The organism is Candidatus Abyssobacteria bacterium SURF_5 (genome assembly GCA_003598085.1).
GTDB lineage: Bacteria > Abyssobacteria > SURF-5 > SURF-5 > SURF-5 > SURF-5.
Genome location: QZKU01000128.1, coordinates 57,672 through 115,342, shown reverse-complemented (window position 1 = coordinate 115,342; position 57,671 = coordinate 57,672). Strand labels below are relative to the sequence as shown.

Below are 57,671 nucleotides of genomic sequence, written 5' to 3'. Positions count from 1 at the left end.
CCAAAACGAAAACAGATGTTCTCAACGAACCGTTTGATACTGAAATCGGTCGCTGCGTTTGCCACGCCTGCATTTGATGCAACTGCGTTCAATCTTTTCCTTCCTCTTTCCCGCTTCTTGCGTAGCTGTGTGTTTTCACACACCAGAACGCCGGCTTAGGCTCAAATCACCCGATCGGCAAGCACCCCGCGCGAGGGGAGGCATTGCTGCAACTTGTTATGCTATAATATGTTTTATGAGAAACTGTGGCATCTCAATCCAAACGGCACGATAGTTGCCCTATGCTTACCTTGCTGTTCGCACTTCTTTCACAAACTATAGCACAAGGCATTGATTGCTGTGCTGAACAACGAGACAAACTGGGAGAATTTTATGGGTAAAAAGACAATACGTTGGTTATTGGCAGGCATCGCGCTGGTTCTTTTTGTTGTGGGCGTCCCGCTTGCTCAACAGGTTATAGCGACGGCCAATGCATCTGAACCAGCCAAAAAACAGGACGTTTGCTCAGCCCATGAGAGTAAGCCGATGATGAGCCATCCGTCCGTAATGATGCTCGGCGACAACTTTGTGCAGGTGGTTCCGGCCGGCGACAGCGCTATCGGTGTTTTCCTGTATGATTCCAGTTTTAATTTGATCGGCGGCAACCAAAATGAAGCATCCCTGGTCTTCTCCCTGCCCGATGGAACACAAAAAACGGTTAAAATCGCCGTTCCCGATCTCGCCGCCTTGCAAAAAAAGGCCTCGGGAGATGCATGCTGCGCCACGCCCGGAGAGCATCCCAATTGCCCGCATGCCGCGTCCGGCGAGCAGGATGCAGCAGCACCCTCTCAGAATTGAGATTAGGCTAAGATTAAGGCTCCCCTTCAAAGGAATACCTGTGTTCAGCGAAAGCCAAATCGCTGAAGGCAGGTTTTTCTCTGTCGATTTCAGCCTGTAATTTCTGCTCCTCACACTCTTTGTGATAAGATGGTTATCTGCGTATTCATATTAGGCGCCCACCTGGCCAAGGAGTCTCGACCATGATGACATCAAAAGAGTATATGGAAAGCCTTCGTTCGATGCGGACGAAAGTATATGCATTTGGCGAGAAGATAGAAGACGTGGTGAGCCATCCGGCCACGGCGCCGCACGTCCGCTGCGCCGCTATGACGTATGGGCTGGCCCACTCGGCCGACGGAAAACCCTTGCTGACCGCGCAGTCGCACCTTACCGGAGATACGATCAACAGGTTCCTCCACATCCATCAAAGCGCCGCCGATCTGATTACCAAAGTAAAGATGCTGAGATTCCTCTCGCAGAAGACAGGCTCCTGCTATCAACGCTGCGTCGGCTTCGACGGGATCAATGCCGTTTACTCGACCACATACGAGATCGACTCTGCCAAGAGCACTGATTATCACCAGCGCTTCATCGAATACCTGAAGCAAATGCAGCGGAAAGACCTGATGATCTGCGGCGCAATGACCGACTCCAAAGGCAATCGCTCGCTGCCGCCTCATCAACAGCCGGATCCCGACGTGTTTGTCCATGTCACCGAACGACGCAAGGATGGCATCGTCATTCGCGGCTCGAAACAGCATCAGACGGGGGCGGTCAACTCTCACGAGGTTCTCCTGATGCCGACCATAGCACTTCGTGAGCCGGATAAGGATTTCGCCGTCTGCTGCGCCGTCCCCGCGGACGCCCCCGGCGTTACCATGGTGTTCGGCCGTCAAGCAAACGATTACCGCAAGCTCTTTAACGAGCGGACTGATATGGGAAATCCCGCATTCGGCATTGTGGGCGGTGAAGCGATCGTTATTCTCGAGGACGTTTTCGTTCCCTGGGAGCGCGTATTCATGTGCGGCGAGTATGAGTTCGCCGGCATGCTGGTCGAGAGGTTCGCTGCATTCCACCGCCAGAATTACGGAGCCTGCAAGGGAGGCGTCAGCGACATCATCATTGGAGCGACTGCTCTCGCCGCAGAAATGAATGGGGTCGAGAAGGCCTCGCACGTGCGCGATAAGCTGGTCGAAATGATGCATCTTACGGAAACCCTGTATTGCTGCTCGATCGCTTGTTCCTGCGAAGGAACGCAAACAAAATCGGGCTCATACCTCGTGGACCCACTGCTGGCGAACATCTGCAAGCACAACGTCACACGGCTCATCTACGAGATCGGCAGGCTTTCGCATGATATCGCAGGCGGCCTCATCGCCACGATCCCGAGCGAAAAAGATTTCCGAAACGAGGAGATCGGAGACCTGCTGCGCAAGCATTATGCCGCTTCGAGCCCCGCGTCCGCAGACGATCGCGTCCGCGTGTGCCGCCTCATCGAGAATATGACCGCCGGCACCGCGCTCGTCGAATCGATGCATGGGGCCGGCTCCCCTCAGGCGCAGCGCGTCATGATTTATCGGCAAGGGAACCTCGAACAAAAAAAGAATCTCGCCAGGGTCCTCTGCGGGATCAAATAACAACTTGGCATAGCCGGAGGCGCAGAATGGGTTCCATCGATCTGAGAAAATTGAAGGGAAAAGTCGCCCTCGTCACCGGCGCCGCCAGAGGCCTGGGACGCAGATACGCCCTGCGCCTGGCTATGTTCGGAGCCGATGTCGTCATCAACGATGTCAACCTTGATTCGGCCCGAGAATTCGGCGAGGAACTTACCGCCGAAAGCGTGATGGCCGAGATCGAGGCCTATAAGGTCCGCTCCCTCGGCATCGAATGCAACGTCGGCGACAAAACGGCCGTCGAGAGGATGGTCGCTAAGGTGATCGCCGAATTCGGACGCATCGATATCCTGATCAATAACGCAGGCGGATTGGCGGGGCAGGTCTTCGAGAGTTTCGCATCGAGCGTGTCGGAAACCGATTTACGGGCCACGATCGACCGAAACCTGATGGGAACCATTTACTGCAGTCAGGCCGCAAGCGTTCCAATGAAGGAACAGCGGTCAGGCAAGATCATCAACGTCGCTTCGCAGGCCGGCCTTCAGGCCCAGCCCGGCGGGGTCTACGCCTCCTACGGAGCCGCGAAAGCGGGAATCATCCGCTACACCAGCTATCTTGCGCAGGAACTCGGGCCATACAACATTACGGTTAATTGCATCGCGCCGGCTTATATAGAAACCGCGCGCCTCCGCGAGATCGCGTTCAAGCATGATGCAATACGCCAGAACGTTCTCGCACAGGTTCCCCTCGGTCGCCTCGGCACCGAGGACGACTGCGCAAAGGTCGCCGTCGATTTCCTCTGCACCGACCTCGCAGATTATGTGACCGGTCAGACGATCAGCATTTGCGGCGGCGCCATCAAATTCTGAAAAGGCGCCAAACTTACAGCGCGTCCAGCAGCCTGTTGTAAGCGTCCACGCTCTTCTTCACTTCCGCGTCTCCGTGAGCGCTCGTGACGAATCCCTTTCCCATTAACGTCATGAGCCCTTCATTGCGCAAAAACGTCTGGTAGTCCGTCATCGCCGTTTTCCGCTCAAAAATCTGCGGCAGACCGTCATCGCTGTTTATATCGATGTGCAATCCGCCGGTCATCTCGATATGCAGGATCGAAGCGAAATTGTATGCGAAGAACGGATAGTTCCGATCCTCGAACAATTCATTCAATTCTTTCACCAATCGGTCGGTTGTCGCCGCCGCCCGCTCAATTGCGTTGGTCCTCTCAATCTCGCAGATCGCCTGATACGTGGCCGCGCATGAAAGCAGATTGCCGGCGATCGTCCCGGCCACAAAACAGGATGGGCCCCCGCCCGAAAGGATGCCGGAATTCAGTATGTCCATGATCTCGGCTTTGCCCGCCAACGCGCCGCTCGAAGGAAACGTGCCCCCCATGATTTTGCCCAGGACCGTCAGTTCCGGGTCGATGCCGAAATACTCCTGCGCGCCGCCCATGGCCACCCTGAAGCCCGTTACCACTTCATCGAAAATAAGAGCGATGTTATGTTTCCGCGTGATCTCGCGAAGGCCCTTATGGAAATCCTCTGCAAGCGGCATTGTCCCCGACTCCGCTCCCAGCGGCTCAACGAGGACCGCCGCCACTCCCCCATCTTTCTCGTGTGCTTCAATTGCTCGTTCCAGAGCCGCAAGATCGTTCTGCGGAACGATCACCGTGTTCGCGGCAACTTCTTCCGGTATCCCGTTCGCCATGAAACGGCCGCTGTGCGGAACCCAGAGGTCGACGACCAACTGATCCGACCACCCGTGATACGTGCCGCAGAATTTGATGATCTTCTTCTTGCCGGTATACACCCTGGCAAGACGGATGGCCGCCATATCGGCCTCCGTGCCCGATTGCAGGAAGCGCACCTTTTCCACCGAAGGCATGTGCTGAATGATCTTCTCGGCCGCCAGCGTCTCGTACTCGTCGCACAGCCCGTGGAGCGCGCCTTTGTTCCGCATCACCTCAACCATTTTCTCGATCAGTTCGGGAGGGTTGTGTCCAAGCAAAACAGGCCCGCCGGCATTTAAATAGTCGATATACCGGTTACCGTCGACGTCAACGAGATATGCGCCATCCCCTCTCTCGATAAAAACCGGGTACGGCGTGGTATGCGACAACATGTGTTCGCAACCGCCGGGAATCACCTTTTTCGCCGCCTCGAACATGCGCTTGGATTTCTTGGTCTTCTGCCTGATTTCCTCATTAACCCGATTCATCACATCCTTCGGTATATGCTTGACCGGCATCTTGCTCAGTGCATTGCCTCTCTTCTCGATCTCTTTGAATTTCATAGCCCACCTCCGCATCGCCCTTTCGGCAGCACCTAAATTCCGTTACATCATCAGTTTGAAATGAGCTTCTTTACTGGTCGTTACATCGATAACAGCCGGACGCTCGCTCTGGATAGCGGCTTTCAAAGCAGGCAGTAATTCATTCGGATGCGCAATTTTCAAACCCTTACAGCCGATTGCCCTGCCGATTGCCGCAAAATCAGCCTCATCATATTCCGTGGCGATCCTGCGCTCGGGAGACTGAAAATCCTTCACGTTTCCCAACGACGCATTGTTCATGACAACGTACGTGATGGGCGCCTCATACTGCTTTGCCATCTCGAGGCAATACAGCATCATCATCATGCCGCCGTCGCCGCACACGCACACCACGCGCCTGTTGCCCGAAATGATCTGGGCGCCGAGCGAGGCCGGAACGCTCCAGCCGACTCCCGCCGCTCCGCCCGGCGCAATCACCTGGCCGGCTTTTTTCGATTTGAAATGTTTCGCGCACCACATGCGGTTGTTGCCGCCGTCAAGCACCAGCAGATCATCAGCGCCAACCGCCTCATTCAGGTCGTTCACAATCCGCTCGGGCGAAATCGGCTCCTCATCGGAATGATACGAGTCGCTCGAAAAAAAGTCGTTCTCCGCCTTCAGCTTTTTCAGTCGCTCGATCCGTGCCTTCACATCCAATTTCACCCCTCGCTTCTTTACGGCATCAATCACCGCCCTCAGCGCCAGCTTCGCGTCCGAAGCGATACCGAGCGCCACGGGATAGTTCCAGCCGGCGTTCAGCGGTTCAATGTCGATCTGAATGATCTTCTGGCGTTCAGCATCAATGTAGTCCGGCGACAGCATCCGCGTGTTCTCCGGGGAAAGACATGTCCCGACTGCAAGGATCACATCGGCCGAATTGATCTTCTCATTCGCTGTTCTCTGGCCGATGTTGCCCATGGTCCCGATTGCAAGATCATGCGTTTCAGCTATTCCGCTCTTGCCCATGTAGCTGGTCGCAACCGGCATCCCGAGAAGCTCCGCCAGTTCCTGCACTTCTGTGTACGCGCGCGATGCGTGTACTCCACGACCAGTGATCATCACTGGATCTGAGGCCCCGAGTAACAGATCGGCCGCTTTGCCGGCATCCGCAGCCGAAATGCAGGCCGGCGAGACGTTGATATGCCCCTGTATCGAAAACAATTTGGGATTTATTGAATCCAGTTCGGTCTCCGATATCGCAACGTCCCACCGCGCCAAAACGCAGGCGGGACCGGGCCGGCCGGTGACGGCATGCTTGATCGCCAGTTGCACGCCGTGGGCGTACTCGGCCGGACTGTTCGCCACCGTCGTATATTTTGTCATTGAGCGCATGATGTTCGGCAGATCGATCGAGCCGTATTCGCCGCCCGCGCACTGGAAAGGCCCATGCTGTATCAGGCCGCCATAATCCGAGACGTCACCCAGCACGAGCATCGGTGAACCCGCAAGATAGGCCTCCATCACGGCGACAGCGGCATTCGATCCCATCCAGGCGCCTTGCCCGATAACGACACCCGGCTTGCCCGTCAGCCGGCCGTACATGTCCGCCATGCAGGCCGCGCCGCCTTCGTGCCGCGCAAGGATCGTGCGGATCTTGTCCTGCCGGTCGAACAGTGCGTCGTATAGAAATAATGTCGCCCCGCCCGGCATCCCAAATACGTGGTCGATTCCGGCATCAACAAGAATATCAATAATGATCTCAGTTGTCTTCGGCATGGATTATCCTCCTTAACATGTACGAACACACACTCATTCGCGGTTTCATTCTCAATATTTTAAAAACCTGCCCAGAATCAGCATATCGAACCCGGCGAGAAACGCTGCGCCAAGAATTGCCAGTATGCCCGCCGCATAATTGCCGCTCAGCGCGACTACTCCCCCGACAATCGCCGGACCTAACCCGCCGCCGATAAGCATCGCGACGCCGTTGTAAAACCCCGTCCCGGTGGCCACACGCGATCGCGGAAGTATCCGCTGCAGAATCGCGAATTCCTGCGAGGTGAATCCCATCTGAAAGAAAAGCGCAGCGGCAAAAAGCGCCACAGTCGTCTCAATCGACGACGCTCTCACGGCGAAAAATGCAATGACTCCGGTCAATAAATATCCCGCCCCGGCAAGATAGGCGCGTCGCTGACTCTTATCCCCCGCCCACGACATGAACGCTATCCCCGCAATACTGATCACATACGGAATTGACAACGCGTATTTCAAATTGTCGAAAGCGAGTCCGCGACCTTCAACAAAATACGTCGGAAACCACATCAGAAGGCCGAATGAAGCAATATTATTGAAGATTCCGCCAAGCATCGCAAGCCAATACGTCTTGTCCCGTAAGAATGGCTTCACCTGTTTCCAGAATCTCTCTTCTTCCGGCTCCCGCGCCTCCATGCCCGCTTCAATGAGCGCCTTTTCAGAAGTGCTTATGAATGGATGGCGGGCGGGCGTATCATGACAAAACAGCGCCAGCAGCGGAATGGTTATCACCATCCCCATAATACCGAGCAGCAAAAACATCGCTCGCCAGCTCCACCACTGAATAATGGGAACAAGAATCAGAGGCGCAAGAACAGTGGCGAAAAGAATCCCGCTGACCCACATCCCGTTCGCCCTCGAACGCTCTGAAAGAGGAAACCAGTTTTTGATAAGCTTGCTGTTCATTGGGAAGTGGATACCTTCGCCCAGCCCAAGGAGGAGACGCGTAACCAGGAAAAGCCACAAAATCCCGCCTGTGGCGGCTCCGGCTACCGTAAAGAGCGAAAAGAAAACGACGGCGGTAATCAGACTTCTGCGCGGGCCAACTCTCTCACCGATCGGGCTGAAAAAAATGTTCGCCAGCCCATAGCCGACAAAGAAGATACTCAATATTGTGCCGCCGTACTTGCCGGTCTGTTCGGCGGTCCAGCCGTGTTCAGCCGCGATGAATGGAAGCGCAAGCGAAATGTTCAGCCGGTCGAAATACGCAATTATTACCGTGATCAGCAATACGACAGGCAGTCGCCATCTCACTGAGGTTGTTTCTGGAGATCGGATTTTCGCGAGCGTTTCAGTTTCCACCGAAGTCGGCATCTCCTGTCGATCAATGAACCGGCATATTCCTGATTTCGATTTTCTTTATCCGCGCCCACTGCGAATGCTCGTCGCACGGCTCCGCAATCTCTATTATCGCCGCCAGGCACTGTTCCGCTCGTTCGCAATCACCGCGCCGTAAATATGCTTCGGCCAGGAACCGGTTCACCCGAATTGTCATGGCGGGAATAATTTCAAATTGAACCGTCTCCTCCAGCCAGGGGGGAATCCGTCCGATTTGCATCCGCCTGTCGCGCAGGCGCCGCTTGACCCGCTCGAGCATGTCGATGCCCCTCTCAAGGGTGTCAAACATGTCGGGAAGCAAAACGTAAATCGCACCGCAGATGTAGCCGCCGATCAAATCTGCAACATTATTTTTCATCCGCGCCCGCTCGATCTCCCTCAGATGCGCCAGCGCCTTCCGCACCAGGTTGCTCGGGCCGGTAAAACCGGACGTCTCACCCACCGAAACCATATACGCCAGCGCCGCCGCCGCATCATTCAGTACGCGCCCGTCCGGCTTCGGAAATTGTCGGCTGACCAGAGAGAGCGCCGCCGTGAAATCCTTCCGCAAAACATGCGCGATAACCGCCGCAGCCGCATACTTCGACGCATCTGTCTCAGGTAGGCTCTCCACGAACTCAGCGACTGAAGCCTGCCTGCCCGAACAGAAAAAATAGAGAAGCCTCGGGATGAATTCTTCAGGTTCGTCTTCCGGTAGATATGCGCCCGGAAGCGTGAACGACAGCATCGCAAGCTTCTTCGACAACTCATTCATCTGGCTGATCGCCTCGCCGCCCAATCTGCGAAGCAATTTCTGCCTGATCAGAATGATAAACGAATCGAGCGAATCATCAACTTCCGTGAGGAAACTCACCGTCTGCTCGCTCGGGAAGCCGCCCAGCAAGTTCTTCGCGAACAACCTGATATCACGCCCCACCGCCCCCCTGATCGCCTCCTTGTACAATCTCAGCGTCTCGATGGAATGGTCGAAGGGCACACCGAGTTCCTCGCGCCGCTTCATGATCTCGATAACCTTCAAATCCGCCGCGTCATAAAATCGACTGCCGTCCTTTTTCGACGGCATGATCAGTCCCTCCTTCTCCAGCAGCCGCACCTTCCGCATCGGATAATGCGAGCGCCGTTCGATCGACTGCTCGGGCACCATTTTGCTCAGAGACGCCGCTTTGTGTGATTTCAGTATCGCCTGCCCCACCTGCAGTTCTTCTTCGTATGCGGCGCCGGAATCCAGAACGCGCTTGATGACGTCCAGCGGCAGAAACTGCTCCTTCTGCAGGCGCTTGATCAGCTTGATCCGATCAACACAAGCGGGATCGTAATACGCCATCGTTTTGCCGGTCTTCATCGGCTGCGGAATGAGCCCCTCGTTAACGTAATGCTTGATGGTTGGAATCGGGACTCCGGCCAGTTCCGACAGTTTGCTCGCCCGCAGCAACTGCCTCGCTTGCTCATTCACTTTCATTCAGGCGCCCGCTTTCCTCCTCTTAAAAGTCGCACGTGCTACTTCTAATTCCGCAATCATATCCCCACCCAGCCCTATTGTCAAGCAAAATCCCGCACAGGGAAATGTGGTAGATCTAGGGACAGACACCATATTTATAGTCATAACATACTGCAAACACGTATGTTATGTTTCCATCAGCAGGTGAGACTTATAAATATGGGAGCTGTCCCCATATTTAGGCGGAAACAAAACGGGCGCCAAAGAAGTTGCTCTGGCGCCCGTGTATTGCCGTACTTACTGCGTTATCGGGGCCGGCGTCGGCGCTCCTTCCAGGACCATCCGCGATTCTATATGGCCAACAAGATCAAGCGGTCTCCACCATGTCTCCTTCAGCTTGCGCGCGCTGAAGAGTTTCTCGGCCTGGTCACGGTAGTGCGGCGACTCGGGCCGATCGCTCTGTCCGATGGGAACTGCGGTCCAACTGCGGATTGGCTTCGACAGCACGACGATCTGCGTCGATGTCTGACCCGCTTCACCCCAGCGGGTGTGATCCGGCCTTTCAGGCCCGAAATCGACATTGCGCAGGGTGGCCGTCCCCAGTCCTTCAGCTCCCCCGCCGCCCACGGGCCAGGATACCTCGTCGCGCCCGACGCGAAAGGCCGCTCCGTAAGGAGCATCGAGCGAACCGAAATCCGCTTTGAGCGAGGCCATCGCGGGCGCTACCGACGACAACAGCATTCTCAGATCCTCATCCTCCACTTTTTTCCAGGCGGGCTTTTTCCCCGCGATCGCGAGCAGAGGCGCGATACGCTCCGCCAGTTCCACGGCTTTTTCTCCATGATCATGATGGAGTTGTTTCCGCAGATAATAATATTTCAGCGCAGCCGACGAGTCGCGCCGCAATTCGCCGTCCCATGCAAGAAGATCCTTAACGCCAATCGCGTAATCCGGATTCGATTCGAATTCAGCTCCGAATTTGCCATGGGCATGCTTCAGCGCGGCTATCCACTGCTCCACGCCCGCCGGATGCACGTCAAGAATATAGGAAATCGCTTCCTCGGCGGTCACCGATTTGTCGGCAGCCAGTAGCTGCAGTGCGCGCGCGCCGCGCTGATTGATCCAGCCGTTGGGCGGACCGTAAATCCAATCGCTGTAAATGTACGGGATGCTCTTGTCCGGCGTCAGCGGGCTCCTGAGCATCATGACGTCGGGCGGTATGTTGCAGTTCTGCATGTAGCCCTGCGGCGGATTAAGTATCTGCACGTGGTCCGAGGAGGGGTGAAAACCCTGCCATTCTGTGGCCGATGTCGATCCGTCTACGGCGCGAGACCAGTCATAACCCGTAGGGCGGCGTGGCGCCCGGCCCACGCGTTGATAATAGATATTGCCGGAGGTGTCGGCAACCATCAGGTTCTGCGGATAATATTGCAGGTTCTCGGCCGACGCGGCCGCGCCGCGGTAATCCTTTGCGAAATTCAGGTCATACCAACTGTCGCCCGCCTGAACCGCATCGGCATATGCCATCCTGGCCGCATACGCCTTGCCGCCTCTCATGGCAATAACCGGCCCATAATGCGAGTCGTACACCGTGAATCTCTGCGGCTCCGCCCTTCGCACCTCAATGATGATCTCGCGCGAAGACATCTGTTTCCATTCGCCGTCATACAGGTACTGCGATGGATTTTTCGGATTCAACTTCAATTCGTATATATCGGCGGTATCCGGTCCGCCGGTCGTCATCGCCCAGGCGATGTGCTCGTTGTGGCCGTTGCCGATCGTGGGGAAACCAGGCAAAGTCACGCCGCTGCCCACCAGCGCGCCCGCATGAATCCGAAATTCCCAGAACCGCGTCATCCCCCACCACGAGAGATGAGGGTCAATCGCAAGAATCGGCGCTTTCTCGGCGCTCCGGCTCGGGGCCACGGCAAATTGATTCGAGCCGTGCCTGATCTCGGGAAAGCCCGGCTCGATCCCCGTTCGCTTCAAGTCGGCGAACGCCTGCTCAATCGACCAGTTATACAAGAAAAAACGTGCGGCGGCGATTACCATGTATTCATCCACCTTGCGGTCGCCCCACCACGCGGGCACATCCTCCGGATGGGCCGCGTAATAATCGTTCACACCCTTTACATACGCCTGATTGATTCCGCGAATCGCCGGGCGGATGTGCTCGATATTGCGCTCGGCCACGCCGTAATTATCCCACAGCTTCGCGACCAGGTCGTACTTGACTGTCGCCGGACCCGCAAATTTGGCGCTCTCGCCGATGCCGCGCATGAAATTCTTCAGCAACTCCTCGGGCCGGTCCTGCGCCTGCGCCCAGCCGGCGGCATATGCGCCGGCTTCAACCGTGGGAGCATAAATATGAGGGACGCCCCATGTATCCCGATAGATCACTGTCTTTCCGGCGTCTTCCCCTACCCCGGGGAAATCAGCGGCTGCGCTCGCCGCCGAAAATGCCGCACTTATCAGCAAAGTGAGAACGGCGAACCAGGCCGCCGGGCCAATCCCGAAGCGGCTTCTTTCACACAGACACGTTCGCTGGCGATTCTTCTTCATCTCCCACTCCTTTCGGATATAGACAAGGGCTTTCGGTGGATGTCATTCTATCCTGCCTGCCTCACGAAGTCCAGCCATGCAAAGGCCTCCCTCTCAAACTTCTTTCAAACATCGAAAGAAATTCTGAAAATACGAAATATTTTCTGATATACTCTTTCCGTTCAGTCGCTCGTTGCTACTATGCCACGAGAGTTCAATCCTTGTAAGCTTCAAAAAATACCGGATTCAACGATGGCTTCAGCCCCCAATTGGAAACTCGAATCTTACCTGGCCCAAAAGCTCGGCTGCGCCGACCTGAAAATCATTCGGGAGTGGAGAAACACCGAAGGCTGGTCGATGGAGACTTTCAGTCTCGGACTCTCATACAGAAAGAACGGAAAGTCAGTCGAGCAGGATATCATTCTCCGCCGGGAACCGGCGGCCGGGCTGCTTGAACCGTATGACGCTTCCATCGAATTCCGCGTTCTTGACGCACTGCAGCATAGCGGAATCGCCCTGGCAAGAACCTATTGGTATGAACCCGATCCTTCAGTCTTCGAGCGCCCGTTTTACGTCATGGAAAAAGTCGAGGGCGACGTCCATTTCCTCACCCGGGAGAACGACCCCGACTACCGCCTTATTCCCGATGACCGCGAACGAGCCAGCCTCGCCGCAGACTTCATCGAGAACCTCGTCCGAATCCATACCTGCGACTGGCGCGCCGCGGGACTGGATTTCCTGGGCGACCCCGGACCCGGCCGCGGCTCGGCTCTCAGCCAGGTCGAATACTGGGAACAGGTGATCGAACGCGCCGGATACAGGCGGAAACCGATAGTCAGTTTGGCAGTCAACTGGCTCAAGCACAACGCGCCGCACAACGAATGCGTGCGCCTCGTGCATGGAGACTATCGCACCGGCAATTACATCCACCGGAATGGGCGCATCCGGGCCGTTCTCGATTGGGAAATGGTTCATCTCGGCGACCCGCACGAGGACCTGGTATATGTGCTCGGGGGCCTGTGGCGGTCGCCCGCCCCGACAAATTGGGTGAGCCATTTGATGCCGGAAGACGAATTCCTCGATAAATACCAGGAAAAATCGGGAATCCACGTGGACCGGCAAAAGCTTGATTACTATCAGATACTGAATGATTTGAAGGCGGTCGGGATCACCTCGACCGCGGCGCACGCATTCGCAACCGGCAAGAACCTCGATCTGCGTCCCGGCGTCTTCGCCTTCCTGATCGACATGTTCTACTACTCCCTTGCCAAATATCTCGGTAAACAACTGCGGGTTTCCCAATGAAAGAGCCATTCGAGATATACGTGAACCGGATAAACGATATCCTCGAGCATGTCATAGCCCCGGAAATCGAATCGGACTACATCCGCGGACAGGTCTTCGCCGTCATAGAATTGCTCAGCCAGCTTCAGGGACGCATCGAACACCGCCACGACTTCATCGTGCAGGATATCGAGAGCGGGCGGGAGACGATCCGGATGCTGATCTCGGCTTTGTCGACAGCCGGAGTGCCCGTGCCGGCGGACATCTGCGGGGCCGCCCAGCCGCTGAACTTCCTCGAAATGACCGGCCTTCAACTGCGCGACGAACGCGAGCGTATCGAGCGCACCTTGAGCAAGGCGCTCGACATCGTTCATGAGCGCCGATCAGAGATTTCGGACCCCGAAGCGATCGAGCGCGCGGCCCTTGAGCAGATTCAGCAGGGAATCTTCCGCGATCTGATGCTGTTTCGCCCGCAGAGGTTCGAACGGATTTCCCGCTCAAAACGCAAAGGAGATTCAGCATGAACGTCCGGCCGGAAGACGAGTTCATCCATCACGATTACCCCCGCGGCACAACAGACGCGTGGAAGGAAAACTGGTACTTCAATTTCATCGATCGCAAGAACAAGGCATGGGGCATCAACCACATCTCGCTCGAGCGTCACAAGCAGAAGGCTCACTTTCGCGCGTTCCACGTGGTCGACGACGAAATCCTCATGTATGCAAATCAGATCCCGCTCGATGACAACCTTCGCGAGTTGAACGATGGAAAGCTTTCCATCGAGTTCGTCGAACCCCATAAGACGTTCCGCCTGACGTTGCATGGCCCCAATCATTCCCTGGACTTGATGTATTCCGCCCGATTCGATGTGTTCAACTACGCCACAAAAAAGCGAAAACAGCCCGGCGGCGATAAGAAAAGCCTGGCGATCAACCATTACGAACAGGCCTTGACCGCTGAAGGACATCTCGAAAAAGACGGCGTCTCCCGCCCCATCTCCTGCTTCGGCCACCGCGATCATTCCTGGGGATTCAGGAACGAGTCCAATATCGCGGGATGGAACTGGGTCGCCGCCCAATTCCCCGAGAGAACCATCAACATCTCACAGGTTCGCGTCGCTGGCAGGCGCGATATGAACCGCGGCTTCATCTCCGAGAAACAGGGAAACACCGGAATCCGATCGGTAAAGGTCATTTCGACAGAACGCAATGAACAGAAGGCGCCGCAGAGCTCAGTCTATGAGGCCGTCGACGAGAAGGCACGCGTCTGGACCCTTACCTCGCGCAGGTTCTCAGGCTTGTTCCTCCCGCTTCGCGAAAAAGGAACCGATCTGGCGGTGCACGAAAACTTCTCGGATTTCTCGCTCTCGGAAACGGGCGAAACCGGCGTGGGCATTGACGAATATCTTGAAAACCTCGCCTAACGCGGACCCCAATGTCCCCTCTGGGCGATGTGATTGTGCTTCATACCTCCAACACTCCCTTTTCGCTCTTTCATATTTCTCGATAAATTTTTGCGTCACGGCCATAGCCCCTTTCATCGTTCGATGTTAATATAATCGCAACAGAAAATTCTCGCGCTCGGTTCATCCGGAAGCGCTGACGGTCGCGACTTTTCGACGCAGTGACTTCCCTTTCCGAAGAGCTTCGCGTTCTTCTGCCTTGGCTCGCAGTGCTCAATCTCGCCCCTACGAAAGAAGGTATTGAATGGCTCTTGCAGGTTTCTTGCTGAGGTTTTCCAGACTGCAATGGCTGACAAGAACTCCCGGGGCTGTCGCACTTAAAACAAAGCCAACGCCTACTCGATCCGGCTCAAGTGCCGATCCGCCGGCGCCGGGTCCGCATCAAAAGAAGCAAGCCACGAAAGAACCTGAAAAGCACTTCATCTGCCGGCTGGGCGATGAAGGCGATCTCGAGGGCATAACCGAACTATTTAAATCCCATGAGTATGGCCCGAAAGACGTGGAATGGCTGCGCTGGAAGTATTTCCGCAATCCCGATGGAAAGGCGAACATCTTTCTGGCCGAGGACCAGAACGGAAAAATCATAGCTTTACGCGCGCATATGCCTCGCCTCTTTACCAGCGAGAAAACAGGGGTGTTCCTGGCCAGACAGTCGGTGGATTTGTTCGTAGCGAAGGCCAGCAGAGGGAGCGGCGTGTATTCGGCCGTCTGGAGATTGTGCCGAACCGGCAATTATCCCATTGTCAGTTTCCCCAACAAAATCGCAAAACAGTTGACGTGGAATATGCCGGGGGACGTGAGGATATATATCCCCATTGATGAATGGTGGTACCCGCTGGCAATCGGCGGCATGTTCCGCAGCAGAGTCCTGAAGCCTGTTGCGCCCGCAGCCAACGCCGTTTCAAGGCTCTATTCACGTCTCTGGCTCGGCAGAAAAACGCACGGCCTGCATATGAAGCCCGTGCGCAGTTTCGAGAGATCGTATAGCCTCGATCACAGCTTTCTCCAGGGGGTTCGCTCGGCCGAATATCTGAACTGGCGGTTCATAGACAACCCGGTTCGCAGGTATTCCGTATATGAGTTTTTCAACCACGAGAATACCAGCCTCGGTTATTGCGTGTACTACATAGACAAAACCGCCGCACAAGTCTATGATCTGGTCATCAGCTCCCATACACGCGCCTGTCTCAGACTCCTCTCAGATCATTTCCGCGAAAGGCAAATCAGCCACCTGATCTTCAAGAGCATCGGATTCCGCATGCGCAAATACGGCTTCATCCGAATCGGCTCGCCCGGATTTATGGACACCCTTAACACACCGTCCGGAACATGGCTCGTCACAATCGGCGACAAGGATTGAAGCTTTACATCGCGTTTCCTTGAAAATTAACCCGATTATTTCTATACTGATAATGTCTTTTCATCCCGACACAATCCTGTGAAGATTTTTCGCCCTGAGGAGCAACCATGATCGAGAATCTTACCCATGAACAAATCGAAGGAATCATGGACGCGCTGCCGTTCCAACTCGTATTCATCGATGAGCGCGACCGCATCCAGTACTGGAACGAGTTCAAAGGCCGAATGGTCGCCGCTAATATCGATAATCTCGGAAAAGACGTGCGCACGTGCCATAAACAGAAGAGCCTGCCCAAACTGGAGAAGATTCTGTCTGACTTTAAAAGCGGCAAGAGAGACGAGGCCGAATTCTGGGTGCCGCTCGAACACTGCGACATGAGGGCGCTGAACAGATTCTTCGCGATCCGGGACAAATCCGGGCGGTACCTCGGGACGATGGAATATCTGCTGAATTTCACCTATATCGAGAAGATCGCGAAGGATAAGAAAGACGCTGAACACGCGCAATCATGAAGAGATGGCAGGCTCCGCCGCCGGCTCACTTTTCCGAAATCTGATCAGGCCAATCTGCACCATCGCAGGCAGCAGCAACAAGTCCGCAAGCAGTGCCGCAACCAGACACATCGGCAGGAGCGTTCCCAGTATGTGGATCGTGAAATAGTCGCTCGTCGCGAACGGCAGGAATCCGGCAACAAGAATAACGGTAGTCATGCACATCGCTCGCCCCACGTACTCGAACGAACGCTTGATCGCGTTTTCCGTATCCTCGCACCGCGCCTCCTCGATCCGGTAGCGGATCAGGAAATGAATCGTATCGTCCACCGCAACGCCGACACCAACGTAGACGATCATCAGCGTATCCGAATCGACCTGCTCCCAAAAGCCCCCGACGTACCCGCCAAGGACGAGCAGCGGCACGATGTTGGGCACCATCGCCCACAGGCCGGCCCGAAGAGAACGAACCGCTAGCGTCATCATCACGCTGACAATGAAGCACGAGAACAGGATGCCCCGCTTCTGCCCGGCCAGGATTTCATCCAGCCAATCGCCGAGCAGATACGTGAGGCCGGTCGCCTGCACGACTGCCGATTCCCCAAGTAATTCCTTGGCGGCAAGCACGGCTTTCGCGCCTGTTGCGGCCGCACTCCGGAATCCGCCTTCTTTCAGCCGGAGGAGCACCCGCATGGTGCGCCGCTCGAAATCGACAAACCGATCCAGGTCCTCTCCGCCTCCCATTTCGAACAATAGCAGATACTGCGCCAGGGCCGGCCGCGACGTCGGCAGCGTCCCACCATCTTCGCTGTCAAGAGTTCTGTGGATCTTTTCGACCAGATCGACCAGCGAAATTCCCTTGTCGACTCCTTGAAATTCTTCGACCTCGTCCTGCAGCCGCGCGACACGAGCAAATAGCTCTGCATCCAGCACTCCCTCCGGCTCAGGCGTCTCCACGTAGATATCCAATGTGTTTGTGCCGGAAAAATGCCGGTCGAACCAAACCTCGTCCCTGCGAACCGGATTGCCTTCGCCCAGCCTGCGCACAAAATCGGTCTCCACATTCACCCTTAACGCTCCCGCCGCCGATATGATCAGAAGAATGCCGAAGAGAGCGAGAACCAGGCGAGAGCGCCGCGTCGTCACAAGCTGCGCCTGCATCAAAACCCAATCGAGCATCTCGTGAACAAACGCTGCAGTTCCCCGCCGTAATGGCGCCGGCTTTTTCATGATCGAAAACATAATGGGAACAAGCGTCATCGCCAGCAACAGGGCGGCCGCAACGCCAAATCCGAAAATCGCGCCCGCTTTGCGGAAAACGGGTACCGGCACCAGCGACAGGGAGAGAAAGCCGAAGAGAGTCGTTATCGAGGTATAAAAACATCCTTTGCCCACGTCTTCCGCCGTCCGAACGATCGCCTCCTGCTTGTCCGCCCCCTTGCCCAACTCGATAAGATACGCGCTGCACAGATGAACCACATCTGAAAAAGAAACGATGAAAATGACCGCCGGAACCATCGAGATGATAATATCCACCTGCCGGTCCCACAGGACAGCAAACCCCAACGTCCAGATCACCGCAAGCATCGATATGATGAACGCGATGACCCCCGGCCACACCCGCCGAAACAGCAGCCAGACGGTAGCCACGAGAATGACTACGACTATCGGGAACAGTACCTTCAAGTTGTACTGCGTCTGCACCAAAATCTCGGACAGCACCGCAAGGATGCCCGCTCGATGCAATTGCGCGCGCGAAAATCCTTCCTCTTCAAAAATCTTCAGAATCTCCGCCACGATGCGCGGCCCCTGCTCCACCGGGCGAGTAGGGTCGGGTTTCAGTTCCACGATCACAGCCGCCTCGCGCCCGCTCTCAGAAACGATCAGCCCCCCGGCTAATGAGTCCTCCTTCAGCTCGGAAATCAGTTCCGGAATGCGCTTCGGGTCCAACGCTGCTTCGTCCGCGTACCGCGAGACCACCAGCGTGTCGTCCTCCAGCCTCATGTTCTGAGCGCTTAATACGCTCTCGACACGGTCGACAATCGGGATCTCTTCGATCCGCTCCAACGCGCTCCTCAGCCGCTCTTGCCGCTCCGGGTACAGCAGATCGGCCGAATCGATCCCGATAATGAGAATCTCATCGCTTCCGAACAGGTCCGCCTTCTTCAAGTACTCCTTATATGCCGGGCTCTCGCCCAGAAACAGTTTCCCGATCGATGTGGCAATGACGGCATGAGAGATCGCGAACAGCGAGAGAAGTGACAGAAACGCGCAGAAAATAAGCACCGCAGATCGATGATGCAGCACAAAACGAAAACACGATTTCATCATAGACAGGTTTTCGGACTACAGGAATGTATTCCCGGAGCGCACCGGGAGCAGTCGAGCGATTTCGATATTCCGCTCCGGGTCGGAGGACGCCATGCCGGCGATCAAGCGGGCGGCATCGAGGCTATAAACTCGTTGGCTTCGTCAATTGAATTCTGTAGCTCCTTCAGCAGAGCCTCGACGTCCACTTCCAATTCGTCGGCTACACCGCGCAGCGCTCCGATCGCCTGCGCGTTCAGATTATGCTTCAGAAAAAGCACCTGGTCGTTCAGTTGCGCGAGCACCGGCGGCATCTTCTCCTCGGCGCGCCTCATCGCCTTCATCAGCTCTGCGTACCGCGTGCGGGTATCGCGCAAAAGCCGTTCGCTCGAACGGCGCAATTCCCTGTTCTGATACTCCTCGAGTTCGCTCTCCCATTCCTCGAACAAGTCGTTCGCGACTGTTTCAACCGAATCGATCCGGTCGCTCACTTCTTGCGCCTTCGCCTCGCTGCGCTCGTATTCCGCATTCAACTTGTTGAATTTGCGCTCGAGATCGCCGCCCTCGACATCAACGACCTCGCGAAACCTCTCGAGCGCCGACTGGAATTGCTCTCCCGCCTCCTCCTGGCTCTCGCGCGCTTCCTCGACCCGATCCACAAGAATGTCGCGCTTGTAAATTCCCACGCTCTCCATCGCGCGGTAGTACGTCGTCGCGCATGAACACAGCAAAAGGATCGGCGTGATATGCAGTATCAAGAGAAATGGGCTTGTGTTTCGTCTCGTCTTCTGGAACACGCGAGTATCCTCCCCCGTTTTCCAATGTGTACTTACGCCGCACAACCTGTTCCCGATTTCACTTAATATACACGAAACAAAAACATTTTGCCAGAATGCCGACCAAGCGATGGGGAATGGCCGAAGCGAAGGGGACTGGCTCCATTTATGGCCCGAAGGGCGTAGAATGGCGCCTGTCCCCGAAGCAAAACCACCGTCCCTTCCCGTCCCCGAAACTTCTCTGTTCCCGAAGACGAAGCCCAAAACCATTTGACACTTTCCACCCGCCTCGATATACTTCCCTTAGCCTCTGTCGCGTGTTTTTGCTCCGGGACCGACCAATGGAAACAGACAAAGCCGCTTCTTCTCCTATGGCCGATTTTTCCTTCTTCCGCCAGGCGGTCGCACGCTGGCACGAGCAGGCGCGCGAGCTTGCGATGACGCGGAAGATCATGGGCTACTTCTGCGACTTTGTCCCCGAGGAACTGCTCGACGCAGCCGGTTTCATTCCGATGCGAATCATCGGAACCCGCAAACCCATCTCGCTCGCCGACAAGTATCTGCAGTCGAACGTCTGTTCTTTCGCGCGCAGCAGCCTCGAACTTGTGCTTGATGGCACCTATCGGTATCTTTCGGGAGTAGTCGTCCCCCACTCGTGCGACGTTATCACGAAAATGTACGACCTCTGGGCCTACCGCGCCGGATACCCCGACTTCTGCCATTACCTCTGGTATCCGCACAAAGTCAACGACCCCACCGCCCGCTCCGCCTTTATTGATGAAGCGCGCCGGCTCAAGACGTCTATCGAGCAGCATACCGACTCCCCGATAACCGAGCAGTCCCTGCGGGAATCCATCGTTCGCTATAACGAGAACCGCCGGCTGCTCCAAAAACTCTATGCATTGCGCAAAAACACGCTTTCTCCCCTCACGGGAACCGAATCATTATTCATTACGCTTTCCTCGATGCTCATGCCGAAAGAAGATCATTCACTGCGGCTGAGAGAACTGCTCGATGCGCTCGCCTCGTCTCAGACACTCGAAAAACGACGCCCGCGAATCCTCCTTTCTGCGGCTGCCCTGGATGACGTTGAACTCATCTCGGCAATCGAAAACCTCGGTGGATTGGTCGCCGTGGATGACTCCTGCACCGGCTTCCGCTATTTTTGGCAAGAGGTCCGCGAGAATGGAGACCCCATCGAGGCGATCGCCGACCGTTACCTGCAAAAGATACCCTGCCCCCGCACGTTCGACTCGGGCGCCCGAATCGATTTCCTCATGAACAACATCGATGACTACGCGGTCGACGGCGTCATCATGTACATCCTCAGATGCTGCGACGCGCACCTTTTCCAGATGCCGGACCTGCAGCGAAAGCTGAAGGCAAAGGGTGTTCCCGTCCTTTATTTGCAGGGCGATCACTCGGCGGCGATATCCGAAGAAACAAAAAACCGCATAGCCGCTTTTCTCGAAATGCTTGGAGGATAATATGGGCTCGCGCATGCACGCAAAGAAACATCTGGAGACCACCAAGGCGGCATCGGCCCTCATCAAGAGCTACTACGAAGACCAGCGGCGCAAGCAGAATATGGAGGGCCAACCGGTCGCATGGTGTTGCGTCGGAATCCCAAAGCAGCTTCTACAGGCCCTCGACATCCTCGCCTTTTATCCCGAGCAATATGCGACCGTGTGCGCGTCGCGCGACGCATCCTCGCGCTTCATAAAGCCCGCCGAGGCGGCGGGATTTGCAAAGGAGTTGTGCGGGTATGCCCGCGTCAACCTCGGATTCATCATGGAAGGCTTGCCCGAGGATGCGCCGATGGGGGGCATGCCGCGCCCCGATTTTCTGCTTATCACCAGCATCGTGTGCGACACCCGCATCAAGTGGTTCGAGCTGATGGCCGATATGCTCGGTGTGCCCGTCTACCTGATGGAGGTGCCGCAGATGCCTCCCGCCGGACGGAACGGCGCCGACGGCTCGACTATCGCAACCGAAAACGCCGGGATTCAGGTCGGCCGCGAAGACGCCCCGCATCTCGAGGCGTACGTGATGGCGCAATATCAGGGGCTGGTCGAATTCCTCGAGAAACAAACCGGCAGATCGCTCGACCCCCAAAAACTTTTCGAAATCCAGCAGGCATCGCGAAGAGTCGGCAAACTCAGGCGCGAGATAAACGAGTACCGCAAGCATATCCCCACGCCGATGGGCGCCGGCGACGCCTTCACCGCCATGTTCCCCGGTATGTACATGCCAGGCACGAAAGAGGCGGATGCATTCTACGAACAGCTCCGGGCTGAAGTGAAACAGCGCATCGAAACAAAGACAGGCATCGTCGATCCCGAACGGTTCCGATTGGCATGGAGCGGCATTCCCTTCTGGTACAACATGGGCCTGATCAATTATTTCGAGGAGAAAGGCGGGGTAGTCGTCATCGACACGCAGTACGGGTCCGCCGCCTCAACGATCAATACCGCCACGCGCCAGCCGCAACGATGGGGCATGAACGGCATGGTCGGCTCCGTTATTCGAGCCGTCGTCGATTACAATATCGACGGCGTCATTCTCTCCTATACGCCGACCTGCCGCGCCTTGTACATCAATCAGATGGAGATAAAGAATTCCCTCGAGGAAGAACTCGGCGTCCCTGCACTGCTCCTCGAGAGCGATATGGTCGACCCGTCCTCCTTCAACGAAGGACAGACCATAACGCGCATAGACGCTTTCATTGAACTGGTCTCCGAGAAGGCAAAATCGCGTAATTGGGCTTAATGAGCCGATGCCGGCTCAAGCAATCGGTATAGCGCCCTCATTGCTGCTTGCGCGCCCGTTGAAGCGAAGCCATGGCTGGCGCGTGCTTGCGGCCGGTGGTTCTTTACTTCTTCTTGCCCGCTCCAGCATTGCACCAAGCGAAGCCCCCTTCCCGAACGGCCTTCTTAATTCCCTCAGCGCCTTCTATTCTCTCTTCCTCAAAGGGGGACTAAGGGGCTGATTTGTCTTCTTCTGCCAGACCCTGGATTCCTGCTCCCGGATCGGAGTCCGGGACAAGCTTCGCAGGAATGACGGGTTACTCTGAGTCGGCGATACGCTCTGTCATCGGCGCCAATCCCATTAAGGGACCGCCTCCAAAGGAGGATTTTGCAGAGGGCGTCAACCGCGCAAGATTCTAAGCCTCAGCGCTATCGCACCCCTACAAGCTATTGGCAATAATGAGGAAGGACTCGAATAAGGCTCCGTCACTCCTTTGCGCCCGCCATCCTCAACAATTCCGCCGTCTCCACATGATTCCCTTTCATCGCCAATTGCAGCGCCGTAACGTTTTCCGAAGTTCGCGCATTCACACTTGCTCCCTTCGAGATCAGCAGGTGAACGATATCAAGTTGTCCGTGGGAAGCCGCGTGCATTATCGCCGTCCACCCATTCCTGTCGCAAATATTGATATCCGACCCTTTGCTCAGCAGCAATCTGACGATGTTGGTCTGCCCCGTTGAAGCGGCCTCCATCAGAGCCGTTTTCCCTTTCCTGTCCTGCACGTTCGGACTCGCTCCCCCTGCAAGGTATTGCTCAATGGCTTCGGCATCTCCTAATCTCGCACTTTGTATCAGCGCAAGATCCGGATCCCGGCTGCACTGCAAGGTGACAAACAGAAAAATCATACACGTTGCTATCAAGCGCATCATCTTGAACCCCTCCTTCCGAGGCACGTGCGGGGACATTTAATAAAGGACGCCCGCTCACGCCCCAGGCATTTCAGTCACATTCAACTCTGCCAGCAAGTGTTCCTTATTTAAAGAGACGGAGCATCAATTAAAGGAAAACCCTACCTCCTTATGCGCAATACGCCGTATTCCTCCACCTGACAGCGTCCCACCTTGCCGGAAGCTCGTCCACCACCAGCCATTGCCCCATCTTAGCCGTTCATGCCCGGTTCATCCCGGTCCATGTTCGTGAATGATGGTCCGTGTCTGTTCGTGCCGGTCCGTGTTCGTCCGTGTTCGTCCGTGTTAGTCCATGTCGTCCGTGTGCCCGTGCTCCTCCCGGCGAAGGAAACTGGCTCCATTTACGGAATTATCTCAAGTACCTCGTTGAGCGCAGCGAAATCCCGCGCCTCGCGGGATAGAATGGTGCCTGTCCCCGAAGCTACAACCACTCAATCAATTGTCGGACAGTCTCACCGGCTCCGGAGCATCCATGGCGCCTGTCCATAGCGAAGCCACTCAGCCACCCGGCCCACCTTCCCCCTGTTGCTTGACTTTTGTTTTTCCGTTCATTTATACTGAATTTCACCAAATAGAATCCTGTTAATTGACAAGATAATTAAAGAAAATGTCGCTCATCAGACCCTTTTTTAAATTGCTGACATTCCTGATTTACGGCTATTTTCTTTTCCTCGTCCTGGCGTTCCCGATCCTTGAACTTCTTCAACACATCAGCCGGGAAACGCGCATGTCGTTTTTTGATATTTCCTTCCCGATCCAGATAAAAGACGTTATCCTGCCGTCCTTGCTGCTGTCGCTGATTTACGCGGGAATCGCCGCACTTCAGAGACGCTTGCAGCCGAAGCCTTCTTCCGGGACAGCGCAAGTTTCCTATGACCATGAGCGCGTAACGACGTGAGGCCCGAAGTCTAGCATATGCTTTTCAATAGTCTCGCATTCGGCGGTTTTCTGATTATCGCCCTCATCCTCTTCTGGAGCGCACCCCGTACTCACCGCGTCTTCATCATCATCGGCTTAAGCTACTTCTTCTACATGTACTCCTACCCGATCTACTTTTTTTTGCTCGCGATCCTCACCCTGATCAATTTCGGGCTGGCCCTCGAGATGGCGAGAAAACCCAGCCGAAGAAAGCATTTCCTCGCTTTGGCTATTTCGATCGACCTGTTCGTGCTCGGGTTTTATAAGTACGCCGGCTTCGCCTCGCGCGAAGTCCTGAATCTGCTCTCGTCATTCGGAATTCAATCGGATGTAACGGCCATAGAGATAACTCTGCCGCTCGGAATCTCGTTCTTCACGTTCCAGATGATGAGCTACGTGATCGATACCTACCGCGGACTGCCGGCGGAGAAATCCTTCTGGAATTTTGCGGCATACATCTCATTCTTCCCCCAATTGGTGGCCGGCCCCATTGTCAGGCCCCAAACGCTGCTGCCGCAGATCAAGGCCGACCATAAATACGATGAGGACCAGGCCGTGCGCGGTCTCTTTCTCATTGCACAGGGGCTCGTGAAAAAAGTCGCGTTCGCCGATTTCCTGGGCGGCTACGTCGACAAGGTCTTTGCCGCGCCGGGCGATTTTTCCGGCCTCGCCACTCTGATCGGCATCTACGCCTACGCCTTCCAGATATATTTCGACTTCTCGGGCTATACCGATATCGCCATCGGCGTAGGCAAATTGTTCAGCTTCGAGATCCCGATCAATTTCGACCTTCCATACATCTCGAAATCGCCCCGCGAATTCTGGCGCCGCTGGCACATATCGCTCTCGACCTGGCTCCGTGATTATCTGTACATCCCGCTCGGCGGAAATAGAAAATCATCCGGTCGCACCTATTACAACATGATGGTGACAATGTTATTGGGTGGAATCTGGCACGGCGCGAATTGGACGTTCCTCTTCTGGGGCGCTTATCACGGATTGCTGATCTCGATCCAGCGGCTCCTCGAAGAAAATTTGCCGGCCGCCAAACGCTGGATTGAAAAGCCCTCGCCGCTCGTCGCCGTTGGAAGCGCGCTTCTCACATTCCACCTCGTGTCTCTCGGCTGGGTGATTTTCCGGGCGCAGAGTCTGGGGCAAGCGGTCGAAGTTCTGAAAAATGTCTTTTCGGGCGGGCAGGGCGTTGAGACGTTCGAAACGCCTATCGTCGTGATGCTGTCAATCGCTATCCTGAGCCATATCTTCCGCAGCAGGGTGAAGCTCGAAGAGTGGTATGTGCGCATGCCGGCGCCCGTGCAGGCCTTCGGCTATTCATGCGTAACAATACTGATTTATCTTTTCTTCACAACCGAGCAAAGGTTCATCTATTTCCAATTTTGAGAGGCCGTTCCACCTCGAATGATCACGCTCGTCCACCTCGCCGATAGACGCAAAAAGATACGTCCGCAGATTTCGCAGACTTCCTCAGATTAGAAACAAGGCCTTTTGGATTCACGGATTGCGTGAATGAGACGAATGAAAGACGCTTTTAACAACGGATTTACACGGGTTTATTGGGGCGAAGCCGCAGCAATCCCGGATCGGAGTCCGGGACAAGCTTTGGATTTTGGATTTTCGATTTTGGATTGAGAAGGAGGAAGTCTTTTGTTTTCATAACATCCTGTCAACTAGGCCCTTCTGCATCTCTTTCATGAAAATCGTGAAAGAAATTCGAGAAATTGCAGGTAAGTAGTACGGATTTATTGGGGCGAAGTCGCAACCAAAATACTTGGAACACGAATTACACAAATTTGACGAATTACACGAATGAAGTCTCCTCTTTTCGTCATTCCTGCGAAAGCAGGAATCCATCTTACATCGACAGGATATGCGTACTCGGTTCGAAAAGTATTAGAACATTCAGGAATTTGAAATTCAGTAGTACAGATTATGAGTTATCACCAATTGTAGGGGCAACGGCACGGCGACCGCGTTTTCTGGTAGATGCGAATTCATTCGCGCGGTGTCGCTGGTCGCACAGGCTTCCATCCTGTCATAAATAAGGTCAAACAGAAATTCTTGATGGAAAAATATAAGAAACTCCTCGTAATTCTCCTCTTCGCCATCCTGGCGGCCGCCAGCATCGCCGGCTACAAATATAATATCCCCTTTCTTGCCGACGGCATTTGCCTCGCCGATACCGGCCAGACCTATCTATCGGCCGTCTACCTGCTCGAGGGCCGCGTACCGTATGAGGATTTCTTCTATCAGTGGGGACCGTACGCGCTCTATTTGAATGGTTATGTTTTCAAAATACTCGGCATCAAGATCTCCAGCGTCCGCCTTCTGATGACGCTCGTATTCATCCTGACCGCGGCGCTCACGTACCTCCTTGGACGCGAATTTCTCCCGCGAACCCACTCTTTTGCCGCCGCTCTCATCGTTCATCTGACGTATATCCGCAACGCGCTGACGCCATACGCAAACCTGTTCGTCATCCCCGTCGGTCTGCTCGCCTTGCTGCTTCTCTGCAGATATTACCGCAATGGAAAGCGCGCCCTGGTCTTTTCCGCAGGCCTCTTATGCGGACTCGCGCTCGGCCTGAAACTGAATGCCGGACTCTTCGCGACTGCAGGACTCACATTGGGGCTCCTCGTTGCCGACGGTCGAAACAGACCTTTCCAGAGGCGGCGCCTCATCGGGTTCGATCCGCTCGACCTCCGCCCGATACTGGTCTTCTTTCTCATTGCACAAGTCTTCATTCTCTTGCGCTCGCACCTAACGATTCAGTATCTCCTCCTCTTCGTTGCTCCAATTCTCGTCACCGCTTATTTGGCCCTCCGCACGCAGGGATATCAGGTTCAACCTTCTCACGAGCCCGCACATCAGAAGCGAAAATTCGAAAGGAATCTTCTCCTTTTCGCGACAGGCGCATTCTTGACCAGTCTCCCGTGGATCGGGTTTTACCTGTATAAGTTCGACGGAAGGAGAATCGCATATCATTTACTCGGGTCGGCATTGGAACACAGCAAACATATTTTCCTTGCATATCCGGAGCCGAATTCGACAACCATCGCACTCATCGTCTGCGCTGCAATTTCAATCTTGCTGTTTTCGCTGGCAAAAAGAATCTTCCCGAAATACCTCTGGGCAGTCGGTTTGGTCGTCATACTGATTCATGCGTTGGTCCTGCGACATTACATGCACGCCTCGCTGCGTTCGTACCTGTTGCTGGTTCAGGATACGGAGAACATAGTCGCCTTCATCGCGCCAATTGCGGTGGCAATCCTCTCAACCTTTCTTTTAGTAGGCTTGAGGAAAAAAGACCGAAGTCTCGCAGAGGTGAATGATCCGAAGATTCTGATTCTTGTGCTCTATCATGTCTTCTTCTTCCTTGTCGCTTATCCGCATACGGAATACACCCATATTTCCTGGTCGTATCCCACAACTATGATATTCCTCCTCTTCTTGCTGGAAAAGGCTCGCGTGTTTCTCATCAGCAGTTGGCCCGCCCTGACAAGACCCACTCTCGGAATAATGACCGGCGCGCTCCTTCTGCTCCCCTATCCCGCTCTTATCATCAATGCCAAAGCTTTTTGGCTGTTCCAAAGTTACTGTGAGCTCTCGCTGACAAGCCGTCAGTGGGTTAAGAGAAGCTTCATCTATCTTGCGAGCGAACGTGCTGATGTTTATGAATACACTCCCTCTGCGTACCAGATAGAGACTGTTAACAGGTTTTTGCAGACTTACACTTCAAAAAACGAATACGTCTTTGAATTTCCGACAACATTCTTCTATTACTATTCGCAGCGTACCAATCCTTCCAGCATCGATTACTTCTATCCGGGCCTCTTTTCGGATAAACAGGACGAGGTTATTCGGGATCTGGAACAAAAAAAACCACGGTATGCAATTATATTTGACGACCCGAAGGGATATCTGTTCACTTTCTCTGATCCGGATATCCAGATTACCTTTAAAGAAATCATCGGTTATCTGGAAAAGTATTATCGGGTTGAAAAACAAATCGGCTATTTCACGATTCTAAAGCGCATATAGCCTTGACTTTACTGCGTTTAGTCATGTATCATTTTTGAGAAACTCGGACAACAACTATTTCTTAATCCGTTGGTTCATGGGGGGTTTTGGTGATCGAAAGAACAGATACTTATCCATCAGTAGCAACTACACATCCGGAAACATCCGCATTAAGAGATTCGCTTTCTGCAGGTTATATATTCTTCCTGGTTCTTTTCTTCTGCTCCGGCATGGCGGCTCTCATCTATGAGATAACCTGGACCAGGCGCCTCACGTTAGTCTTCGGAAACACCGTCTATTCGGTCAGCACCGTCCTTGTGTCGTTCATGGGCGGGCTCGCCTTTGGCAGTATCCTGTTCGGCCGCTTTGTCGATAAGCATCGAAAACCGGTAAGAATCTACGGATTACTCGAAATCGGGATCGGCGTCTTCGCGTTACTACTTCCATTCGCGCTCGCCGCGTTGAATCCCGCATACCGCTTCCTCTATAACAGCGCCGGCTTCTCGGGCGCAGGCATGGTCGTGGCCCGCTTCGTTCTCAGTGTGTCGGTCCTCATAATCCCGACCACCTTTATGGGAGCGACGCTCCCCGTCCTCTCGAAATTCGCCGTTCGTCGGGCCGACCACACTGGCATGGGAATTGGGACGCTGTATGCCCTCAATACCCTCGGCGCCGTCGCCGGCTGCTTCCTCGGCGGATTCGTCCTGCCCGGTTGGATCGGAATAAACCATTCGGAGCATCTCGCCGCGGCTGTTAATATCATCATTGGATTCACCGCGCTCGGGCTCTCACGACGGCTCGATTCACAATACTCCGCACCCGATGAGATGCAGGAGAATGCCGAGCCGCCGATCGCCCAGATTGCGGGGCCGAACGACCGGCTCATCCTCCTTCTCTTCGGCGTCTCGGGATTACTCGCGCTCGCATACGAGGTTCTGTGGACACGCATTCTGATATTGCTCCTGGGAAGCTCCATCTACTCGTTTTCGATGATCCTGACGGTGTACCTGCTCGGTCTAACTGCCGGCAGCCTCCTGATGGCAAGATATGTCGATCGGCTGAAGAAACCCGTCCAGGTCTTCGGATGGATCGAGATTCTGATCGGGCTCAGCGTCTTTGCAGGAATGTTCATCTTTCGAAGACTTGTCTTCGAGCAATACGCCCTGCAAGTCGAGCCTCTTTCTTACCTGACTTCTAATTTCTCCGCAGTTCTGTCTGTCGTGCTTCCGCCCACTATCCTGATGGGCGCCGCCTTCCCGCTTGTCGTAAAGATTTGGGCTACCGAGATCCGCACAATAGGACGAAAAACAGGAACCCTGTATGCCGTCAATACCGTGGGCGCCATCCTCGGCTCCTTCGCCGCAGGCTTTATTCTGATACCCGCGCTCGGCTCGAAAAACAGCATGTTCTTGTTGATTTTCATCAGCATCCTCATTGGAGTAATCCTGCTCGTCTCCGCCCGCAGCCGCGAAGGCGCCTCCTCCCTCAATTATGCGACGGCCGTCCTCTTGATCTTTCCCATCTTGAATCTGGGGTCGAACAACAACTTCATGCGCGAGATGACTGACGAGATGTTCGAAAGCGGCTCCGGCAAAATCGTAGACTTCAAGGAGGATGCAACTGCAGCCGTTGCCGTGATAGCGAGTCCGCTCGGTTTTAAGGTGCTGAGCGTGAACGGGGTCGTCATGACGATCCTATGTGCCGAAACACAGCTCATGGCGCACCTGCCGATAACACTTGCACCGGCTCCCGACAACATGCTCATGATATGTTTTGGAATGGGAACAACGTTTGTTTCCGCCCGAAAGGCTGGGCTCGAAGTCGACTTCGTCGAGCTCTGCCCGTACGTTGTCGATACCTTCCATCATTTCCAGAAACATGCCTCCATGCTGGATCAGCCGGGCGTCGGAAAGATAATCGCCGACGGCAGAAACTACGTCCTCCTCTCAGACAAAACATACGACATCATCAATATCGACCCGCCGCCTCCGCCATGGAGCGCGGGCGCGGTCAACCTGTACACGAAGGAATTTTATGAGCTGTGCAAGCAGCGCCTGACGCCCGACGGAATCATCTGCCAATGGCTGCCCACATTCACCTCCGTTCTGAGCGAATCGCAATACAAGATGCTGGTGAAAACGTTTATGGATGTCTTCCCCCATACCACAATTTGGAACTCCCCGAATCAAATGGGCACGTACCTGATCGGAACCCCGGAGCGACTCGTCATCGATAAAAATGCTTTTGACGAATACTTCAGCAGGCCGGAAATCAGATACGACCTTTCACTTTATTCCGCTGTGCACCCGCCGGCACTAAGAGTACTCAACGGACCAGCCGTCCTCTCCTTGCTGCTGCTCGATGAGGACGGCGCGCGCGAATACGTTTCAGGCGCCCCCGTCCTTACCGACGACCTGCCCGTCATCGAATTCCCGCTTTTTAAAAACGGTTCCTCAACAAAGATCATGCACCCGAGCCTCATACCGACCAGCGATTCTGCGCCATCCGTTTTTTAAACCCTCGCCCTTGAAGAGAGGGTTTGGGTGAGGGGGGCTTTCTGCGCTTTGCCGCGCCTTGTTTCTATGCGGTTCTTGTGTCTTAGTGGTTGTATTCCATTCGGGGGCCAAAGCTTTTGCTCCCGCGCCGAAGGCTGTGCGAATAAATTCGCACCTACCGTGGGGAACGCACCTATCGGTCGAATGCGTCCAAGCCGGTAGGGCCGAATTCATTCGGCCGGTCTCCCCTATAGCCTCAAAGATTAACCACAAAGGCGCCAAGGCCCCGGAAGCCAATCCGTTAAAAAACACATCCCCCGATTTTCACGCGGGAATGATCCCGCGGCGCTCGGCAGATGTAACCCGCTGCCACCATCAGATATGGATAAAGGAGCACCCGCATTCTGCGTCGATAAAAATCGCCCGCGGTGGTATAATGTTTTTGTTGCTTTGCATTCGCATGACCGGACAGAAAAAGGAAACCGGGCACACTCACGTGGAATATTTGATGAAGAAGAGGCTCACGCTCAACAGCCGACTGCAAGGGAGGTCCAGCCGTCGGTGGCGCCATAAGTGCCCGCGCCTTCTTGTCGGAATCATCACGCCTCCGTTTGCTCCGTATTCATCCATCACTTCCGAATCTGCCGGGATCGAAACCGCATGAGAAACAGACTCTTGCCGGCGCTGGCTCTGGCAGCGGTGTTTTCGTTTCTGGTGCTGTCCCTGCTCGAAGCCAAACGTGCAGGATGGGGACTGTACGCTAACGACATCTACTCTCTCTATCTGCCTTGCATCACTTTTATCAGAGAAAGCATGAGAGTAGGAATATTTCCTCTCTGGAATCCCTATCTCGCAACCGGAGCGCCATTCCTTCCCGAGCCGTACGTCAATCTCTTTTATCCGGTCAATTGGCTGGCAATTCCGCTCGAGCCGGTCCGCGCCCTGCTGGCAATCCAGGTCGCGACCGTGCTCATCGGTTTCTCCGGCATGATCCTCTACGCCCGCTACCTGAAGCTGAATTGGGCGGTAACCGTCATGGCAGCGGGAATTTTCGGCTACGCGGTCGCGGCGGAGACCCAGGCGTTATACGCGGGTTCCACCTATTGTTGGACACCGATCATATTTCTGCTGGCACACCGGCTCTTCGACAGGCCCCGTTTCACATCTTCCGCTGCACTGGCGGCCTCGCTGGCAATCTGTTTCATCGCCGGCTTTTATCAGTTCTTTTTTTATATCTGCCTGCTTCTGTGCATATACCTTTTCGCTATGACCTTATATTCCTGGCGGAGTTCCGGCTTCAGGCCGATCGCTGCCCAATGGTCGTATGCGGGAATTGCTTTTCTCCTGCTGGCTGGACTGGCAGCTACCCAACTGTTCCCTACCATCGAGCTTTCCTCTCAATCGGTACGCACTATCAGCGCCGTCAGCAAGACAAATGCAGAAACGGACTTCCTTGAAATAGGCGTTCTCGGCATCGAAGGCCATATGTTCGGCATTCTCTTGAGGGCATACTATTTCGGCAGCGCACTGTTCTTCTTCCCGTTTGCGCTTGCCTCACGCAATCATCGAAAGACTGTGGTTGCTCTCTCGGCTGCTCTTGTCTTTCTGGCGTTATTTCTGCTCGGGCATTACTTTCAATTTCTTTCAATATTTACGAGAATACCACTGGCCGATGTCTTCGAGAGGCCGTCACGAATGGTCTCCTTTTCTTTCTTTCCCCTGGCAGCCCTTTCAGGCATCGGTTTGTCGGAACTGAGCCAAATGCCTTTCCGGATGCGGGATCCAGACAGCCGGAAACTAAGCAGGACTTGGTTATTTGCCTTGCTCTTTATTGCTGTAATCTGCGCGCTTGCAGTTGTTCCGTGGATCGGTTCGCCGCACAGCAAATGGCGCTTGGTCTTCTATTGCGCCTTCGGCCTGTCCATCCTCTTCGCCCTGCCATTGGCGCACAAACTCCCCCTGTCAAAAAGAAACCTGACACATTGGGTCATGGCCCTGGTGGTACTCCTTGATGTGTTCTCGGTTTCCCATGGCAGTTCACAAATCTCTACGCCCCAGCCTGATGCGTTTCACGATCAGCGCGTCGAATGGGCCAAAGAGAATGCAGGACAGAGCCGTGTCCTGGTAACTTTCCCGGAATCAATCATTAAATCCTACAATACCGGCACCATGTTCCGCTTCAACAATCTCACTAGTTATTCCGGCTTCACTTTGAAACGATGGAGCAACTATATCCTCCATGCGGTTGGGCCAAACAATTTTGAGAAGTTTCTGACGTTTGGATTCTTTTATGGCGTTTTCGATTATACCGAGCAACTCCTCCTGGCGCATCCCGATCTGCTGGGGCTGACCTCGCTCCAATATGCGCTCACCCGCGACCCGATCGGCGCAGCCGGGACGGCAGATCAGCACATGGCCTGGCACACCGTGCAAGAGAATCCCTTCTTCATTTACGAAAATAGACATGCTCTGCCGCGGGCGTATCTGGTCGACAGGTACGTACTCACCCGGAATGAGCAGGAGAGCCTCGAGGCTATTGAGGACAATATGGCAAGGTTGCGAACATCAGTCGTTCTGGAAAACGCCGCGCCTTCTTTTCTCTCAGCGGAACAGCCGGAAAATCCCGGCGCCGGCCAAATCGACGACTACGGCCTCAATCAGGTGCGCTTGCAGGTCGAGACGGAAAGACCGGCCCTATTGGTCCTCACTGACAGCTATTATCCGGGCTGGCAGGCGCTCGTCGACGGCGTCCGCCGGCCGATCTGGCGCGCCAACTCGCTCTTCCGCGCGGTCGAAGTGCCGCCGGGCAACCACGAGGTGATTTTCAAATATCGACCCCTCAGCCTGTTCGCTGGAATAGCGGCGACGCTGACAACCGTTTTGTTGGCAACTCCGCTACTTCTTCGTGAGCGGCGGGAAATAAAGACCCGTCCGCACCCGCGACCGGAGATCTCCGAGAAACCGGCGGAATCCGGGAATTTTGCCCCCAAATCCGCTATAATAAAGGATAATTAGCTTGAATTGTCCAGTCGAAGAACACGTTGGACAATAGCGGCAGCGATGAACTACTACTTTTCAGAACAGCGTCATCAAGTTTGCGATGGTGGGTCTTTACAGTCGGTGACAATGACCTGCTGTTCGGGCAAGATCTCGATGAAAAAATATCGCTAAAATCAACAATTTGAGGCGTTATCGAATAATTCTTGAGCGCTGAAGCTGAATAGCAACATGAGAAAAATCTTATCCTGGTACCTTGGGACAGCTATCCTCTTCATTGTTTCGAGCTACCTCACACAGTGCTTCTTACCTCTGGCAAGAATTCCGAGGAATACTTGGGAATGGCATCTATCAGACTTCGACCGTCGTTTGCTTAAATATCAACACTCGCCGGCCTCGAAAAAGGTAATTGTCGGCGGTTCATATGCATCTTATCTTGGTGAATTTGCAGATTTTCAGAATCTGGGAATCCCTGCAAGTTTTACATATGAGCATGTCGAGGTGATCGAGAATTATTGCAGGCCGGATGACAGTATATATTATTTCATAACTTTTCGCGATGCCCTTGATCCGCGCCCGCCTCGGCCGGAAATCAGAAGTCGCCTGCGCCGGGGATTGATGACCCTGCGGATTATCCTGCTCGATAGATTTCATCTTCCCCTTCCTCCCTTCCTGCCGGAGTTTAACTATGATGGAAGATATGATGAAGATGATGAAATTTATAAGGATATCTGTCAGTCCATCGGTGCGAAGGCTCCGAACATGGTGCCCGACTTGATGCAAGTACAATTCTGGCTTCTTAATCAGAATACAGATGTTCGACCCGTTTGGAATGACATTGCCGCGGCCCACCCTAATGTGACTTTCATTCTTTCTCCTGTACTTCCGTTAAAATATGAATGTCCTGATCCCCTGATTAACGAAATATTGAGAAACATGATTATATTCAAAACAATGATAACAAGTAGTCATCTTCAGGTCATAGACCTTTCCGACGCAATTGGTCCGGAATATTTTATAGATCTCATTCATCTGAATTCAGCGGGGAGGGACCTGCTGAAAACTCTTTTGAAGGATACCTTGACTTCCTCTAACTTCCCATTCCAATCCATGAATGATTGATATTTATTCGGGAAGACCACCTTTGAAATCAGGCGCTCATCACGATCGAAAGTCTGCATCACCCTTACTTTTGCTGAAATGGGATGCTGTGTCACATTGTTATTTGCTGGAACGCCATACTTTAAAATTCTCCTTGACAGGCGACAATCATTATGGTAGATTACTTCCACTCCTACACACCCATGAGAATTGGCCAAAACCAGGGGGGTAGAATGAAAAAGTCAGATCCTTACGCCAGAATATTTCCTTTTGCCGCATTAGCCGTCATTTTACTCTCTGCAGGATTGACAACCCCTGCGACAGCAGACCACATCTACATCATTAAAGCCTGGAACTACGGAACACTGCAACTGGCTATAAATGCTTGCGAATCGTCTGGCGGCGGCATAGTAATCGCAGACCGGAAGCCCTATTCAGAAAGCATCGTCATTAGCTCTTCTAATATAGTCCTCCAAGGGCAAGGAAAGTCCACGGAAATTAACGGCAATGGGATTGACCCCTCAATTACAGTCTCGGGGACACAGGTGAAGATATGTGATCTGAAAGTATCTTCTTCAGGAACCGGGGTCGACGCGATTAATTGCACGGCCGCAGACTGCGAATTTGAAAATCTAAACATCTCAGATTCGGATAACTGTGGATTCTATATAGGCGGTGTTGAAAAATCCGGTACGGTAATTACTAATTGTATTGTGGAGAATACCAAGAGTCATGCGCTAAAGGCAGAGCAATCGGAAATGAGAGTATCCGGCTGTTTCTTCGGAACACCAGTCCCAGGGACACCAGGCGCCGCCATAGAGACAGTTTTGTCAAGAGGTAATCATAATATTTTCACCGGCAACGTCCTCCAAGAAGGTTCCACGTATAATACGAGAACAGCTGCATCTCTACGGTTGGATTCTGCTTGCGTCGAGAATGTTGTTGTAAGTAATGTGCTCCACAATGGCCTCTGCACATTTAACCTGGAAGACCATATAGTTGCACATAATACAGGAACAGTATTCAGTGGTAGCGGACCAGTTACAAAGACTTATAGAGTGAAAGGCATTTACGACGACACATTTGCCATGGGGTTTTGGCAGCCCACTCAGCAGTGTCGAAATTGCGTTCATTGGTTTAATAAAGTCGATCGTTATGGTGATCTGTGGGCTGGCTATGCGGTTTCTGAATACCATCCCTTCTGGAGATGGGAACTTGACATTCCAGTAGAAGCGATCATAGAGGATGCTTACATAAAGGTGAAATCCTCTGTTGACTTTGATAATGATGCCGTGATGGTTCGACTGGAAGCGTTAGCTCCTGACGGCATATGGAATGTTGTGGGATTCTCACCTTATGTAGATGATCAGGCCTTGCTAAATATCAGTCCGCGATCGGAGGATGTAGTTTATTGGGAGCTACCATCTCAAATCTTTAAGGATGAGATAGTTCAATCTCCACCTATTGCAGCTCTAGTCCGGGCAAGGATCTATGATACTGAATATAATCCAGAAGATCCCGAGTCTCGATATTTTGGGTTACGTGCCGTATATCCCTCTACCATTCCTCAATATAGACAATTTTATGGGGTGGAGAGCAGCTACAATAATGCGAATGCCGCTGATCTTGTGATTACATACTCTTTACCCGTATGTGAGTAGCAGATGAAGTCGAACTAGGCTCACACGATAAAAAACCTCTGTCTTCTTAAGTTTAAAAGTAGGGAACTTTTCTCATCATAAATAATTTGTTGCAAGAAGAGATGCAAGAACATTTATGCTGTAACCTATGTGAGAAATAGAGGGGTCTTGTGAGCGTACAGGTTGAGCTTGAATTGCGTTCTGCTTGAGGCTTAAGTGTTATAATACAGGCTGAAAGCTCTCATCTTATCAGCTCGAAATGAGCCTTTAAAACCCTGCTCCACATTTCCTGGGCTGGCCCACACGCATGAGTGGCGTCACGATAATTCATTTCATCCGACAAATCAGGATCATCAATCATATCTATATATTTTACGCATTGATATTGAAGAGCTTCCTCCAGAAACGGTTGTTTCCGCTGTTGATACTCAAAATGAAAGAGTGACGCCTCCTGATGCCATCGCGGCAGCGGCATGTCAATAAGCACAAGCTCGCCTCCGCCAGATTCAATCAGGTCGCAAATTGCCAGCAATTCGTTAAACTCGCTTGCAGCATGCCCACCGTAGAATGATTCGTAATACTGCAGGAGCCCTATGGTCTTTTCTTCAGAATTCGCTCCACATTCCGTGCCTTCGGGCAGAAAGCTGTCAGCACCGACATTCATGAAAGCCTCTCTTGTTCGTTCCAACAACTCTCTGCACAGGACAAGAGGACGAAGCAATCGAACGAACAGGTCCATATTTTCAGCGGGAACAACGCTTTGAATGCTTTCGCCATTCCATTTGTAAAGGCCTATTTTTACCAGCGACTCATTAACCACGGGCGACCGTTCCCAGGAAAACGACCCATACCACATTCCGACAAAGAAAAGAGATTTATCGAGAACATGACGCGGCAAAAGCAACTGAAGTAATTCCACAATTTGCCGAATATCGGACATGTTTGCTCCGGGAATCGAAAGATTGGCCACTTCGTATTCAGGAAACAGAGGCTGCAAATGTTCCGGCCTGAATCCGACCATGCAGTTTGATGACCCCAGGATGATCAGCTTTGGTTTTTCATTGCGCTGCAATCTGCAGACGTCAAAGGTAAGAAAGGGAAATGCGTCTCTCCATTCATCACCAATATCAACGTACCTCTTCCTCAGCGAGATAACCTCCGTCAGAAGAGCAAGAATGAAGTACAGCAGGAGCACACAAACAAATAACCGCACCGTTTGTCGCAGGATGGCTCTCATCAGAAACCACCGTAAATCAATTTCGGCATCGAGATTTGTGACGAGATCAAGAATAAAATCACGATAACCACGCGAGCGGCGAGATGTATTTGCTGAAATGAACGGCTCTGATCCAGTTCTCCCAGATGGTCACGAAAACGAGCCAAAAAGATGCGTACCGCCATATAACCTACATGAATGAAGCCGATTACCAAAATAAATAGACCCAGGCTCTCGAGAATGCCAATCCAGCCAAGGCGCCCAAGGACGTAGGTGAAAGTATCCCATTTCATCCAGAGAGCGGTGAGAGCGATTGCAAAATATGTAAGCGTAAGGCTCTTCGAAAATATTCTGTACAAAAACTTCCCCCGAAGCTTCTTGAATCGCGCCTTCCCCAGCAGCGCCCGCATTTCGATCTCATAGAATTTATTGATGGCCATCCCCAGACCAAGAAACAGGCCATAAATCATGAACATGAAAGTAGTCCCATGCCACATTCCCATGAGGAAGAACGTGACAAAGTACGCGAACACACCGAAGTATGGGACCAGACCCATTCGCATCCAACGACGAGTTAAAGCTTTCACAATCGGATTGAACAGGTACAGCTTGAACCACTCCGAAAGTGTGATATGCCAGCGGCTCCAGAAATCCAGAAAATTCTCTGAATCCAGCGGTGAGTCGAAGTTCTCCGGCAATTTGAATCCGAACAGGAATCCGATTCCGACAACGATATCCATGTAACCGGAGAAATTATAAAATAACTGCAAAAAATAGCTCAGGCCTGCGCCGGCATAAGTCGCCCAAAGATAGGATGCCTCTCCGGAATGAATCTTCATCCATTCAAATAACCACTCGAAGGCCGTCGAAATAAGCGCCAATTTCATGACGCCATTCGTAATGCGCGAGAATGCAAGATATGCTGTCCGATCTGTGATATTTATGGACGCAAGCTGTTTCTCCTGTTCGCGATAATCCTGGAAACGCTGGATGGGGCCGGAAACAAACGTCAGGAAATTGCAGCAGTAATTGAACATCTCCAATGCAGAAATGCGCTCCACCAGCGCTCCTTGATGCGTATCCACAAAGATCTGGACCACCCGAAAAAATATGAACGACAGCCCCACTACGACATATGGATTCTCCCAGAACTGGAGAAAATCGAAGAGTGAATATCTCTTCAGATAAACGAATGCCAGCAAAAGCAGAAATATGCCTGCAACAAAATTCATCCTGCTTTTCTGCGAGTGCGCGACCAAAATGAAAAGATAGCCGAGCATTAAAAATGCAGCCAGCGGAAACAGATCAAGAGGGCTGTTTGCAAAACTCGCTATGAACGTCACGTTCAGGACCAGCAGGACGAGCCTCCGCCAGGTGAGGGAGCGAAAGCTGTGAAAGAGCAGCAGACCAACTGCTACAAGAGCCAGGAAACGAAAGGAAATGAGATTCATATGTCTTTTTCCCGGACTGACGAGCATGACAATCCGGCCTGATTTGCCTATCGATTCTGGAGCAGGCTGATCATGGCGCCGACGTTCTCCAGCTTGCCGATTTCGGCGGCGTTCAGCCTGACATCAAATTCCTTCTCGACGGCGACCACCAGCGTGATATGCATGAGCGAATCCCACTCATCAATATCTTCGGCCGTCATCTCATCAAAGATCTCTATCGCGTCATCATCAAAGACTTCCTGAAACACGACATTCAGCCGCTCCCGTATCGCTTTCCTTTTCTCTCCATCCGATACTGTCAAGCTTATCCCTCCTTCCCTAACTCTCCGATCGGCGAATGTGGGTCTGGAACGGCAGATTCCCTTGCTCCAATACATATTCCCAATGCGTTGCGCCGTTCTCCTCCTGTAAAACCTTCCTGAATTGCAGCCTCCCAAATAATCCTTGAACAAGCTGATTCTTGCTGCTGGGAACATAGCAACCGAGCACGCGGCTGCAACCTCCATTCCGGGCCAGAGACAGAATCTCGTTGCAGATGAATTCCTCCATCCCCCTCGACAACACCCGGCAACTCATCACCCACGTGTTGATCAAGAGATCCGCCTGCTCCCGCTTCAAGACGACAACCGAGATCAAACCGTTATCGCCAAATTTGTCCTTCAGCTTGAAATAGCGAACCATATAATCCGGATCGGCGGCAAATCCTTCAATCTGGCTCTCCGTGTAGCGCGTGCCGGTCAGGTGAAACTGATTGCTCTTGTTAATTAGTTGCGACATCCTCTTCACATGAAACGCGTCAGGCGACCCAACCGTGGCTTCCATATCCAGGCTCGCCAGAAAGCTCGTGAGGTCCGTAAATTTCTCCTGATGCTCTTGACGGGCGGCGTTCTCCCGATACATCTGCCCGCGCTTCCTGTCTTCACTCGAAAATGAGACGGTTTCGAAAAGGCTCAGCCGGTCAAGCGTTCGGATGTAATCCGCGGGATCCTCCGGCATCTCCGGAACCGTCACCATCGGCAAGAGCGACCGAACCAGCTCTCGCTCGGCAGGGTTATCATCAATGAACACCAGGGAGTCGAGTCCGATATTGAGGGTCTTTGCAATGGTGCAGATGTTATCCGCCTTGTTATTCCAATTGGCGATAAAAACGGAAATGTCCTGCAGCTTCAGCCGCATGTCCGGGTGCTTCAGAAACGGCTCTTTTGCAGTTCCATCCTCATTCTTGCTGCAGACTGCCAACAAAACTCCCCGATCCGCCAGTCCCTTGAGATATTCCTGAAATGCTACGAATGCTTCGCCGTCCGCGGAAACCCCCAGCCGGATGCCCGCAAGCCCGTCGTCTCCTACTACGCCTCCCCAGAGCGTGTTGTCCAAATCCAGTACAATGCACTTCTTCGCCGCGCCTTTTAGAGCGCCGATCAGCCGCGCCGCATGAAATGCGACCAGTCCCGCCGCATCCAACGAAAAGGCATGCTTCGAGTGGAACCAGTACCGATGGTCGAACCACCGATATTTCCCGAACGCGGAAGAAATGTACTCGAAATCCAATATGGTGATCCCCGCCCGCAATCGGGAGGCAAGCTCAAGATTGAACCGGCGCAGCAAATTCAATCGGCTCCAGTCGACCGCGCATTCGAGATTCCCAAAAATCCTTTCGCAGGGCAGGTCTGCATTATTCTGAATAATATAGGCGGAACAGCGGGAATTGATTGTCTGCCATAGCTCCGAACACTCTTGCACGGCGGACTGAACGGCTTGCGAAATGATCTCGGGAGAATGGCCGGCGGCCGAGGACAAGGAAATCCGAACATCCTTCTCTGTGCAGAAAATCCAGACGAGCTCGGGGTTAAACGCGTACAGATCGCTTCCCGCATCCAGGATCGTCTGGCGCATCGTGTCATACGGCGACAGGTACAACTCCAGCCGAAAACCTTCCATCGCGAGCCAGAAAGCAAGCACATCGGAGAAATGTTCAAGCGTGCTCCCGCCAACCAGAGCGAGCCGAATCGGCCGCAGACCCAGATTCCCTCGAATCGTTTGATATACCTTCGCATACCGTGACTGAAGAGAAAAATCATCGTAAGGATCGGCGATCCCCCGCAGTCGCTGGAAAGCCTCCTGGTGCTTGCCCTCTTTGCTTGCCGACTTGGCCGCCTTTATCTCTTCACGCTTCTGCTCCGCCTTCATGGCGCCTCCTGACCGGCTACAAGCTCCTTGAGCCTGCCAAAGGCCGGATGACTGCTGTCATATGATCCGTTCAGTTGCTCCCTCAAGATAACGTTGATCTCTCGCTGGATGAGTTGCGCTTGATCCAGAGAGAAGCCGGCATCCAGCAGCACAACCAGGTTCCACAGGCTGGTGTCAGGATCGATAAAACATGAATTCTTGATTTCCTGAAAAAGCCCGATCTTCGCCTCGTATGCCTGCACTGAGTTCATCGTTTCATGCGACCACTTATTACCCGAGCCGGTTAGCTTGTACCTTTCCCGGTCTGAATGAATCGGCGTGTGCTCCATGTAGTAGAATTCCTTCAGCGTGTAATAGTCTATTCCCGAGGATTCAATGAAGTCCTGGTTCTCCCTGAGAGTCCGCTCATTTTCTCCTGGAAATCCGATAACAAAAGCCGCAACTGTGCGGATACCATATTTTCGCAGAGACCGAATCCCGCGCTCATAATCTTCTCTGGTAGCCCGCTTGTTCATGTTCCGCAGAACTTGATCGCTCGCCGACTCGATCCCAAGGTAAACAGCGCGACAGCCTGATTCGCGCATGAGCTGAGCAATCTCGTCATCTATGAATTGGACCCTCAGAAAGGAAAACCAGTCGAACTCATATTTGGAGAATAAGCGGCATAGTTCCTTGAATCGCACGCGCGGCACGTTGAAAGTGTCATCAACAAAGACGATCTGCCGAATCCCGGGGACCTTCAGAACGCTCTGTATCTGCCGCTCCAGAATTCCCGCATCCATCAGGTGGAATCCGTGCGCTACCTTCGGATACGAACAAAATGCGCAGGAAAAAGGACAGCCGGAAGACGTACGAAGCTGAACGGTCCTGTTGACAAACGGAAGATCGAGCTGATCCCACAGCGCCGGCATCTCATTCAGTACTGCCGGATGCCATTGGCTCTTGGTTGTTTGGAAAATTGCATCCCCTGAATTCCTTCGCTCAAGGTATGCCATATTCGATATATCTTGTAGTCCTCCATTGCCCCTTTTCATCAATAGATCCCGTAAATCCGTTTCCGAATTAAACCCATGCAGTATATAGTCAATGCCGAATCTGCGCATCGGCTTCTCAAAACGCTCCACTGGCGCATTCTGCACCACTGCATTGGCAAAAGCTCCACCAACCACAATTTCCATTTCGGGATCAACCTTGCGCAAGTGCCCGATAATCCGCTTGAGCTCTGAAAAACTCAAATGAAATGTTGATGAAATGCCCACAAGAGGAGGCGTCTTGCAGGCAGTATAAACTTCATGGAAACGGTCAAATTCAGCATCGAAGTTATTGATGATGCACGTTTGAAAGCCGTGCGCCAGAAGGTAGTTGGCAATGTGCATGCCGCTGAGCGAGGGAAGATTCCAAACACTCAACAGGCGCCTGCGCATCTCGTAAGAGGCATCTTGAAACGAAACCCCGTCCCGAAGCATGTTGAGCAGATCGATCGGTGAGCGAAACGCATCTCGATAATATATCATCCGCGGAAAAACCAGTTCGCGGTACATGTCGATTCTATCCAAAGGCAGTTCGGAATATTGACTGTAATTCACAACCTCCGACTGCGAAATCAGGATAAAATCAACATCCGATTTCATTCCCCGATACTCCTTGTGAAGCCAACCTGCGCCTTTCCCCGCACATGGACCTGTCCAGTCGACGCATCAGTTATCTGTACCTTCAGCACCATCACCTGCGTTGCCGCCGACAGCATATCCACTTGCGCTGTGACGTGCGCCGTATCTCCCTCGTAGAACGGCTTCAAAAACTTCAGGTCCAGCGCCTGCAGCAGCGCATTTTGTCCGGGACAATGAACGCCCACCATTCGCGAGATGTAAGCGCCGAGTAACCCGCCGTGTGCGACTCTCCCGCGGAACCCCCTCTGCTTTGCGAAAGCGGCATCCATGTGCAACGGACTCACATCGCCGGACACCCGGGCATACGTGTCGATGTCCTCCGCCCGAATTGCAACATCAAAGGCAAATTCTTGCCCTTCGCTCAAATCCGAGAAACGGAATGAAGCAATCCCCGCCACGATGCCACCCCATGCAATAAACTGAATTCTTTCAGAAACTTGCCGCTTTAAATAAGAAGGCGCGCTTCTTACTTGGTAACAATTATATTTTCAGCTCAGATACTTGTCAATCAAATCCATTTAGAAAATCCATGTAAAATCATTAATGCATTTATGTTATAATCATTGGCGTGACAGGGGTCCCCTTCTTCGTGCGATAACCTTGTATGAATAATAATCCAAAATCCAAAGCTTGTCCCGGACACCGATCCGGGATCCAAAATCCAAAACCGAATGTCCTTCTCCTCTTCCTTCTTCCTCTCATCCTGATTGCCGCCATCCTCGCCGCTCCCTTCGAACTCTCGTTCCCCGTCCCGTGGCATCATTCGGACGAGGGATTCATCCTTTACAAGTCGTACCTGCTTTCGCTCGGGAAAACGCCGTATCTCGATTTCGATCCGTTCTGGCCGCCCGGCGTTTACTTCGTCAACGGACTCCTCTTCACACTCTTCGGACCCGACCTGCTCGCAGTCAAGTACGGCCTCGCTTTCGTCACCGTTCTCAGCAGCCTGCTGCTCTTTTTCATCGCCATAAAGATCATGCCCAATCATCTCGCCGCGTTGTGCGCGCTCCTCTTCCTCTTCTGGGGACCGCCGATCCTGAATATCCCCTACAGCTCGTGGTACGCCGTTCCGTTCGGGCTCGCCGGCCTCTGCGTTCTCATCCGAGCCGTCGAGAACGACAGATTATTGCCTGTTCTGCTCGCCGGAATTGCCGCGGGCGCAGCCTTCACCTTCAAACAAAGCATCGGCGTATTCGTTCTCGCATCCTACGGCCTGATCGGCCTGTTCTGGAGAAGAGGAAACCATGCGGACTGCCTCGTCGCCCGGTCGGCCGAATTCCTTCTTGTCCTCGTGCTCGCCGCCGCACTCCCACTTGCCTACGTCTCGCGGCACACCGTCAGCAACATCGCCTTTCTGCATCTGCCGGCCCTCCTGCTCGCCGGTCTGCTCCTGTGGCTGCTCAACCGCCCCTACTACCGAACCGAAGCCCGCTCCTCATTCAGAAACCTCGTACTCTATCAACTTGTCTTGTCCGGCGGATTCATTGCTCTCATAGCGGCATGGTTCTGCTATCTCGCGCCAAAGGTGGGCTGGCTCGACCTTTTCCGAAACGTCCTTCTCATCGGACAAAGCTGGCGCCTCAACGAGATGGTCGTCGCCTTCCCGACATTTTCTCCGATTTCGTTTCTGTTCCCGGCCTTTCTTGCCGCGCTCGCAGCTATCGGCCACATCATGATCCGTAATCGCGCAAATCGAGGAGTTGTCATCATCTGCTCTTCAGCGGCCGCCGCTCTTCTGATTCTGTTCGCCAATTGGATAGTCGAGGGAGCCGCTTTCAGGTATTTCCTCTCGAAGCGATGGGACCTGAACATTTACCTGTATTTCCCGGCGGCGATCACCGCCGTTTTCACAATCTTCCTGATCCGGAACGTCAAGAAAAATGCCGCCTCAAAGGAGGTCCTGTTCTCGCTGTGCCTGTTCGTTTACGCCGTTCTCCTCTTCCAGCAAACGTTTCCTTATGCGGACCTGAATCATTTCACCTTCGGATTCGCCCCATGGATTCCGCTCGCATTCTTCCTTGTCCATCGGCTCATCGCATCCGCAAGAATCGAATCCCGCCTTTTATCGATTCGCGTCGCGGCGATAGCCGTCCTCGCGGTTCCCCTTTTTCTCCTGTTCGCAGGACGGGCCGTAAATCAGGCGCGGCTGCTGCTGGCATTCAAGCGCGTTCCCGCGGGTTGGTCGCTCGAGTCGAGACCGATCTCACGGATGGATGTCGAGGGCGGACAAATCTTTTTCGACACCGGCTATGCGCAGATGTTCAAGGAACTCATCGAATACGTGCGGGCCAACACCGCGCCGACCGATACCGTCGCTTCGCTGCCCTCGCTCGTGATCGTCAACGTGCTCACTCAGAGGATGGCGCCGACAAAGTTCGTGTATCTGTGGCCGGGTTATTTTTCAGAGGAAGAGATACGAATGACAGCGGACCAAATCAGAACAAACCTGCCGAAGCTCGTTATTATCTCGCGAATGCCGAGCCTTTCAAACGACATTCTCTCATATGAGGGTTATTCATCGGAATATCCCGAAATCGCCGGCGCCGTTGCGGAACTGTATGAACCGGTTGCGACGATCGGATACTTTACCGTGATGCGGCCGCGACGCCTTCCCGGGGAGATTCTTTCAGCCGCCGTCGAAAACTGATTCTGCTCCGCGCCCTGCCGCAAACCGCCCACGCAATGAGAGCCGCAATTCCTGCCGTCGAGACCCCCGCGCCAATCATGAAGCTCTTCGGCCTGTATCGGAACACAACCTCATGCTCCCCCGCTTCCAGGGGAATCCCCCTGAACAGAAAGTTGGCCCGGAAGATGTCCACCCGTCTGCCGTCCACGGTCGCTTCCCAACCTGGATAATACTGGTCGGTCAAAACCAGATAGCCCGCGCCGTCGGCATACGCCGTTATGCGTACCTCCTCCGGCTCCATCGAGACGATGACGGCCTTTGACCCGGCGGAAGCCATAGCTCCTCCACTTGTCGCAGCCACCGCCCCTCTTAAAACGGCAACTTCCTCGGAAGGTGAGAATTCGTCAGACGCCAGTACCTCAAGCAGATGCTCTTCGGAATCGGCCTCCCGGATTCCCCCAACGATATACGCGCGCGGCATCGCCCTCTCATTCAAAAACACCAGATTCTCCTCGTCCGCATACACAACATTGCCGCCTGCAATGGAAAGTACGTTCTCCTTGACAGCCTGTGAGCCATCCTCCGCATACGAGCGGCTGACCCAGATGTAGCGCGCGCTCATGTAATCCAAAAACTCAGGATGCACCGGCTTCTCGTCCAGATTGAACCATCCCCAAAAAAATTCCCTGCTCCGCTGGTCCTGTCTTCCAAAAATGTAATTGCAGTAGCGGTTGTATAAGGTCGGATTCATATTCTCATAATCCGTCACCATCGAAATTTTCTTTAGTTGGCCGGCTTTTATGTTATACGAGAAATCGAGAAAATCCGCCGCGACAAACACCCTGCAATTGTCAATATCCATAAGCGTCTTCAGCTTCTCTATCACGCGATCATGTCTCCCGAACAACTCCGGATTTTTCTCGGGCAGATAAAAATAATTATGATTCGCGGCGAAAAGATCGATCAGAATCAAAAGAAGACTCGTCGCGCCGACTGCATATCGCCTCAGCCGATCGTTTATCGGAAGAACGAGAAAGATTAGAATAGCGACAGAAAATGCCAACAGATAGAGCGGCCATCGAGATGCCGCAAACAGAACGTTACGCAAAGACTCCCCGCCCGTCTCTTCCGCCGGCCAGACTGCAAGAAGAACTGCAAAGAAAACAACCGTTGCAGTGGCGCCCAGTATGGCTCGTCTCGCCCGAACGGCGTCCAGCGACCGCACCCTCGCCAGCAGTACATCCAATCCGATGCCGCATAATATCGCCGCCGAAAAAGCGTACAGGAACAGAAATCGGAATGGCGCCCGGAACATCTTCATCAAGGGAAGACTCAAGGAAAGCGCGTGCAGCGGTGTCTGCGGCCCCATCGACAACAGCACTGCACAGCCGGCAAGCCCGTAGAAGAAAAGGACAAAAAAGCGCAACTTCCTGTTCCCCAGGGCAAGGAGCGCAAACAAAAGAGGAAACACGCCCACGTAAAGAAAAAACGGAAGGATCCCGCCTCGGGAATTGACCAGATCATAGACGATTCGATACGGACCATATATGGCCGTATTCCTGATGGTTACCATTTCCTCGGACATCTGATCGAATGAGCGCGTCGACTGCAGCCCCAACTCCATGACCGGAAGTATCTGCACCGCTGCCAAAACAAAAAATAGACACGCACTGACCGCCAAAAGAATCAGCCCCCGTCTGATATATCGGGTTTCAGATGCGCCCGCAAACAGCGAGCGAATGACAATGGCGATAACAAATGCAAGGAGCGCGTACACGCAGTAAACCAGCGCCTGTATCCACCCCGCCAGCAGCGGCAGCAAAACGGCCGCCGTAAGCGCGAGCGCCCATTTAACCCTGCCGGTCTCAAAAACCTTTAAGACGAACAGGAGCATCAGTGGGAAATAGACGCTGTTTGCCAGAAAAGCCGGGCCAAAAATGTTTGAAACGGTGCTGCTGCAAAATATGAACGTAACTGCCGCCGCAACTGAACCGATCCACGACACCTTCAGGTGCCGCATCAGCAGAATAAGAAACAGCCCCCCCAGAACCATGTGCAGCATCACATAGAATGAATAGGCTTGCGCGGGTGAAATGAATGCGAACAGAAGAACAGGAGGATAAAAAACGGCGCCCTGCAGAACACCGAGATAGGTCACTCCACACAATTGGTACGGATTCCATAAAGGAAGATCGAGATTGCGAAGGCACTCAGCCGTATACGCATAAAAAGGGACATAAAGATTGTAAGCGTCCAGATTCGTATGATGCGCAGGAATAATGGCGGGCTTTATGACATTAAAATGCCAATACACACCAACTGCAACCGCCAGAAGGAAAATGCTGAAGAAGTATGGAATAGCCTTTTTCAAGTGGAAATTCACGCGGTAAAATTTGGCAGCACGGCTGAAAACCCCAAAGATACTGCAAAAACTAAGATTACCACACACTTTACCAGCTTGTCAAAGCTGACAGGCCTTCCCACCCCAAATCCGCAAATATCACACCGCGACTGCTTTCTCATCCTGTTTCATCCCAGCCCTAAAATATGGGGACAGACACCATATTTATATTTGTAACCATCATAATGACATTATGTTAGGACTTATCTGCGTATTTCTTCAATGAATTGAATAGTTATTCTCACTAAAAATGCAGGGGCCCGTCCCGTAGTCAGTTTGTAAGACTGAGGGCGCGGCGGGGCAATTTCACTCATGATAAATGGCATTCACATATTAAGTTGGGCCTGATACTTCATAACACATTGCATTCACACTTGTTATATATATTAATATGGTGTCTGTCCCTATATTTCTCTTTCTTGGTTGGTTGCCCCGCAAGGCAACTTCATAAACCACGACAGTTTTCAAGCAAGATATCCCATTCCTCTTTTTGCACAAGAAATCTTACATCACCACCAATAGCATCCAACTTGAATATTTCCTGCGAACCTGCTATATTCCTTTCCTAATGAAACATTTCGAAGATCCCTCCTGAAATTCCTATGCGCGACACATTGACTTCAGAAGAGCGGCTTCAGACCGTGATACGGCTCGGCGCGCCCGACCGCGTACCGGTCGCGCCGATGATCTATTATTTCGCCGCGTTCTATGCCGGCATCACTGTCCACGAGCTCTGGTCCGATCCCCAAAAATACGCGTCTGCCATCGACAAATGTTTCTCCGAACTCGGCCCCTGGGACATCTATTACCCTATCAATCCGGTGAATCCGAACGCGTACGTCTTTGTGCTGCCGATGAAAATCAAGTATCCCGGCATCGACCTGCCGCCCGACAATATCTGCCAGGTGATCGAGGAGGAAATCATGGGACCGGATGAATACCTGCGCATCATCCGAAGCCTGCTGCCCTCTCGATTGAAGTATCTCAATTTCATGCTGACTCTCGCCGGCAGGGTCCAGAGAACCCCCGCAACCGGCATCGCCGCCAGAATCCGAATCCTCTTGAAGCTGCTCGAGCAGAAAAATTACTGGCGCGACGAGTTCCGGAAATGGCAGGATCGAGGCGTCGCCATCCAGCACGGCCTGTGCGCGGAGGCGCCGTTCGACACCTTCTCGATGTCGCGCGGCGTCATCGAGTTCTCATACGATCTGATGGAGCGACCCGAACAGTTGCGGGACGCCGCCATGGCGCTCGCCGAAGGCTACGTCCAGCTTACTCATTACTTCACCCACAGAACCGGCATTCGCCGCACACTCGTATTCTGCCATCGAACCTCGAACGATTTCATGTCGCCCCGTCATTTCAAAGAATACGCCCTGCCGCCCCTGAAGAAGATCGTCGAAGACCTGATTGCGCGCGGCATCACGCCGATCCTTCATTGCGACGGGAACTGGGATAAGAACCTCGACCATCTGCATGAGTTCCCGCGGGCAAAGGTAGTCCTTCAATTCGACGGCCGAACCGATATCCTGCGCGCCAAGGAAGTCATTGGCGGCCACTGCTGCATCTTCGGAGACGTGCCCGCAACCATGCTCGCCTTCGGCGGCAAGGAGGAGGTAAGCGATTACTGCAGAAAACTGATAATACACGCCGGCAAGAACGGCGGCTTCATCCTTGGCGCGGGTTGCGAGATTCCGCCCAACGCCAACCCCGAAAACGTCAAAGCCATGATCGAATCAGTGAAAAAATATGGTTACTACAGCTAAGGCACAGCACCTTCTCGACGGTCATGGTGCACACACTCCTTTCCTGTCCCCGCAATGCTATTCTCCGGAACTGACACATCGTTCGGAGCGGTGGAAATCCATCCCGAAAAGGCCATTCCTCTAAAAACTGCCTCACAAATTCACGAGAACAAGAATTCGATCTCACTTGATCCAAATCCAGAGTCCAAACAACCTTGAACCTTGAACTTGGAACCTTGAACTAAAATATATGAGTACTATCCTCCTTCTGACAATCTCCAACATCTTCATGACGTTCGCGTGGTACGGCCACCTCAAATACAAAAACCTGCCGCTCTGGCAGGTTATCGTCGCAAGCTGGCTGATCGCTTTCCTCGAGTACTGTTTTCAGGTGCCCGCCAACCGCATCGGACACGCGTATTTCTCTGCGGCCCAACTCAAAACTATCCAGGAGGTTATCACCCTCAGCGTCTTCTGCGTCTTCTCCGTCTGGTACCTGAAGGAGGGACTGCGGTGGAATTACATCGTCGGCTTCGTCCTCATTCTCGGCGCAGTCTTCTTCATCTTCAAGAAGTGGTGAGGGGCCAACGGGGTCTTACATCATTACATTTTGCCACCGCGCCGTCCTGTCCCGGCAGGTCTGACCGTTCCGACAACGGGCCCCGCAGCCGATCCGCACTCCAAAGCCTCTCCCGGACGCGGCGCAAAAATTTACGACCCTTTCCCCGCCATCTCCCTCAACTGCGCCACGCTTACCGCCCCCGGGCGCTGCCTCTTCTCCGCCATCTCATTTACGACCCGCACCAGCAGCTTATTGAGCGGCGTCGGGATCCCGTGCTTTTTGCCGAGGCGAACGATCTCGCCGTTAAAATACTCGATCTCCGTGCGCCCGCGCATCAAGTACAGGTCCTGCCACGTGCTCGGTCGCAGCATCTCCTCCTCGTTCGTTGGAATCTCGAAACCGCGCGTGCCCGGCCGGCGCAAATGCTCCAGCATCTTGTCGGGAGGCTGATGCCCCGCCAGCGGCACAATCTCAATCCCTTCGGCCTCGACCACCCGCAGAGCTTCCTCCAGTATGTCCGCCATCACAAAGCGTGAATCCTCGTACTTGATCCCTTCGAGCACCGACAGGTTCGTCGCGGCAAATAACGCATTATTCAGATTCCGGAAAAGCTTCGACCACTTGACCGCCATGACGTCCGGATATTGAGTCACGCTGAATCCGGCCTTCGTTAATACTGCGTCCAACTTCTCGACTGTATCATCCAGCCCCTTTGGATACACTCCAATCCCGAGGCTGTTGTCGGCCGTATGAACCACCGAGCCCGGCGCCAGGTATTTCGCGCCGAAGAACACGATGCCGCCATACACCCTGCTGAACCTGCCGTCAGCGATCTCCTCATTCCTCACGCCGTTCTGGAAACAGACCGCCGGCAAGCGCCGGGCCGCCTCACCGAGCGCGTCGATTGCGGCGCGGGTATCGAATGTCTTCATCGTGAGAAAGACCACGTCGTCATCCCGAAAAACAACTTGGGAGACATCCGCGACTGCCGTGACTCGCAGCAGATACTCCCCCTGCACCCCCGAAATCTTTAATCCATTGCGGCCAATCGCATCGGCGTGCGCCTTCGAACAAACCAGGACTGTTTCGCAGCCGCTATTATGAAGATAGCCCCCGATAATGCTGCCGATCGCGCCCGCACCATAGACAACAATGCGCATTTCTTGCTCCATTTCTTCCGGTTAACTTTCGATCCAGCCCCCCACACATAACCCGACATTTCGGGGCCATTCTACGACATTTCGGCCCGAGAAATCCAGGACCAGCTTCGGGAACAGGAAATCCTCCATCGGCGCTTGATGTCGAGAGGGCAGGTCCAAGCGGGTATCCGGCAGCGGATAGGGATGAAAAACGGATTTTCCGCCCAATCCCTCTTACCGCAGGATAAAGAGGACGGCAAAATAGTGCGAGACGCTTCCGCAAAGGACGAACATGTGCCAGATGCCGTGATTGAACGGAAGTTTTCGATACAAATAAAACAAGACGCCGGCCGTGTATGACAGCCCGCCGACCACGAGCAGCGCCACAGTCGGCGGTGGTGCGGCGCTGATGATTTCTTTTATAGCCACAACGCCGAGCCACCCCATGAAAAGATAGACAAGGGCCGATAACTTTCGGAACTTGAAACCGCTGACGCTTTTAATACAGATCCCAGCAACGGCCATCGTCCAGATGATACCGAACAGGCTCCACCCCCAAGCGCCTCTCAGAGTCACGAGCATGAACGGCGTGTATGTGCCCGCAATGAGAAGAAAAATCGCGGAGTGGTCCAATTTCTTGAAGAAAGTTTTTATGGAGGGCCGGGAAAAACCATGATAGAGCGTGGAGGCTCCGTAAAGGCAAATAAGCGAACCGCCGAATATGGAGAAGCTGATAACATGCCACCTGTCACCATGCAATGCGGCAAACACCACCAGGACAGCGAGCCCTGCGACACTCAAAAGCGCGCCGATCCCATGCGTAACGCTGTTGAAAATTTCCTCGCCCGCGCTGTATTGCTGCAGATTATTCAGGTTCTTGGCCATGCGGCATCTGTTTCCTTAAGAGAATTGCGTCCTTCCCGGCACCAACAGTCATACCAATCCATCAATCAATCCATTATAGTCGCGCCCACCCCTGCATTGCAATCACACCTTAACGCGCGGAGGCCCATCGCGAAAAAAACCAGCAATTCAAGGGTCCCATTGCAGGGGCGCCGAACTCGGTCAAAATGTCCTCCAGAACCGTCCATCACTTATCCACTGCCACAACAGCTTGGGACGCCCCAGACCGCCGCTACCCGCAGAATTCATGCGACCTGAAGAAAAACAGAGAATCTTCGCCGCCTTCGAACAAATTAAAGAGAAACGACAACGAGGCTGCTCACGAACGGTTCATGCCCCTTTTTTCCGGCGCCTGTCCCTCCCGCCTCCTCGAACAAATCGAATGTCAGCACGAGCTCTTCGGGACTTTTGATGCCGCCCGCTATCTGATATAATTTTATCGGAAGCGATAATTCCGTTATTCTTCCTGGATCCAACCAATGAAAGACAAATTCTTGACGGGCAAAATACCCTGGAAAAAGATTGCGCAGAAAGTGAGCGCCAAATTGCCGCCGGAGGTCCTGCTCGGGCCGGCCGAGGGAGAGGATGCCGCTCTCATTCAGGTCGGCGGCGAAATTTGGGCGGTTGCTTCCGACCCCATTACGTTCACTTCAAAAGACGCGGGCAAGCTGTCGGTTTTCGTGAACGCCAATGACGTGGCCGTCCGCGGAGCGACCCCCCTCTATTTCACCGCCATCATCCTTATTTCGCCCGAGCACGCGGAGGAGGACTCCATCTATGAACTCCTGGATGAAATCCGGACGACGTGCGAAACGATGGGAATCGTCTTGATCGGCGGACACACCGAGGTGACCGCCGGTCTGCCACAAACCATCATCGCGGGAACTATGCTCGGAAAAGTCGCCGGACGACCGATCACGACCGGCGGACTCCGGCATGGCGATCTGATCGGCATGACCAAATGGGCCGGTCTCGAGGGAACGACCATCCTTCTCACAGATTTCGAGGATCGCCTGCGCGACATTCATGGACCTGAGTTTGTCAATGAGTTTCGTTCCGCCGCCGGAGAAAACTGGCTCAGTATCCTCCCCGAAGCAGCAACAGCCGCCAAGTCCCCCTCTGTCACCTCGCTCCACGATATAACCGAAGGCGGCATCGGAGAGGCACTGCATGAGATGGAAGCGGCATCCGGCCTTCTCCTGAAAGTTGACCCCGAGAGCATCCCTATACTTCCTGCAACGAAAATGGTGTGCGCCGATTTCGGGATGAATCCGTTCGGACTCATCGGATCGGGAAGCCTCCTCATCGGATGTTCGCCCGAGGGAAAAGAAGAACTCGAGCGGGCGCTCGCCGAAAAAAACGTCCCCTTCACCTGGATCGGAAGAGCGCTGAACGCAGAACCCGGCGCGAAAGAACCCGGCGTAAAGGAACCCGGTGTGAAGGAACCCGCCACGAAAGAATCCGGTGTGAAGGAACCCGGCGTGAAAGAAGCTGGCGCGAAAAAGCCCGCCATGAAAGAACCCGGCGATTTCCTCCTTTGGAAAAGGGGGATTAAGGGGGATTTTAAAGATTTACCTGCGGCTGTGCCCCGCTTCGAGCGGGATGAAATCCTGAAGGCAAGACTGCTGGAAGGGCTCGAGGCCGTCGTGTTCGACATGGACGGCACCGTGATCCACTCCACCTACGACTGGGCCGCCATGCGCACGCAGTTCAATGTCGGCGCCGGCTCCATCATCGAACATCTCAACAACCTTCAGGAGCCCGAAAGAGAATCCAGGCTGGCGGAGCTGCGCGAGATCGAGCGCTCGGCCAGCATTATCGCGCATGTAAAAGAGGGCGCAGCAGACTTGCTCGCCCTCCTCAAGAGAAAAGGCATAAAAACCGCTCTTGTCACCAACAACTCGGATGAGAACGCTCATTACCTCATCGAGAAGTTCGGACTCGCCTTCGATGTCGTCATCACGCGGGACTCGGGCCTTTACAAGCCATCGGGTGCACCCGTCGCCGAGGCCGTCAGGCGCATGAACGCGCGCCTCGAAAAGACGTTGTGTGTGGGCGATTCGCTCTACGATATCCTCGCCTGCCGCGATGCGGGCTGCGGATGGGTCTGCATCCTCTACGACGACAAAAAGGTATACTCATCCACTGCCGATCTGAGTTTCCCGGATATCCATGCCCTCATCAGGTACTTCACTTTGGCACTCTGACCTATTACACCGCCCTCCTAAAGAGACTGATCTTATTTACAGCATCCTCTCTTGTTGCATTCGTGGGCTAGGGGCCTGTCCCTACCACTTCCCTCTATTTACCGCCTCCTGTATGTCATGCACAACGCAGTCCCGCCATTCCGCTCCACCGTTATGCCGTCGGCATGACATTCAAAATCGGCGTTATGGAAGCATGAAGAGACTTTGCACGACCCGACACCGGCAAGTTGCTCCGTTGATGTATGGGTGTCCGATTTGAAAAATGTCCCGCATTTCGGATTGTCGGATTCACCCACCGTGATCGCCAGAGCATGACAGGCTTTATCCCGATTGTAGCCGCATTCGCTCACCTTACATTGCTTCACCTGCGGAATTTCACAAACGACTCTCATCGCATATCCCTCCTTGACATAAACGTAACAGTTTTTATTAATAGCTAATTTAGCATGAACCGAAAACGATGGCTAGTAGCGGAATGCCTCAGAGGCGGCCTGACTTGCTGCGCGAGCTGCCCTCCAACTGCGTTCATTCGCCTAAAACGGCGACTTCAAAGAGGAGGACTGAGGGAATTTCTCTGCGTGGGGATCTATCAGACTATGCAATGGTTGTAGCAATTCGGGATTTACCGCGGCGACATGTACCTTACACGAAGCGCCGATTGTTATGTTCGCTGCAGAAACCGCTCGATTTCCTGTATGACCTTCTCCGTCGACTCGACAAACGGGCTGTGCCCCGCATCCGGAAACGAGACCAGCTCGCTGCGCCGCAGTTTTGAGGCCAGGCGGCGAGCAGCCTCAATTGGGGCAAGCACGTCGCGCTGCCCCGCAAGTATAAGAACAGGAACATCAATCGCGGAAAGATCCTGCGGCAATTCGACATCTTTCAGCATCTCCAACTGCCGCTTTATTTGCTCCATCTCGGAATGCGACGGCGCCAACATCCGGCCCACTTCCTTGATCATGCCGTAGCTTTTGTCGAAGAACGGCGGCGAAAATGAAAACAACATCAGCGCCTGAATAAATTCCTCCGGCGAAACCCGCTCGGCTAGCAGCCGCAGCGTTTGCACCAGCCAATCGCCGTACCGCGTGCGAACTGGAGCCGGAGTGACCAGAACAAGTCTGCCGGCGCGCCTGCCGAAGTCCAGCGCGAACCGCAGCGCTACGAGCGACCCGAGCGAGGCGCCGAGCACATCGGCCTTCTCAGCGCCGGAGGCATCAAGCACCGCGGCGACATCCGAAGCCATTAACTCAAGGGAAAGCGGACGACTGTCCGCAGCCGACCGGCCGAGTCCCCTCGGATCGTATACAATCACGCGCCGCCGCTCCGCCAGCATCTTCGGGAACGGCCCCCAGATGCGCGAATGCGCCCCCAGCCCGGGAACCATCACCAGCGGCTCGCCTTGCCCGAATTCTTCATAGTACAGTTCGGCCCCGTCCCCACTCGCTGCGGCCATACCCCAAAACCCTCTCCTCATCAACCTTCAAACCGACGCTGTCCCGCTCCTTTAAACTCTACTTTTTTCGTCAGTGTTCGTCCGTGCCGTCTTTATCGTTCGTGTCCGTCCGTGTTAGTCAGTGTCCGTCCCTGCCGCCCTGCCGTCCACCTCGTCCCTGCCGTCCACCTCGTCCATGTCGTCCACATCGTCCATGTCGTCCACATCGTCCATCAAAAGCTTCTCCGCCGCCAATTGCATGAAATTATACGAGAATTCCGGAAGGAAGGAAAGCGTGTGGCGGTTTTGCCGAGGCGGAGGGTGGGACGCCGGGATAGAAACGAAACGGCGGTCAAGCGGAAATACCTGAGAGAGGGCAATATGAAAAATGCCTGCCGCCTGACCGCCTTAACTGATTTGACTAATTCTCCAGCAGCTTCCTCACGGTACCCAACAGTTCGTCCCGCTCGATGGGCTTCATGATGAAACCTTCGGGCGGCGGGACGTGCTTTTGTTTTCCAAGAAACCGTTTGAAGTCTTCTCCGGTTCCGCCATCCTGCGTGCTCGATACTCCTGTTACAACCACAATCGGAATACCTTTCAGATTATCGTCGGCCCGTATCTCCCGGTAAAATCGAATCCCGGATTTCTCAGGCATCGAAATGTCCAGCGTAATCAGGTCGGGCCGCTCCGATCTCGCCTTCATCAGACCTTCGTTTCCGTCCATTGCCGAAACAACAACATAATCGTTGTCCTCGAACAAGCTCACGAGATAGGTAACCACATCGGGCTCATCGTCGAGCACCAGGATTTTCTTCTTCTTGTTTGCGTCCGCCATCTTCATCGTCCTTTCCGCTATTCGACGCGCTCTTATGGAACATTCGGAAGCGCCGGGGTAATCAATGCCATTCCCATTCGATAAAACCCGGGTTGACGTCCGACATCGCGTTCACGATAAGCTCAACCAACCCGCCGTACAGGATACCGCATTTCTCCCAGGCGTCATACGCAAACAACAGGTCGCGCAACTGCCCTTTGCAATTGCTGCACGGCGCGCACAGATACTTGTGCGTCTCCGGACTCAAATCATCGCTGAAAGCGTTGAGTACTTGCTGCAGCTTCCTGCGGCCCGAGATGTGGTTGCGCCATGTCTGGAAATTGTACCCGCTCATGATGGCGAATCCGCTGCCGCCGCCGCAGCAGTAATTGTTCACGCCGCAGGGCGTCATCTCGCGGAACTTCGGACAAATATATTTCAGGATGCGTCTTTGCGGCTGGACGATCCCCATCAGGCGCACCATGTTGCACGGATCGTGCAGGGTTACGGGAAAATCGTTCCGCGACGGGTCGAGCTTCAACTTGCCGCTGAAAACGATGTCCTCGAGAAACGTCATCGCGCTCTCGCGCGGGATGTTCAGGTCGCCCGTCAGCACGCGGTCGGCGATCACCATCAGCGACTTCGTCGAGTGCCCGCATTCGCCAACAACGATTTTCTTCACTCCCAGCTTCTTCGCGGCCTGCGCGTGTTTGATGGCGACGCGCGCAAGCTGGAAATCGTCATACCATAACCCGTAGTTGATTCCGTCATACGCCGGAATATCGCTCGAGAGAGTCCAACTGACACCCGCCGCCTCGAGGATGACAGCGAACGCGCCCGGATTCTCGGGCCACGCCATGATCTCGCCGGCATTGTGAATCAGGAGCACATCGGCGCCGACCTTGTCCCACGGCGTCTCGATCTT

46 protein-coding genes (2 of these 46 cut by a window edge) are annotated in these 57,671 nt (G+C 53.8%); 22 read left to right on the top strand and 24 right to left on the bottom strand.

Annotated features, from left to right (window positions below):
* Positions 1-92 carry the 5' portion of a M28 family peptidase gene (locus C4520_19085; protein RJP16121.1) on the bottom strand. The gene continues 1,174 nt to the left of window position 1, outside the view, so the window shows 92 of its 1,266 coding nt (coding positions 1-92); the start codon lies at positions 90-92; its stop codon lies off the left edge, out of view.
* Between the two features lie 247 nt (positions 93-339).
* Here C4520_19085 and C4520_19080 point away from each other — a divergent pair, with 247 nt between their 5' ends.
* From C4520_19080 to C4520_19070, 3 genes are all read left to right on the top strand, one after another.
* On the top strand, positions 340-837 hold the full coding sequence (locus C4520_19080) for a hypothetical protein (protein ID RJP16120.1): 498 nt from the start codon (positions 340-342) through the stop codon (positions 835-837).
* 182 nt (positions 838-1,019) lie between these two features.
* Positions 1,020-2,456 (top strand): 4-hydroxybutyryl-CoA dehydratase, encoded by a 1,437-nt coding sequence (locus tag C4520_19075; protein RJP16119.1) that lies wholly within the window; start codon positions 1,020-1,022, stop codon positions 2,454-2,456.
* A gap of 26 nt (positions 2,457-2,482) precedes the next feature.
* Entirely contained in the window at positions 2,483-3,301 is an 819-nt protein-coding gene (locus C4520_19070; protein ID RJP16118.1) for an SDR family oxidoreductase, read from the top strand.
* A gap of 13 nt (positions 3,302-3,314) precedes the next feature.
* On the opposite strand, the gene C4520_19065 is transcribed toward C4520_19070, so the two are convergent.
* The 5 genes from C4520_19065 to C4520_19045 form a co-directional block, all read right to left on the bottom strand.
* The gene (locus C4520_19065; protein RJP16117.1) at positions 3,315-4,736 is read right to left on the bottom strand and encodes an aminotransferase class III-fold pyridoxal phosphate-dependent enzyme; all 1,422 of its coding nucleotides are present in this window, start codon (positions 4,734-4,736) and stop codon (positions 3,315-3,317) included.
* Between the two features lie 27 nt (positions 4,737-4,763).
* Positions 4,764-6,455 (bottom strand): thiamine pyrophosphate-binding protein, encoded by a 1,692-nt coding sequence (locus C4520_19060; GenBank protein ID RJP16116.1) that lies wholly within the window; start codon positions 6,453-6,455, stop codon positions 4,764-4,766.
* A 51-nt stretch (positions 6,456-6,506) separates the two neighbouring features.
* A complete protein-coding gene (locus tag C4520_19055; protein ID RJP16115.1) occupies positions 6,507-7,805 on the bottom strand; it encodes an MFS transporter in 1,299 nt (432 codons plus the stop codon).
* Between the two features lie 10 nt (positions 7,806-7,815).
* Positions 7,816-9,288, bottom strand: a complete 1,473-nt coding sequence (locus C4520_19050; GenBank protein RJP16114.1) for a MerR family transcriptional regulator — start codon at positions 9,286-9,288, stop codon at positions 7,816-7,818.
* 276 nt (positions 9,289-9,564) lie between these two features.
* Positions 9,565-11,829, bottom strand: a complete 2,265-nt coding sequence (locus tag C4520_19045) for a penicillin acylase family protein (GenBank protein RJP16113.1) — start codon at positions 11,827-11,829, stop codon at positions 9,565-9,567.
* A gap of 180 nt (positions 11,830-12,009) precedes the next feature.
* Here C4520_19045 and C4520_19040 point away from each other — a divergent pair, with 180 nt between their 5' ends.
* From C4520_19040 to C4520_19020, 5 genes are all read left to right on the top strand, one after another.
* Entirely contained in the window at positions 12,010-13,113 is a 1,104-nt protein-coding gene (locus tag C4520_19040) for a phosphotransferase family protein (GenBank protein RJP16112.1), read from the top strand.
* Positions 13,110-13,616: a hypothetical protein gene (locus C4520_19035; GenBank protein ID RJP16111.1), complete on the top strand. Its 507-nt coding sequence runs from the start codon at positions 13,110-13,112 to the stop codon at positions 13,614-13,616. Before C4520_19040 ends, C4520_19035 begins: the two co-directional genes overlap by 4 nt.
* The gene (locus tag C4520_19030) at positions 13,613-14,515 is read left to right on the top strand and encodes a hypothetical protein (protein ID RJP16110.1); all 903 of its coding nucleotides are present in this window, start codon (positions 13,613-13,615) and stop codon (positions 14,513-14,515) included. The genes C4520_19035 and C4520_19030 overlap by 4 nt, the downstream gene beginning before the upstream one ends.
* A gap of 283 nt (positions 14,516-14,798) precedes the next feature.
* Positions 14,799-15,914 (top strand): hypothetical protein, encoded by a 1,116-nt coding sequence (locus C4520_19025; protein ID RJP16109.1) that lies wholly within the window; start codon positions 14,799-14,801, stop codon positions 15,912-15,914.
* A 107-nt stretch (positions 15,915-16,021) separates the two neighbouring features.
* Entirely contained in the window at positions 16,022-16,426 is a 405-nt protein-coding gene (locus C4520_19020) for a hypothetical protein (protein RJP16108.1), read from the top strand.
* Here C4520_19020 and C4520_19015 read toward each other — a convergent pair.
* Positions 16,421-18,736, bottom strand: coding sequence for a hypothetical protein (locus C4520_19015; GenBank protein RJP16107.1), 2,316 nt, complete (start codon positions 18,734-18,736; stop codon positions 16,421-16,423). The two genes, C4520_19020 and C4520_19015, sit on opposite strands and share 6 nt — an antisense overlap.
* A gap of 101 nt (positions 18,737-18,837) precedes the next feature.
* The gene (locus C4520_19010) at positions 18,838-19,758 is read right to left on the bottom strand and encodes a DUF2959 domain-containing protein (protein ID RJP16207.1); all 921 of its coding nucleotides are present in this window, start codon (positions 19,756-19,758) and stop codon (positions 18,838-18,840) included.
* On the opposite strand from C4520_19010, the gene C4520_19005 reads away from it, so the two are divergent.
* Entirely contained in the window at positions 19,476-20,975 is a 1,500-nt protein-coding gene (locus tag C4520_19005; protein ID RJP16106.1) for a 2-hydroxyacyl-CoA dehydratase, read from the top strand. The two genes, C4520_19010 and C4520_19005, sit on opposite strands and share 283 nt — an antisense overlap.
* 1 nt (position 20,976) lies before the next feature.
* On the top strand, positions 20,977-22,257 hold the full coding sequence (locus tag C4520_19000; protein ID RJP16105.1) for a 2-hydroxyacyl-CoA dehydratase: 1,281 nt from the start codon (positions 20,977-20,979) through the stop codon (positions 22,255-22,257).
* A gap of 464 nt (positions 22,258-22,721) precedes the next feature.
* Here C4520_19000 and C4520_18995 read toward each other — a convergent pair whose 3' ends face one another.
* Positions 22,722-23,201: an ankyrin repeat domain-containing protein gene (locus tag C4520_18995; protein ID RJP16104.1), complete on the bottom strand. Its 480-nt coding sequence runs from the start codon at positions 23,199-23,201 to the stop codon at positions 22,722-22,724.
* 610 nt (positions 23,202-23,811) lie between these two features.
* On the opposite strand from C4520_18995, the gene C4520_18990 reads away from it, so the two are divergent.
* The 8 genes from C4520_18990 to C4520_18955 all read left to right on the top strand — a co-directional run bounded on the left by C4520_18990 (position 23,812) and on the right by C4520_18955 (position 36,411).
* Positions 23,812-24,102, top strand: coding sequence for a hypothetical protein (locus tag C4520_18990; GenBank protein RJP16103.1), 291 nt, complete (start codon positions 23,812-23,814; stop codon positions 24,100-24,102).
* A 17-nt stretch (positions 24,103-24,119) separates the two neighbouring features.
* Entirely contained in the window at positions 24,120-25,520 is a 1,401-nt protein-coding gene (locus C4520_18985) for an MBOAT family protein (protein RJP16102.1), read from the top strand.
* 603 nt (positions 25,521-26,123) lie between these two features.
* Entirely contained in the window at positions 26,124-28,178 is a 2,055-nt protein-coding gene (locus C4520_18980; GenBank protein ID RJP16101.1) for a hypothetical protein, read from the top strand.
* Between the two features lie 89 nt (positions 28,179-28,267).
* Positions 28,268-30,673 carry a spermidine synthase gene (locus C4520_18975; GenBank protein RJP16100.1) on the top strand — a complete coding sequence of 802 codons (2,406 nt, stop codon included), beginning with the start codon at positions 28,268-28,270 and terminating at the stop codon, positions 30,671-30,673.
* A 313-nt stretch (positions 30,674-30,986) separates the two neighbouring features.
* A complete protein-coding gene (locus C4520_18970; GenBank protein ID RJP16099.1) occupies positions 30,987-31,316 on the top strand; it encodes a hypothetical protein in 330 nt (109 codons plus the stop codon).
* The gene (locus C4520_18965; GenBank protein RJP16098.1) at positions 31,313-33,667 is read left to right on the top strand and encodes a hypothetical protein; all 2,355 of its coding nucleotides are present in this window, start codon (positions 31,313-31,315) and stop codon (positions 33,665-33,667) included. The genes C4520_18970 and C4520_18965 overlap by 4 nt, the downstream gene beginning before the upstream one ends.
* 351 nt (positions 33,668-34,018) lie before the next feature.
* The gene (locus C4520_18960; GenBank protein ID RJP16097.1) at positions 34,019-34,771 is read left to right on the top strand and encodes a hypothetical protein; all 753 of its coding nucleotides are present in this window, start codon (positions 34,019-34,021) and stop codon (positions 34,769-34,771) included.
* A gap of 152 nt (positions 34,772-34,923) precedes the next feature.
* Positions 34,924-36,411 carry a hypothetical protein gene (locus tag C4520_18955; GenBank protein RJP16096.1) on the top strand — a complete coding sequence of 496 codons (1,488 nt, stop codon included), beginning with the start codon at positions 34,924-34,926 and terminating at the stop codon, positions 36,409-36,411.
* Positions 36,412-36,631: 220 nt separating this feature from the next.
* Here C4520_18955 and C4520_18950 read toward each other — a convergent pair whose 3' ends face one another.
* The 6 genes from C4520_18950 to C4520_18925 are packed head-to-tail and all read right to left on the bottom strand — an operon-like array spanning position 36,632 to position 43,339.
* Positions 36,632-37,627, bottom strand: coding sequence for a hypothetical protein (locus C4520_18950; GenBank protein RJP16095.1), 996 nt, complete (start codon positions 37,625-37,627; stop codon positions 36,632-36,634).
* Positions 37,627-39,084 (bottom strand): hypothetical protein, encoded by a 1,458-nt coding sequence (locus tag C4520_18945; GenBank protein RJP16094.1) that lies wholly within the window; start codon positions 39,082-39,084, stop codon positions 37,627-37,629. The genes C4520_18950 and C4520_18945 overlap by 1 nt, the downstream gene beginning before the upstream one ends.
* A 20-nt stretch (positions 39,085-39,104) precedes the next feature.
* Entirely contained in the window at positions 39,105-39,359 is a 255-nt protein-coding gene (locus C4520_18940) for an acyl carrier protein (GenBank protein RJP16093.1), read from the bottom strand.
* Between the two features lie 16 nt (positions 39,360-39,375).
* Positions 39,376-41,244 (bottom strand): HAD-IIIC family phosphatase, encoded by a 1,869-nt coding sequence (locus tag C4520_18935; protein ID RJP16092.1) that lies wholly within the window; start codon positions 41,242-41,244, stop codon positions 39,376-39,378.
* Entirely contained in the window at positions 41,241-42,875 is a 1,635-nt protein-coding gene (locus tag C4520_18930) for a radical SAM protein (protein ID RJP16091.1), read from the bottom strand. Before C4520_18930 ends, C4520_18935 begins: the two co-directional genes overlap by 4 nt.
* On the bottom strand, positions 42,872-43,339 hold the full coding sequence (locus tag C4520_18925) for a hypothetical protein (protein ID RJP16090.1): 468 nt from the start codon (positions 43,337-43,339) through the stop codon (positions 42,872-42,874). The genes C4520_18930 and C4520_18925 overlap by 4 nt, the downstream gene beginning before the upstream one ends.
* A gap of 179 nt (positions 43,340-43,518) precedes the next feature.
* Between C4520_18925 and C4520_18920 the strand changes: the two genes are divergently transcribed.
* Positions 43,519-45,561, top strand: a complete 2,043-nt coding sequence (locus tag C4520_18920) for a hypothetical protein (GenBank protein RJP16089.1) — start codon at positions 43,519-43,521, stop codon at positions 45,559-45,561.
* On the opposite strand, the gene C4520_18915 is transcribed toward C4520_18920, so the two are convergent.
* A complete protein-coding gene (locus C4520_18915; protein RJP16088.1) occupies positions 45,500-47,989 on the bottom strand; it encodes a hypothetical protein in 2,490 nt (829 codons plus the stop codon). The two genes, C4520_18920 and C4520_18915, sit on opposite strands and share 62 nt — an antisense overlap.
* Positions 47,990-48,543: 554 nt before the next feature.
* Here C4520_18915 and C4520_18910 point away from each other — a divergent pair.
* Positions 48,544-49,707 carry a hypothetical protein gene (locus C4520_18910; GenBank protein RJP16087.1) on the top strand — a complete coding sequence of 388 codons (1,164 nt, stop codon included), beginning with the start codon at positions 48,544-48,546 and terminating at the stop codon, positions 49,705-49,707.
* A 229-nt stretch (positions 49,708-49,936) separates the two neighbouring features.
* Positions 49,937-50,266 (top strand): hypothetical protein, encoded by a 330-nt coding sequence (locus C4520_18905; GenBank protein ID RJP16086.1) that lies wholly within the window; start codon positions 49,937-49,939, stop codon positions 50,264-50,266.
* A 131-nt stretch (positions 50,267-50,397) separates the two neighbouring features.
* Here C4520_18905 and C4520_18900 read toward each other — a convergent pair whose 3' ends face one another.
* The 4 genes from C4520_18900 to C4520_18885 all read right to left on the bottom strand — a co-directional run bounded on the left by C4520_18900 (position 50,398) and on the right by C4520_18885 (position 52,766).
* Positions 50,398-51,420, bottom strand: a complete 1,023-nt coding sequence (locus C4520_18900) for a 2-dehydropantoate 2-reductase (GenBank protein ID RJP16085.1) — start codon at positions 51,418-51,420, stop codon at positions 50,398-50,400.
* Between the two features lie 9 nt (positions 51,421-51,429).
* Positions 51,430-51,615 (bottom strand): hypothetical protein, encoded by a 186-nt coding sequence (locus C4520_18895; GenBank protein ID RJP16084.1) that lies wholly within the window; start codon positions 51,613-51,615, stop codon positions 51,430-51,432.
* 6 nt (positions 51,616-51,621) lie between these two features.
* Positions 51,622-52,272 carry a hemolysin III family protein gene (locus C4520_18890; GenBank protein RJP16083.1) on the bottom strand — a complete coding sequence of 217 codons (651 nt, stop codon included), beginning with the start codon at positions 52,270-52,272 and terminating at the stop codon, positions 51,622-51,624.
* A gap of 311 nt (positions 52,273-52,583) precedes the next feature.
* Positions 52,584-52,766, bottom strand: coding sequence for a hypothetical protein (locus C4520_18885; protein ID RJP16082.1), 183 nt, complete (start codon positions 52,764-52,766; stop codon positions 52,584-52,586).
* A 3-nt stretch (positions 52,767-52,769) separates the two neighbouring features.
* Here C4520_18885 and C4520_18880 point away from each other — a divergent pair, with 3 nt between their 5' ends.
* Positions 52,770-54,497, top strand: coding sequence for an HAD family hydrolase (locus C4520_18880; protein ID RJP16081.1), 1,728 nt, complete (start codon positions 52,770-52,772; stop codon positions 54,495-54,497).
* Between the two features lie 98 nt (positions 54,498-54,595).
* On the opposite strand, the gene C4520_18875 is transcribed toward C4520_18880, so the two are convergent.
* From C4520_18875 to C4520_18860, 4 genes are all read right to left on the bottom strand, one after another.
* A complete protein-coding gene (locus C4520_18875; GenBank protein RJP16080.1) occupies positions 54,596-54,889 on the bottom strand; it encodes a DUF1540 domain-containing protein in 294 nt (97 codons plus the stop codon).
* Between the two features lie 269 nt (positions 54,890-55,158).
* Positions 55,159-55,971, bottom strand: coding sequence for an alpha/beta hydrolase (locus C4520_18870; GenBank protein RJP16079.1), 813 nt, complete (start codon positions 55,969-55,971; stop codon positions 55,159-55,161).
* A 379-nt stretch (positions 55,972-56,350) separates the two neighbouring features.
* Positions 56,351-56,767, bottom strand: coding sequence for a response regulator (locus C4520_18865; GenBank protein ID RJP16206.1), 417 nt, complete (start codon positions 56,765-56,767; stop codon positions 56,351-56,353).
* 61 nt (positions 56,768-56,828) lie between these two features.
* A protein-coding gene (locus tag C4520_18860) for a (Fe-S)-binding protein (GenBank protein ID RJP16078.1) crosses the window boundary here: on the bottom strand, positions 56,829-57,671 show its 3' portion. It continues 765 nt past the right edge of the window; only the last 843 of its 1,608 coding nucleotides appear in the window; its start codon lies beyond the right edge, outside the window; it ends in the stop codon at positions 56,829-56,831.

What these genes read in the sequence shown, in the direction of transcription:
- C4520_18865 (RJP16206.1), bottom strand. Translation starts at nt 56,767, where the DNA reads ATGGCGGACGCAAACAAGAAGAAGAAAATCCTGGTGCTCGACGATGAG.
- C4520_18990 (RJP16103.1), top strand. Translation starts at nt 23,812, where the DNA reads ATGTCGCTCATCAGACCCTTTTTTAAATTGCTGACATTCCTGATTTAC.
- C4520_18945 (RJP16094.1), bottom strand. Translation starts at nt 39,084, where the DNA reads ATGCTCGTCAGTCCGGGAAAAAGACATATGAATCTCATTTCCTTTCGT.
- C4520_19035 (RJP16111.1), top strand. Translation starts at nt 13,110, where the DNA reads ATGAAAGAGCCATTCGAGATATACGTGAACCGGATAAACGATATCCTC.
- C4520_18930 (RJP16091.1), bottom strand. Translation starts at nt 42,875, where the DNA reads ATGAAATCGGATGTTGATTTTATCCTGATTTCGCAGTCGGAGGTTGTG.
- C4520_19050 (RJP16114.1), bottom strand. Translation starts at nt 9,288, where the DNA reads ATGAAAGTGAATGAGCAAGCGAGGCAGTTGCTGCGGGCGAGCAAACTG.
- C4520_18920 (RJP16089.1), top strand. Translation starts at nt 43,519, where the DNA reads ATGAATAATAATCCAAAATCCAAAGCTTGTCCCGGACACCGATCCGGG.
- C4520_18965 (RJP16098.1), top strand. Translation starts at nt 31,313, where the DNA reads ATGAGAAACAGACTCTTGCCGGCGCTGGCTCTGGCAGCGGTGTTTTCG.
- C4520_19020 (RJP16108.1), top strand. Translation starts at nt 16,022, where the DNA reads ATGATCGAGAATCTTACCCATGAACAAATCGAAGGAATCATGGACGCG.
- C4520_18905 (RJP16086.1), top strand. Translation starts at nt 49,937, where the DNA reads ATGAGTACTATCCTCCTTCTGACAATCTCCAACATCTTCATGACGTTC.
- C4520_18995 (RJP16104.1), bottom strand. Translation starts at nt 23,201, where the DNA reads ATGTCCCCGCACGTGCCTCGGAAGGAGGGGTTCAAGATGATGCGCTTG.
- C4520_19045 (RJP16113.1), bottom strand. Translation starts at nt 11,829, where the DNA reads ATGAAGAAGAATCGCCAGCGAACGTGTCTGTGTGAAAGAAGCCGCTTC.
- C4520_19030 (RJP16110.1), top strand. Translation starts at nt 13,613, where the DNA reads ATGAACGTCCGGCCGGAAGACGAGTTCATCCATCACGATTACCCCCGC.
- C4520_18955 (RJP16096.1), top strand. Translation starts at nt 34,924, where the DNA reads ATGGTAGATTACTTCCACTCCTACACACCCATGAGAATTGGCCAAAAC.
- C4520_18935 (RJP16092.1), bottom strand. Translation starts at nt 41,244, where the DNA reads ATGAAGGCGGAGCAGAAGCGTGAAGAGATAAAGGCGGCCAAGTCGGCA.
- C4520_19010 (RJP16207.1), bottom strand. Translation starts at nt 19,758, where the DNA reads ATGGTTTTGGGCTTCGTCTTCGGGAACAGAGAAGTTTCGGGGACGGGA.
- C4520_18985 (RJP16102.1), top strand. Translation starts at nt 24,120, where the DNA reads ATGCTTTTCAATAGTCTCGCATTCGGCGGTTTTCTGATTATCGCCCTC.
- C4520_19060 (RJP16116.1), bottom strand. Translation starts at nt 6,455, where the DNA reads ATGCCGAAGACAACTGAGATCATTATTGATATTCTTGTTGATGCCGGA.
- C4520_19040 (RJP16112.1), top strand. Translation starts at nt 12,010, where the DNA reads ATGCCACGAGAGTTCAATCCTTGTAAGCTTCAAAAAATACCGGATTCA.
- C4520_19070 (RJP16118.1), top strand. Translation starts at nt 2,483, where the DNA reads ATGGGTTCCATCGATCTGAGAAAATTGAAGGGAAAAGTCGCCCTCGTC.
- C4520_19025 (RJP16109.1), top strand. Translation starts at nt 14,799, where the DNA reads ATGGCTCTTGCAGGTTTCTTGCTGAGGTTTTCCAGACTGCAATGGCTG.
- C4520_19005 (RJP16106.1), top strand. Translation starts at nt 19,476, where the DNA reads ATGGGCTTGTGTTTCGTCTCGTCTTCTGGAACACGCGAGTATCCTCCC.
- C4520_18950 (RJP16095.1), bottom strand. Translation starts at nt 37,627, where the DNA reads ATGAGAGCCATCCTGCGACAAACGGTGCGGTTATTTGTTTGTGTGCTC.
- C4520_18890 (RJP16083.1), bottom strand. Translation starts at nt 52,272, where the DNA reads ATGGCCAAGAACCTGAATAATCTGCAGCAATACAGCGCGGGCGAGGAA.
- C4520_19015 (RJP16107.1), bottom strand. Translation starts at nt 18,736, where the DNA reads ATGATGAAATCGTGTTTTCGTTTTGTGCTGCATCATCGATCTGCGGTG.
- C4520_18910 (RJP16087.1), top strand. Translation starts at nt 48,544, where the DNA reads ATGCGCGACACATTGACTTCAGAAGAGCGGCTTCAGACCGTGATACGG.
- C4520_18875 (RJP16080.1), bottom strand. Translation starts at nt 54,889, where the DNA reads ATGAGAGTCGTTTGTGAAATTCCGCAGGTGAAGCAATGTAAGGTGAGC.
- C4520_19065 (RJP16117.1), bottom strand. Translation starts at nt 4,736, where the DNA reads ATGCGGAGGTGGGCTATGAAATTCAAAGAGATCGAGAAGAGAGGCAAT.
- C4520_19055 (RJP16115.1), bottom strand. Translation starts at nt 7,805, where the DNA reads ATGCCGACTTCGGTGGAAACTGAAACGCTCGCGAAAATCCGATCTCCA.
- C4520_18970 (RJP16099.1), top strand. Translation starts at nt 30,987, where the DNA reads ATGATCCCGCGGCGCTCGGCAGATGTAACCCGCTGCCACCATCAGATA.
- C4520_18870 (RJP16079.1), bottom strand. Translation starts at nt 55,971, where the DNA reads ATGAGGAGAGGGTTTTGGGGTATGGCCGCAGCGAGTGGGGACGGGGCC.
- C4520_18880 (RJP16081.1), top strand. Translation starts at nt 52,770, where the DNA reads ATGAAAGACAAATTCTTGACGGGCAAAATACCCTGGAAAAAGATTGCG.
- C4520_19000 (RJP16105.1), top strand. Translation starts at nt 20,977, where the DNA reads ATGGGCTCGCGCATGCACGCAAAGAAACATCTGGAGACCACCAAGGCG.
- C4520_18900 (RJP16085.1), bottom strand. Translation starts at nt 51,420, where the DNA reads ATGGAGCAAGAAATGCGCATTGTTGTCTATGGTGCGGGCGCGATCGGC.
- C4520_19075 (RJP16119.1), top strand. Translation starts at nt 1,020, where the DNA reads ATGATGACATCAAAAGAGTATATGGAAAGCCTTCGTTCGATGCGGACG.
- C4520_18980 (RJP16101.1), top strand. Translation starts at nt 26,124, where the DNA reads ATGCGAATTCATTCGCGCGGTGTCGCTGGTCGCACAGGCTTCCATCCT.